Here is a 57,359-nt window from a genome sequence, read left to right as displayed (position 1 = left end):
GGTGACCAGCCAAAATGGTGCGGACATCCGAGTTCCGCAACACCTCTGCAAGGGCTGCCTGGCCGCGCAGCTCCACCAAAACTGCAAGGTCCAAAACACTCGGCACCGGCGGGTGGTGCATGGCCAAAATGGTGCCGTCCGGGGCTGGAGTTTCCAACTCGTGGGCCAACCACTGAAGCTGCTCGGTACTAATTTCGCCGTGGTGAAAGCCCGGAACTGTGGTGTCCAAAGTGATCACCCGCAGGCCGTTGACTGAATAGACGGCGTCCACCGGGCCACTGTGGCCGGGTTCATCCAGGAGCTCAGTACGGAAATTCGCCCGATCGTCATGGTTGCCCATGGCCAAAATCAGGCGGGCCCCGGACTCTTGGCAAACGGGATCAAGGATTCCGCGCAATTTCCGGTAGGCAGCCGGTTCTCCCTTGTCCGTCAGATCGCCGGTAAGAATGATGGCTTCTGGCCGGAGTCCTGAGGCAAGAAACTCGCCCATCAACTGCCGTAACCGGCCCTCGGCGTCCACCGCTCCGTAAAGAGCTTCCGGACCGCCCACCAGGTGGGTGTCGCTGAGGTGAACCAAAACATGGCGTGGCCGTGGATGTTCGGCCTCGATGAGCTCCATTGCTGCCCTTAGCACTCGTGAAGAGACGGCGTCTCCTCTGTACCCCCAGTAACCCTTATCAAACCAGACAAAAGGCAAACAACATGCAAAGTTTTCCCGGCATGTTGCGGAAAGGGGCACGAATTGATTCTCGCCTTAGGGCTCTATGCCAAGGCGCTTTCGACGGCGGCGATCAACTCGGGTGCATCCGGCTCCACCTTTGAGCCGAACCGGGCCAGGATCTTGCCGTCGCGGCTGACAAGAAACTTTTCAAAGTTCCATTTGATGAGCCCCGGCAGGATGCCGTTTTTGAACTTAGTGAGCTCAGCGTAGAGCGGGTGCTGGTCCTTGCCACGCACGTTGGCTTTTTGAGTTAAGGGGAACGTCACACCGAAGTTGACCTGGCAGAACTCTGCGATCTCCTCATCGGTGCCCGGTTCTTGTCCAGCGAACTGGTTGCAAGGCACTCCAAGGATGTCCAGGCCTTGGTCCTTGTAAGTGGTGTACAGCTTCTGAAGTCCCTCGTATTGCGGAGTGAAGCCACATTTAGATGCGACGTTGACTACCAGAACGGCTTTGCCTTCGAAGCGTCCGAATGTGGTCTCGGTGCCGTCGCTCATAGTCAAGGGTGTGCTGTACAGGGAAGTCATGGTTTTCCTCACGGTCGATGGAGCTACTCACCTAAGCCAAACACTTTTAGCTGGGAATTACTTCGTGGGTGTGGTTGCAATAGCCGTAGCGCTCTCTAACGAGCTCGTCGACTCGCTAGGTGCCGTGGTGGGTGAATCCACTGGGGATGCTGTCAGCGAAACCGTGGGTGATGCGCTGGGTGACGTGCTCGGCGATGTGGAGGGCGTAGCGGACGGCATGTCCGTGGGTTCTGCTGATGGTGTGACAGTACCGGGTAATGTCGCCGTTGGTGAGGCGGGGGGCGAAGCGGACGGTGAGGCACTCGGCGTCGTGGTTGGTTTTGTAGTCGGTGATGCGGTGCTTGGTGACGCTGTGGACGAATTGGTGGGCGCAGTTGTAGGCGTCTTCGGCGGGACGCTCGGGTGGGCGTCGTCATCTTTGATGACCCCAGGGGTACTGGGTTTCACCACCGGCTCTAGGACCGGGACCGCCCAAGCGGGAGTCGCGTCAGGTTTCTTCCCGGCTCCTGGCGAGTAGTCAGTCATGGGGATATTGCCAAGGCGGTCCACTTGTTTGATGGCGATCATTTTGTAGCCGAGCGGGTCACCATGCTTGCCATTTTTGATGACTTCAAAGTGCAAGTGGCAACCCGTGGAAGATCCAGTGGTGCCAACTTTTGCGATGACCTGCCCCACATCCACCGAATCGCCTTTGTGAACGGCAATCCCTTGAAGATGGTTATACGTGGTGATCAGCCCATTGCCGTGGTCAATCTCCACACGGTTGCCGCCGCCCCACAAGTGCCAACCAACCGCCCGCACCACACCGGCGTCGGCCGCATAAACCCGAGTTCCGCAGGCCGCAGCATAGTCCTGGCCCCAGTGGAATTCGGTGGGGTCACCCGTAATGGGACTAATCCGGCTGCCGAACGGAGAACTTGGAACCAGAGCTTCGAGCGGGGCTGAGAATGAACCTACCGGTGGGCGGCGAAGTTGTTTGGAAGCTACGTTGAGTTGGCGCTTCCCAGAGGCACTGACCGATTGAATAGAGGACCGATCAAAAGCGACCAGCGCATAGGGCCCCGCTGCCACCGGAACCGTTGCGGCGTCGTTGACCGCTTGAAGGCTTGACGGTTTTGTACTGAGTGCCGGGGATTCGGAACCAAGGGCGCCAAAGAGCAATGCGGTAGCCAGCACCGAACCTAGTGACCTAGCCATGACTTTGGGCCATTTGCGGACGAATCCCGCATTTGGCCCGTGCTTGCCTCTCAAGGCTGACTTCCCAACGTTGACAACTTGGGGCCGATAAACCACCCCTTCCAGTGTGGCGAGACTCACGTCAGCATGCAAGGGATTGTGGCAATTGGGCAAACAAAAAGGAGCCCCGAACCATAGTCCGGGGCTCCTCATTTGGCGGAGAATGGGGGATTTGAACCCCCGAGGGCGTGAACCCAACACGCGTTCCAGGCGTGCGCCATAGGCCGCTAGGCGAATTCTCCAGTTGCTTCTGAATCAAAAGCAGATACTAGACTACCGGAACTTACCAGCACTTCCCAATTCAGCAGCTGCGCATACACTCTGAAGCCGCTGATGCGCCGGACTCCATGAGCCACTCCCAGCAAAATCTCAGCAAAATGGGCGCCCCCAATGCGCCCATTTTCCCCAAGTGCCGCCACCAACCAGGCCGCTTGAGGAGTGCGCGGCCAGCCCGGCAAATGCTTATGCCGGTTTCAGAAACCCAATCGGTGGATATATTTATAGTGACAGGGTGTCAGCTGAAGCGCAATGGGGAGGACTTCCCCGTTGCGCCGTGAGACACACTCCCCCGAGTGGCGCCGGATGGCCGGACGATTCGAGCCACCGCCGATCTTGGGCTAAACTTGACGACGGCCCCTCATGTGGCGTCATCCTGTTGAACTCCCCCAGGACCGGAAGGTAGCAAGGGTAAATGGGCTCTGGCGGGTGCATGAGGGGTCTTTTAGTTCCCTATAAAACTGTCGGTGCCGATTGATAGGGTTTTCTCTGTGACTGTTACTACTGCTCTTTACCGCCGGTACCGCCCGGATTCTTTCGCGGACGTGATCGGGCAAGAGCATGTCACGGAGCCGCTTATGACGGCATTGCGCAAGAACCGCGTTAATCACGCCTACCTCTTCTCCGGCCCTCGCGGTTGCGGAAAAACCACCTCGGCCCGCATCCTAGCCCGCTGCCTCAACTGCGCTGAAGGCCCCACCGACACCCCTTGCGGAAAGTGCCCCAGCTGCGTTGAATTAGCCCGCGGCGGTTCAGGCTCCCTAGATGTTATTGAGATCGACGCCGCCAGCCACGGTGGTGTGGATGACGCCCGTGATCTGCGTGAGCGCGCCACCTTCGCCCCAGTGCGGGACCGCTACAAAATCTTTATCATCGACGAGGCCCACATGGTCACACCGCAGGGCTTCAATGCTCTGCTGAAAATCGTTGAAGAGCCGCCGGAACACATCAAGTTCATCTTCGCCACCACGGAGCCGGACAAGGTCATTGGCACCATCCGCTCCCGCACGCACCACTACCCCTTCCGTTTGGTGCCGCCCGAGCCGCTGATGGCCTACTTGGAGTTGCTGTGCCAGCAGGAAAACGTACCGGTTGCCCCGGGCGTGCTTTCTCTTGTGGTCCGAGCCGGTGGCGGTTCAGTGCGTGACTCACTCTCCGTTTTGGACCAGTTGATGGCTGGCGCAGGAGAGGACGGGCTTAACTATGAGCTGGCCGTCGCGCTTCTTGGCTACACGCACGCCTCATTGTTGGATGACGTGGTGGATGCTGTTGCTGCGGGCGATTCAGGAACGGTTTTCCGCGCCGTTGACCGGGTTATTCAGACCGGTCACGATCCGCGACGCTTTGTTGAGGACCTGCTGGAGCGCTTCCGCGACCTGATCATTGTTCAGGCTATGCCGGAGAGCGCTGCCGCGATTTTGCGCGGAATGCCTGCGGATCAGATCGCCCGTATGCGTACTCAGGCGCAGAATCTTGGCGCGGCTGAGCTTTCCCGCGCGGCAGATGTCACTAACACGGCGCTCACGGACATGACCGGCGCCACCTCACCGCGTTTGCACCTTGAGCTGCTTTGCGCCCGCATCCTCTTGCCAGGAGCGGACCAGAGTGAACGTGGATCCGTTGCGCGGATTGATCGCCTGGAGCGGCGTTTGGCTTTTTCCGGGAACGACGCCGGAACCGCCACCACTTCTCCGCCACCACAAGCGCCAGCAACGTCCGGTGGTCAGGGCCCGGCAGTGCGGGAAGTTCAGCATCCCGCAGTTGCTGAGGTCCAGGCGCACGCTGCTACTGAGACCAACGTTCCAGCTGCGCAGTCGGCCCAGGCGCACGCGGTTGTAGAACCAGTAGCAGCCGAGGCAAAACCTGTTGTTCAAGAGCCGACTGCCCCGGCCGCGGATCATGTTCCTGCTCAGGTTTCCGCTCAGGCGGCATCCGCTAACAAACCCCAGTTGGCGCCCGCTCAGCCACCTGCTCAAGCACCCGCTCAGGCTCCTGCCAGCAGTCAGGCAGGCGGCTCGGGTCAAGTTGAGATGATGCGTCGTGCTTGGCCAGAAGTTCTGGACACCTTGTCCAAGATCAAGCGCAGTACGTGGGCCTTGGTGGCTCCGAACGCACAGGTTGGTGGCTTCGATGGTGAAGTGCTGCAGCTAGCGTTCACCACCTCCGGGCTCGCTGGCGCTTTTAGCCGAGGGGATCATTCAGAGAACCTGAGAAGAGCCATCTCCCAGGTTGTTGGAGTCGACTGCCAAATTACGCCCATCGCCGGCGCTACCAACGGCGGATCGAGCTCTGAGCCAAACCCAAAAGCACCCGCTAGCCGGGAAGCTCCGGCGGACGCGGCACCGCTAAACGTTGCGGCAGCTCCGGTTCAACAGAATCTGGTGGAGCCAGCTTCTGTTGCTCCAGAAGTCCCTTCTCCGGAATCTTCTGCAGCAAACCCTGCGCCCGCCGTCGAGATTGTCCTCGACGATTGGGGGCTGCCAGTGGCAGCAGCTGTTGAGCGCCCGGCAGAAACCACTGCTCCTTCTGGCACCCTGTCACGCGAAGAATCCGCGGCCGACGACGATGAACCGCAGGTAGCAGCATCGTGGGCATCAACCCCCTACGATGACGTTCCGTATGCGGACGAGGAACCTCCCAACGAAGACGATCTTCCGCCCGAGGGCTGGACTCCCCCGGCTCCGCGCTCACTCGCCACCAGCCAAGCGGCAGCAACGGTGCCGGCATCAGCCCCGGCGCCTGCATCTGAACCTGCATCTGAACCGGCACCGGCACCGGCTAAGCAGGCAACCACCAAGCCCGTGTCAAAACTGGCCGCTGCCAAGGCCAAGCTTGAAGAATCGGGCAACCCCGGCTCAGGCGTGCCCAACAAGGACGATCCTTGGGAACGCGCGCGCGAACAATCGCCCGGCGTGTGGATAGTTGGGACTGAAAGCAACGTCGGAACCCAAGCTGTAGCAAACGCCGCGGAACCAATTCCGCTCGCCACAACCAACTACGCTCCTGCCACAGCACAGTACCCAACCCCTGCAGCACCAGCGCCAACGCCGTCAAGCACGGCGGCGCCAACGCCTGTGGAGCCAACCCCTGAGTCAGGTAACCCGGGTCCCCGCCCAAGCCTCTACCAACGTCTGTCCAACAGTCCTGAGGCGCAGGCGGCGCGCCTACAAGCGGCACCCAACCGGACGGCGTCGGCCCCTCAAGGCCTAGTAGACGAATACACCAGCGCGGATGACGTCACTATTGAGGAGTCTGGCCTGTTTGGCCGGGCCGCTGTGGAGCGTATTCTGGGCGGAACCCTTGTAGCGCAGCTGAATCTTGACGGCAGCCCAGTTATTCCGCGCTAGTAGCTCCCCCGCTGAACTATCCACCCGAAGAATGAGGAAATTGTGTACGAAGGCGCAGTTCAAGAGCTGATTGACGAGCTTGGACGTCTCCCTGGCGTTGGCCCAAAATCAGCGCAGCGCCTGGCGTTCCACATTCTCGAGGCGGACCCGGAGGACACTAAACGCCTTGTTGCGGCGATCACCACCGTTAAGGAACGGGTGAAGTTTTGCACGGTGTGTGGCAACGTCACCGAGCAAGAACTGTGCAACATTTGCCGGGACCCGCGCCGGGATCCCAGCGTCATTTGTGTGGTTGAAGAGTCCAAGGATGTGCTGGCGGTGGAACGTACCCGTTCCTTCCGCGGCAGGTATCACGTGCTCGGCGGGGCCATTAACCCGATCGCCGGGGTTGGCCCGGAGCAACTTCGAATCCGTGAACTTCTGACCCGGCTCAATGACAGCTCCATCCAGGAAATCATCATCGCCACCGACCCCAATCTCGAAGGCGAAGCCACGGCGACGTACTTGGCACGTATGCTCAAAACCATTGGGATCACCGTTACGCGTTTGGCCTCTGGTCTTCCCGTGGGCGGAGACCTCGAATACGCCGACGAGGTAACTTTGGGCAGGGCCTTCGAAGGCCGCCGCAACGCACTGAATTAGCAGGCGTTAGCTAGTCAGCCGCTCCACCGGCGGACCCCACAAGGGATCTGCGTGCCAACCGCATCAGATCCCTCACGGGCGCTTCCACCGGGCGGGCTCCCCCACGCCATACAGCCGTGAGCTGGCGCCGGAGGTCCACGCCGGCCACTTCAACCACCACCAGCCGGCCAAGGGTGAGGTCGTCCTCAACGGCCAAAGAACTCAGCACCCCCGGCGCAACGCCGGCTGCAATGGCAGTCCGCACGGCTGCAGTGCTCGCGTGCACTTGCCGAGGAGGCACAACCGCCTCGGCCAAGAAACCAGCCTTCACAAACATCTGCTCCAAGACCTTGCGTGTCCCGGAGCCTTCTTCCCGCGTGATGAGGCCAGTCTGGGCCAATTCAGCAACCGTCACGGGCGTTCTGCGCATAGCCCACGGATGACGCGGAGCCACAGCAATAACTAGCGAATCGTGACCCAGCACTTCGGTGTGCAAATCTGTGGGGAGATCCGGTGTTTCAAGAAAACCCAAACGAACTTCACCGCCCCGCACCAAAGAAATAACAGCCTCACTATTCACGGCTTTGAGGCCCACCTGAGTGACTTCTCCGGCCAGTTCTTCTTGCCACTCGCGAAGGGCTACCAACCAGCGAGGCAAAAGATATTCGGCAATCGTCAGGCTCGCAGCCACGTCAAGGCGCTGGACTGCGCGGTGCTTGATCGAATCGATCCCGGCTTCCAACCGGGCCGCGGCAGAGAGCACTTCCTGTGCCCACGCAGCAACCATGGCGCCCGAAGTGGTCAATTCTGAACCTCGCGGCGAGCGCACAATCAGTTCCGCGCCCACAACTTTCTCCATCGAACGAACTTGCGAGGAAACAGCCTGCTGGGACACCCCAAAAAGCTCAGCAACTCGGGACAGGCTCCCTAATTCACCCACTGTCACAAGCGTTTCCAGAGCAGCCAGACTCGGCACCTGCGGACCTAACACGGAAACCTCCCACAAGAATTGCTTGTACCCTCCCAAGGGTAGGCCCTCTACCGGCGAGTAACGAGTTCGGGAAGCATCAATATATGAGCTTTCCTCAAATGAGGGTCCGTGCGCGCAGCGTCACCCCTGGCGTCCTGGCTGCACTAAGCGCCGCGCTCGGCGCCGCCTTGCTGCACAAAATCTTCCCAGCGCTTCCGGCGCTCACCGCGGTCATCGCCGTCGGGATTCTGCTTGCTCAAATCCCAGTCACACGCCGGGCCCTGACTCGGACTCTCGCTCCCGGAACAGAACTGGCCGCAAGCACTTTCATGCGGATCGGCGTCGTACTCTTGGGATTTAAACTGAACCTGCACACCATCGCTGCACTCGGTTGGCCCGTCTGGCAGGCCGTACTCTCGATCCTCTGCGTGACGTTTCTACTCACGTGGTCACTCGGCAAGCTGCTCCGGCTCCCCGGCAAACAGCCGCTACTTATGGCGGCAGGGTTCTCGATCTGCGGTGCGTCAGCGATCGGCGCCGTGGCACACGTGTCCAAAGCCAACGACGACGACGTCGCACCGCCCATCGCGATTGTCACCCTCTGCGGTACGGCTGCTATGGCCGTTCTCCCGTTGCTGTGGCATCCGCTGGGACTTAGTAGCGCCGGGTTCGGACGCTGGGTGGGGGCGAGCGTTCACGACGTCGGACAGGTTGTAGCCGCGGCAAATGTTGCCGGTGCGGCCGCGTTGGCGACTGCGGTGCTAATCAAGCTCATCCGTGTGCTGATGCTCGTCCCGCTCATTTCGCTCGTGGGCTTGGCCGAATGGCGTGCCAACCGAGGCGCGAGCACGCACAGGTCACTCGCCACGGTGATGCCATGGTTTGTCCCGGCTTTCCTTGCTGCGGTGGTGATCCAAACATTTGCACCATTGCCCCAATCCCTAGCCAATGGCGTGGACACGGCGCAGCTAGTGCTGCTTTCAATGGCATTGTTCGCGTTGGGGACCAGAGTCAGGGTCCAATCGCTGTTTTACCAAAACTGGAAAGCCCTTGTGGTGGGTTTGCTTGCGTCAGTAGTGATGGCCATTCTGGCGCTGATCTTGCTTCGTTAGAACAGCCCTCGTCACCAATGCGTCCTGCCATGTGGTCACAATTCCGTACCCCAGCTCCCCGGCGATAAACTGGCACCAGAAAAACCGTCCGCGTCAGCGAAGCCGCCGGGCTATCGAATTTTCCCCAACCAACCAGTGAGGGTGCACGCATGAGTCTGCCCAGTTCCGATCTTTCCCAACAGTTGCGCCCAAAGTCCGGCGCGCCTGAAGGAATGCCGGAGAAGCAGTTGATTGTGCAGAAATTCGGCGGTTCTTCGGTGGCTGACGCTGAAGGTATCAAGCGAGTGGCACGCCGAGTGGTTGATGCTCACAACGCTGGCCACGAGGTAGTTGTGGTGGTTTCGGCTATGGGTGACACCACCGATGAACTGCTTGATCTTGCTGCTCAGGTAACTGACCACGCCCCGGCCCGGGAGATGGACATGCTCCTCTCCGCCGGTGAGCGTATCTCCATGTCTTTGCTCGCCATGGCCATCAACCACTTTGGCGCTACCGCCCAGTCGTTCACCGGCTCTCAGGCCGGTATGGTCACGGACGGCATTCACGGTAAAGCACGCATTATTCACGTTGATCCACACCGCGTTCGTACCTCTTTGGATAAGGGTCACGTGGCGATTGTTGCAGGGTTCCAAGGTGTTAGCCGCGTCACGAATGAGATCACCACACTGGGTCGCGGCGGATCGGACACCACAGCTGTGGCACTTGCCGCCGCCCTCGATGCAGACGTGTGTGAGATCTATACCGATGTGGACGGCGTTTACACAGCGGATCCGCGCGTGGTGGCCAGCGCCCAGAAGATTGAGCGCATCTCGAGTGAAGAGATGCTCGAATTGGCGGCCTCTGGCGCCAAAATCCTACACTTGCGTTGTGTGGAGTATGCCCGCCGTTTTGGTGTGCCGCTGCACGTTCGCTCCTCATTTAGCCAACTTGAGGGAACTTGGGTTCTGCCCAGTCCCGAGGACAAAATCACCATGGAAGAGGGAGTCGCTTTGGAACAGCCCATCATCTCCGGAGTTGCCCATGATCGCTCCGAAGCTAAGGTCACCGTTGTGGGTGTTCCGGACATTCCTGGCAAGGCTGCTGCAATCTTCCAGGTCATTGCCAAGGCTCACTCCAACATCGACATGATTGTGCAGAACGTCTCCACCAAGGGCACAGGTCACACCGATATTTCCTTCACTCTGCCCATGGTTGAGGGTGCCGACGCCCTGGACGCTCTGCGCGCGGCCCAGCCGGAAATTGGGTTCGAGAGCATCGATTACAACGATCAGATCGGCAAGTTGTCACTGATCGGTGCTGGCATGCGTTCCCACCCTGGTGTTTCGGCCAAGTTCTTTGAGGCGCTGTCCACCTCGGGCATCAACATCGACATGATCTCCACCTCGGAAATTCGCATTTCAGTGGTAACCCAGGCCGACCTCCTTGATGCCGCAGTGCGCTCCATCCACAAGGCATTTGACCTCGACGGCGAATCCGAAGCTACGGTTTATGGCGGCACCGGCCGCTAAGGCTCACTGAGCTGACATCCCAAACGAAATCGGGCCCCGAGACACTTTGTCTCGGGGCCCGATTAGTTAAGGGTCGCCTTCCGCTCACCACGAGCGCTATGCGAGCGAGAGGAAGAGCTTTTCCAAGTCCTTGGTGTTCATACTTTCGTCGCCGCGGAGCAGGCATTGCTCCAGACCGCTGGCGATGACCGCAAATCCTGCGCGGTCCAGAGCCTTGGATACAGCGGCGAGCTGAGTGACGATGTCCTTGCAGTCACGGCCCTCTTCCAGCATGCGAGTCACCCCAGCAAGCTGCCCTTGAGCGCGCTTGAGGCGGTTAATCACGGGGGTCAGGTCTGTTGCATCAAGTTCCATAGGATCTCCCAAAGTGGCGGTGTTCTAACATTAAGCCTATACCCCTGCCGGTATTATCGGCGACTCCATGACCGCCTTCGCTTCGTCACAAAACTGCATTTGCTCGATACCCCCTAGGGTATTATTATTTGACGTAGAGACCCCACCTTGGCGGACACATCTCAACCGCCAAACCCGGGAACCAAACAAAGGAGAGCGATATGTTGCTCGAGCGCATCTACGACGAAGACCTCGCCCAAGCGAGCTACTTCATCGGCTGCCAGGCGAAGGGCGAAGCCCTCGTGGTGGACCCCCGCCGCGACATCGCCGTCTACCAAGACCTCGCGGCCAAAAACGGTATGAAAATCACTGCCGTGACTGAAACGCACATCCACGCGGACTTCCTCTCCGGCACCCGAGAACTTGCCGCAGCCACCGGGGCCACCGCCTACGTTTCGGGCGAGGGTGGCGTCGATTGGCAGTACGGCTTCGAGGCCGAACGCCTCAATAACGACGACGAAATCCCCTTGGGAAACATCATCATCAAGGCTGTACACACCCCCGGCCACACCCCTGAGCATTTGTCCTTCCTGGTCACCGATGGCGCGTTCGCTAATCACCCCGGCTACCTGCTCTCGGGAGACTTTGTTTTCTCCGGAGACCTAGGCCGGCCTGACCTTTTGGACGAAGCTGCCGGCGGCGTGGACACACGCTTTGAAGGTGCCAAGCAGCTTTTTACTAGTCTGCGGGACAAATTCCTCACCTTGCCCGACCACGTCCAGGTCCACCCAGGCCACGGCGCGGGAAGCGCTTGCGGTAAAGCTCTAGGCGCCATCCCGTCGTCGACCGTTGGATACGAACGCCTCTACGCATGGTGGGGCCCTTACCTCGAGAACAATGACGAGCAGGGTTTTATCAATGAGCTTCTCGACGGGCAGCCTGATGCCCACGCTTACTTCGCTCGGATGAAACGTGAAAATCGCGAGGGCCCGGCCGTTATGGGCGAACGCGCGCCACTGCCCGAGCTTTCTGCTGCCGACGTCTCAGCGGATCTTGCCGCGGGGAACATCATTTTTGTGGACACTCGCGCTAACAACGAGGTCCACAAAGGCACCGTTACCAATTCCCTGAACATCCCGGCCGGAAAGTCCACAGCGAGCTTCGGCGCTTGGGTAGTGAATCCCGAAACGGATAAAAACCCGCTAGTGCTGTTGGCCTCCAGCCAAACGGTGGCTCAGGAAATGTGGGATCACTTAGTCCGAGTTGGGATCGATAATGTTGGTGGTTTTGTGACAAACCTTGAGGGTTTGCCGCAAAGCATCCCGCCGCTGCTTCGTCCTGAAGAGCTGGGGAGTTTCAATTCCGCCGTGGTTTTGGACGTCCGCAATCGCACTGAATTCGCCGCTGGCCATATCCCCGGCGCCTACCAGCTCAGCGGTGGTCGCGTGATGTGGCACTTGGACGAACTTCCTCGCGAGGGAACTATCGTCACGTACTGCCAGAGCGGGGTCCGGAATTCCGTTGCGGCAAGCGCTTTGCGCCGGGCCGGATACAACGTCACCGAACTAGACGGCAGTTATGCCGGCTGGTCCGCTTGGCAGCAATCGCTCTAACCCTTTCACCAAAAAACCAGTCCCCTTGGAATAACCAAGGAACTTCCCAAAGACATCTAAGGAGCCATCAAATGTGCCGTGCAGTAACTTGCAAGAAGTGCAACAAAACAACCTGGGCGGGCTGCGGTCAGCACGTTGACCAGGTGATGAAGGGCGTACCGGCATCTCAGCGCTGCCGTGGCCACGAAAACGAGAAGTCCACCAATAAGGGCTTCTTTGCCAAACTCTTTGGACGCTAAACCCTACTTCTAAAACACAGGGGCTTCGGAGAATTGATTCTCCGAAGCCCCTGTGGGTCACTTAGCATTTGCGAGTCACTCGCTGACCGTTTGCTAGCGGAGAGATTGGTCCCCGGGATTCTTGGGCACAACATAAGTGCTGCCGTCAGGACGTGTGATGGTTTCCCACTGCTGGGTTTCGGCTTCGCGCTGTTTGAGGAGACGTTTGTTTTCCTCAGTCATCTCGTGATCCAAGGAACTGCGGTTGGCAGGCCCAAAAATGAGGCGTAGCTTGTCCGTGCTGCGCATAAAACGCCGAGCAAAATTTTCCTTTTCCATCGCTTCTCTCCTCGAGTAATTGACTCCCTCCAGCTTACTTTGGCACCGCGACTAAACTAGAACTACACCTGAAGGGAGCCCGGAGCCATGACCCGTAAATTGCGCGCCGCAACGACGCTCACTGCAGTGTTGCTCTTGACCACTGTTTCCGCTTGCGCAACTCCCGGTACTAGCCAACCCACAGCCAGTACAACGACGACTCCCGCGCCCAGCGCCACCAGCTCGGCAAGTGGTACCTCCAACCCGTCCACCCCTGGAAGTTCAATCTCTCAAAGCACTCCCCCTACCGGGGCTGTGGCCACTCCGCCGAGTGGTCCTGGCGATGCATCATTGACTATCACCCTTGTGCCCCAAGCTAATGCCACTGCGGTGGTTAGTACTCTTGAATGCTCTGCCGGCGCGGTGTCCAGCTCAAAACCGTCAACGGTTTCCAACCCTGCGAGCGCGTGCACCTTGGTCAAGGACCATGCCAATTACTTCGTGCCACGGATCACGTCAAAAAACGTTGCCTGCACGCAGAATATTTCGGGTCCCGAGACCGCAACTATCACAGGCACTGTCAACGGAACCGAAGTTAATCTGTCCTACAACCGCAAGGACGGCTGCGGTATTTCTGCGTGGAAAGCCATGGAACCTCTCCTCGGCCGAGGCGGAGCGGTGTAGTGCAGAATAACCTTTTGAAATCTGGCGAAGTAATGTCCCCACACGACTGGCTTGCGGCTGAACAAGCACACCAAGACCGCGTGGACCGGTACGCCAAGCCGTACCTTGCGCGCCGTTCCGCCGGGCAAAAGCACCCTGTTGAGGACTTTCTCTTTACGTATTACACACAGAAACCGGGCCAACTCTCGCGGTGGCACCCCGGTGCTGGTGTGGTGCTCACCGGGCCGCAAGCGCAAGAGCGTCTAGCGTGGAAGTATTACCGCCCAGCCACAGCAGAGGAACTCCGCGAGATGGCTAGTGAAGGTGCGGCTGTTGAAGGTGTCACTGTGGATGTGGACAAGTTCCTGAAGGACCGTCGCGAGGCCGTGGCCTTTGCGCTGATTATCCTCGCCGGTACCGCTGCACGGCCGGCCCAATTTGGGTGCTTTGGCCTGCACGAATGGGCCATGGTGTACCGGCAAGACAAGTTCGATCTCCGCCACGAATACCTCAACCTTCGTCTGGGCAGCACCGGCACAGATCAGGTGATTGAAGAGAACAAAATCCGTTGCACACACTTTGACGCCTACCGTTTTTATACACCAGACGCGATCCCCCGCAACGAGCTCACACTCAGCCGTGAGAACCAGCGCACCATGGAACAACCCGGCTGCCTCCACGCCAACATGGACCTGTACAAGTGGGCCTACAAACTTACGCCCTTGCTCCCGAGCGAATTGGTGATGGATTGTTTTGAGCTCTCTTGGCGCATCCGAGCCATGGACATGCAAGCCTCCCCCTACGACCTCCAAGACTGGGGCTACCCGCCCATCCGGATTGAAACGGCGGAAGGAAAAGCCAGCTACGTGGCATTGCAACGTGGCTTCGCCGAGGAATCCGCCCAGCTGCGGGCAAAACTTTTGGCCGCGCTTGAACCCTTCGCGCGTAGGCTCGAACCCAGCAGCTCCGTCCCCACCAACTAGGAGTTCCGGTGCCACACGAATCCCCCAGCATTGACCTGACGGTGACCCTCGTTGAGGCGCCCGGCGCACCGGAGTACGTTTTCCGGCTTCTCACAACGGCCGACGGCGCTCCGGCACCGGAGTGCACGGTGAGCGACCCGCCCGCGGCGCTTAACGCCGTCGTACGTTTTGGCGATGAGATCTTTTTTCCGCAGCCTGGTCCGCCGAAGCTGTGCACGCAGCAGTACGGCGGTCCCGCCGTAGCCACCGTAACGGGCAGCTTTAACGGCCGAGACGTCAACTCAACCTTCACCCGAACCGACGGTTGTGAGATTGCCCGTTGGAAGGCTCTTGCCCCGCTGCTGCAGTCGGGCGGAAACAGCTAGCTGTAAGGCATCGGCGGTACTTGGCAAAGTTTGTCAAGGAACACAAAGGGTCCAAAGGAACAATGTTCCTTTGGACCCTTTGTCTCTGCCCTAGAGTGCGGGGACTGCAGGGACTAGACGGTTACTAGTTGAGCAGGCTCGGTCCGTTGTTGACTTCCTCAGACTGACGCTTCTTCTTTTCCTTCTTCACTTTGTCTGCTTTGTCTTTCTGAGCGGGCGTGGTGCCTGACTCTTCATCAGACGGAACAACAGCAGTTCCGCCCGGAGTCACCACAACACTCACAAAGGTCTCAACTGCCGACCCGGCATAGGTGAGCCGCCCAATGTAAGAACCAGCTGCCAAGTTCTTCCACGACAAGGTCAGGTTGCTGCTCTTACCGTTTTTGAGCGAGAGCGGGTTCGGCGTCACTGTTGCGTTGCCAACGTTGGCACCCAATACTGCAGCATCAACAGAAGCCTTGGTGGGCTGGCCATTGGGGCTTGCATAGAGGTTCACAAACATGGTGTACGTTCCCGGCCTGGGGTTTGCCACCGAGAGCGACTCGCTAGCCGAGGCCGTTTGAGCCAGCAGCGGCTGACCGGACGGGTCAAAAACCACCAGATCAAAGTCGGCCGTGTCATCCGAGGAGAACACAGAGAACTTGGCCAACGGAGAGCCAGCCGGAACGGTAACTTCCTTAGCAAAGTTGGAAGCGTTCGTCTCAAGTGCCAGCGGGCCCGGAACCAATTCCGTGGCCGAGGAGTCAGCCTTGGACAAACCGTCCAAGGTGATGGCGATCGGAGAGTTGGAACCAGAAGTTACCGGGATAGTGCCGGAACCAGTGCCACCGGTGGAGGAGAACGAAACGTTCTCAGGAGCCGAGACTGCCTGAGGCTGGATGGCGATAGGGCTAGTCACGTTCTTACCAGCACCCTGCCAAACCAACTGACCCATGGCGTACTTGCCAAAGGCTGCACCGTTGTTCTCAAAGCTGACCTTGAAGGTGCGCTTCTCGCCAGCTTGATTGAAGTTCAGCACAGACGGGGTGACCTTCACCTTGATACCCGGAACGTTAACCGTGGCGCGGTACAAACCTGGGGTCAGAGCCGTCACGGTTCGCGTGACCTCAATTTTGCCGTTGAGGTTACCCAGTGCAAAGGACGGCAAGTTCATGTCACGAGCTGCGGTGCTGCCCAAACCTGGGATACCCAAGTCCACGCCGGTGCCCTGGATGAACTTGAGGTAGTCCTCATCGTTAGCGTCGTAAACCAAGCCGGGGTTGAGCACCTTGGCAGGATCAACTTCGCCAGCACCGGTAGCGAACAAGTCGCCATCCTTGGTGCCATCAGCCTTCTTTAGATCACCAGCAGTGGTCATCATTGCGGACTTCACCGTGGCCGGGGACCAGAGTGGGTTTTTGGACAGGATCAAAGCACCAAAGCCGGCAACGTGCGGTGACGCCATGGACGTACCGGACATCATGCCGAAGCTGGCACCGTTGGAGCCGATCGGAGAAACACCTGCAAGAACTGCAACACCGGGAGCAGCGACGTCGGGCTTGAGCAAATCACCGTTGGAGGCTGAGAGCGGTCCGCGTGATGAGAATCCAGCAATCTGTGGCTGCGGTTCTGCAGGAAGACCGGTGGTGTCCTTGTTGACCAGGGCAGCCTTGATGTTGGGGTTGGCCGCGAGCTTGGCTTTGATGGCTTCGGTGGCCGGCGGGTTGACGTGCACGGTGGGTACTGAGTGTTCGTCAACATCCTCGGAGGAGGTGGTCAGGTTGACCAAGATCATGCCCACACCGCCGGTGCGCTTTACTTCGGCGCTCTTGGCAACACGGTCCACTACGCCACGATCACAAACCACAATCTTGCCGGTGACTTTGGCCGGGTCAAGTGTGTTGGGACCACACAGCGCGGGGCTTGCTGCACCGGCTGCGGCTGCGTTAGCGGCCAAAACGAGGTTGCTCGCCGGGACGTTGTGCGCCATGAGGCTAGCACCACGGAACTTAGTGCCGTCTTCGAATTCAACGGTGCCCTGAAGTTCCGAGGTGAAGGAACTTGCAGCCACCGTTGTCAGCCACGGTGCCCCGTGATTCACTGTGCTCGCCGTGGGACCGGAGTTACCGGCCGAGGCCGCTACGAAAATACCGGCGGAGGTGGCGGAGAGGAACGCCAAAGAAACCGGATCGGTGGTGGTGTTGGTGCTACCAGAGATCGAGTAGTTCAGTACGTCAACACCATCCAGGATGGCTTGGTTGATGGCTGCCACTGATGCTGAGCTGTAGCAACCACCCGTTGCCGGGTCATCGTCTTCCCAGCAAACCTTGTAAACGGAGAGCTTCGCAGCCGGGGCAATACCACCGGTGATTCCCATATCGCGGGCGCCCAAGTTGGCGCGCACGTTGGCGTTACCTGCTGCGGTGCTGGCCGTGTGTGTGCCGTGGCTTCCCACATCCACCGGAGAGAGGAGCTCTTCAGGTGCGCGGTGTTCGGGTGCAACGTATTTGATGTAATCATCAGCGAAGTAGCGGGCACTGAGCACCTTGGTGTTACAGGCTGAGCCGTCAAAGTCCTGACCAGTCTGGCATTCGCCCACGAAAGTGTCGCCGTCGGCTTTCAGCATGGCGATTTTGCCATCTGCTGTGCGGTACGGCTCGCCAACTTTGGCATCACCGGTGAGCGGCTTGACGTCATCACCAGCAAAGAAGGCGCTGGAGGGAGTGTAACCGGAGTCAATCACACCAACCACAACGCCCTTACCAGCGTTCGCCGTACCACCATACTGGGTGTTCCATGTGCCTTGTGCTCCGCTGAGTTTCAAGAAGTCAGTGGTGGAGTAATCCGGTGCGTGCTCGGTGTCCGGAGCAACCACCAAAACAGTGGGGTCCTTGGCGAGGCTTACTGCCTGGTCTGCCGTAAGGTCCGCGGAGAAACCATTCAAGGCCGCAGTGAATTGGCGCTTGATCTGAATGTTCTCAGCTTTGGCAACACTGTTCTGCTTTTGTTCCAAGTGAGCTTGGTACTTCTGAACTTCGGGGCGCTTAGCGTCCAGCTTTTTACCCTTGGTGGGTGCCGTGGCTGGCAAGCCTGCCGTGCCACCGGTGTACGTTGCGGCCGGCTTTTCAGCGAGAACAACAATGTATCGGCCAGCCGGGTAATCGGCGGGATTGATTTTCTGGTGGGCAACGGTGACTGCTGGGGCCTGGGGAGTGGCTTGGGCGGGAGTGAGCGCAACCGTCGAGAGCAGAAGAGGAAGACCAACGGTCAGAGCCGCTACCTTCCTCATTCCCCCGCTTCGAAGGAAGCTATTTCCTGATGATTTCACGAGTGATTGAACCTTTCACGGGTGTGTTCCCGGCACATCAGCCGGGTAACGTGCCACATGACAGCGTTTGTAACGCTTGTCACACGCAACACTTCCCCAGCGTACAGAGCAACAGGCCGTTATGACATACTTCACAATCATTTGTTTTTATTATTTCCACCAAGGGCCATGTGACTCGACAGAACTCCCTAAATGTGGTGCGGGCGGAGGTCATTAAATACGGTGCGGGCGGAGCCGAGTTTTCGCTCCGCACCGCCCGCACCATCAAGGTGTGTGCTCTCTCTATTCCACCCGCCGCCACAAACCCCGCGAACCTCGTGCACCGCGGCTCAACTTTCACGGACCTGAAAACGGGAGCTGCCGGAACAAAACGGAACTGGCAGGCAGATTCCCTAGGTCGAGTTTCAAAGTTGAGCTGTGATGCACAGCTCGCGAGCTCTCATGTTCATGAAGCTTCACAACGGAGACGGTGTTTGAGCCACGGCTAGCCAATGATGCTGATTTGATCCCAGCCCAACAACTGGCCCGCCTGGTCCAGCACCACCACATTATTGGCCCCGCTCTTCGCGTCAGCCGGCAAAGTGGCAGTCAGCGCTGCCCCTGGCTCGGCATAGAACCAGCCCAATTTCTGCTGCTTTTTCTCGAGGTACACGAAGTACCACTGCCCGTCTGGGACATTTTGCAAAGTCACGTCCTGACCGGGCAAGTACCCAGCCGGGTTCACCATCAGATCTACCGGGGCTGACCCTTTGAGTTTGGTACTAGAAAGTACCGGGTCGCTCGTGGGCTGAGCTGGTTTAACGCTGAGAACTAACGGATCTCCTGTAACGGTGATCGTTTTGGTGCTCTGGCCAGTCGCCACCACCGTCCATGTAGATGACGGAACAAAATAACCTTGAGCTACTTCTTCTGCGGTTACCGTATGCCGTGGTGTGCCACAGTTGTAGCTTGCTCCGGCAGCGAGTGAACGCCAGCGGGAATTGCCCGCACCTTCAGGAACCAGTGGGCTGAAATTACCTGCCGTTGGAACCAAATCAGCAGTAATGGGGCTGGTGTTGGTGACCGTGAAGTTGTAGGGAACCTGCTCTCCTGCCGTGTATGGATTCGCGCTCAGGTCTCTAGACGAATCCGTCCGGTTGCCCACGATCGTGGCCGAGAGGACGCCGTCTCGAAGTGCAACGTTTGCGCCGGTAAAGGTGACATTTTTGGTGAGTGTAGAGTCCGCGCTAGACGTCACGCTAAAGGTTGCCGTCGGGCTGAAGTAGCCCTGAGTCACTTCAGCCGCCGTCACGGTGTGCTTGGCGGTGGTACACGTGTAGCTGGCACCCGCGGCAAGGTTGTTGTAGCGGCAATTCGGCGCTGTTGGTGGCAAGAAACCTGAATCGAAACTTCCCGAGGTGGGCACTGCATTGGCCGTCACGTTGGAGGTATTTTTGACCGTCAAGTTGTAGCTGAGCACCTCACCGGCAACGTAAGGATTCGCCACAACGTCACGGGCCAGCGCGGATCCGCTAATGGTCAACCCCACTTGATTGTTCACCGGGGCATTGGCGGAGAACGTACCTTGCGAGACTTTGCCTTCTGCGGTGATAAACGCTGCGTTGAGCTGCGTGCTACCTGTAGCGGACGACGGCGAGGTGAGGGTGACGTTGACCGTCACCGATGCGCCGGGAGCCAAGTCCGGGACCGGGACCGTGGTCGCGCTCCAGCCTGCTGGGGTGTAAATGGTGGCGCTCGCACCGCTGAGCGTCACTGCTTCTTGGTTGGTGACAGTGACCGGAACCTGCTGCGCAACGCCAGGTACAACGGTCTGGGCAGGGATATTCAATGGCGCACAAACGTAATTCAGCCACCCGTCGTCGAACTTTGCGAAGACCATACTGTCCGTGTAGTTACCCTCGTAAAAGACGCCAAGCTTTCCATCTTCCAAACGCGTGGCCGTGGAGTAAGCGGAGAAGCCCTGGTGAATACTGCGCACACCGGGCCACGTGGCACCGTCATCACACGAAACCCTGGCGGAGACGTTCTCTCGGTTTACTTGTGAGTTCGAGTTGGTGAACATCAGCTTTTTGGCGTCAGCGGAACCTTGGGCAGCAGCGGGAAACAAACGCGTTATGGAACCGTTGTTGGTTGGATCAGGCAACTCTGTATCCACAGTAACCGGACCGTAGCTTTGGCCACCGTCCGTGGAAATCGCCACTTTCCGGTAGTGGCCGTTTGAGCTATCGCGGGAGTTGAGCATCACGCGACCATCGGAGAGCTCAACAACCTTGTTCTCATCCATCGCCGCGCCCACCGGCTGGCCTTTCTGCCAGGTTGCGCCGTGATCATCTGAGTACACACTGTAGGCCTGAATCACTTCACTGCCGTTACTCTGGCGGACATATCCGGCGTACTGCTGGATAAGGCGACCTGCATATTGCCCGTATTTGAGTTGAATGCCTTCGCCGGAGGATGCGAAGTTAGTCCGAACGTCCCCTGGCTGGGGATTTGTTTTGCTTCCAGGCTTGGTCACGTTCGTGATCAAGCGTGGCGCGCTCCACGTGAGACCACCGTCTGAGGATTCAACTACGGCTGAGGAGATGACGTTCCGATCAGCACCGTCATTGCCGTATTCGCTCGAAGCAAAGCCAGCGTCTTTGGAGTAAACAAAAAACGCGAAGACTTTGCTGGCCTGAGCGTCATAGACAAATGATGGGTCGCTGTAACCATATTTGGGCCCGCTTGCATCGGCAACATGACCGCGGGCAATAAACGAAATGTTGCTCCACGTCTGGCCACCATCGGTACTACGTCGCATCGCAATCGAGTTGGGGTTGGGTGCATCAGCGCTGCTGCCCGGGCGGGCGTCCCATGCTGAGAGAACCACGTTGTTTCCCAAGTAGGCAAGGGCAGGAATTCGGTAATAGAAGTTTTCTGGGGTGCGGTCAGCGCCTAGGTTCTGTTCAGAGAATTGACCTGGTGCTGCCGTAGGGTCGGCCGACGGAATCGGTGCTGCTAGGGAGAGGGCGCTTGCCGAGACGAGCATGGTTAGCCCAAGGGCGCCGACTGCAGCTGTACGACACAGGGATTTTATGAGGGGACGAGTGATCGAGGAAGACTTCACATCTAGGTCCTTTCTGATGACCGCCGACTGCGGTCATCGGGGAAGGGTTAGATGTGGCGCCCCTATTTGCCGCGCATGGCCTCGCTGATTTGGTCTTGGACCTCGGGCTTGAGGGTGGCATCAGCACCCGGTAGGCCATCGGCGAATTGGCTCGCGAAGTTTTTCTTGGTGTTGCGGTCTGCCTTGAGCTTCTGCAGCACCATCCTGCCCAAACCAGCGGCTACGGCAGCAATAACGACGGGCAATACAAAGGATTTTCCATTCTCAGCCATGGGCTCAGCCTAAACGAAGATCACTGCCCTGGCTCCACGCCGTCGAGATAAAACCACTGACCGTCCTCCCGGACAAAGCGGCTCAACTCTTGCTGCACACCCTTCTGACCGTCAAGGAGGTAGTAGGCACTGAAAGTCACAGTTCCTTGTGTATCAAACGGCCCACCAGCAGAAGCGTCTTCAATCACTAAGCGGCGCCAGATCATCCCGGCTTCCAGCTCCAGCTCATCTGGACGGGTGCTGGGGTGCCAAGACTTCATCAGATACTCCACGTGACCACAAGCGAAAGCGGTATAACGCGATCGCATCAGCGCTTGAGCCGTTGGCGCAGATTGGGTTCCATGCAAAAAACGGCCACAGCACTCGGCAAAAATGTCGCCGCTATTACACGGGCAACGATCAGCGTCTGCGAGGGGTTTCATGCCACCAGATTACGTGGCCCCGGCCGCTAATCTAGCAAACAACAAGACTGCAACATACGTTGCTCTGCAACGCTCACGCGGGCCGGTAGAATGGAAGCGCAAGCTCGCGGAGCGCCGCTTTATGTTGCTTCCCGGAATTGAAAACCACCCCATGTGGCCCCAATCCCTGAAGTACTCGAAGCGCGTGAGACGGCAACTCTCCGTGGCAGCCCTTTTAAGGTTCACCCACCGCTCACGCACAGGAGTTGCCGGATGCCCCGGATCGTTGTTGATGTCATGCTTAAGCCCGAAATTCTTGACCCGCAGGGTAAGGCGATCGTGGGAGCACTCCCCCGGCTCGGATTCACTTCCTTCAGCGCCGTGCGCCAGGGAAAGCGCTTCGAACTGACCGTGGATGGTGAGGTCACCGAGGAAATCTTGGCCCAGGCCCGCGAAGCCGCAGAGACTCTCTTGTCCAACCCGGTGATCGAGGACGTTGTTAACGTCGAGGTAGTCGAGGCCTAAGCATGACTACCCTTCCCTTGATCGGCGAGGCAATCGCCGTCGCCGCTGACTCGCGCCTCGCCGGCGCCCGAATCGGCGTCGTAACCTTTCCTGGAACACTTGATGACCGCGACGCCGCCCGTGCTGTCCGCTTGGCCGGCGCCACTGCTGTGCCACTCTGGCACGCCGACACCACCCTTGGTGACGTGGACGCCGTCGTAATCCCCGGTGGTTTCTCCTACGGAGACTACCTCCGCGCCGGTGCCATCTCCCGCTTTGCCCCGTTGATGGGCAAGATCGTGGACGCCGCCAACTCGGACGCCAAACTGCCCGTGTTGGGTATTTGCAACGGCTTCCAGATCCTCACCGAATCCCACCTACTCCCGGGATCGATGATCAAAAATGATCACTTGAAGTTCATCTGCCGCAACCAGATCCTCCGAGTGGAGAACAACACCACCGCGTGGACCTCTGACTATGAGACCGGCCAAGAAATTACTGTCCCATTGAAGAACCAAGACGGCCAGTACATTGCGGACGAGAAGACCTTGGACGCATTGGAAGCCGAAGGCCGCGTCGCATTCCGCTACGTCGATTTCAACCCGAACGGTTCCCGTCGGGACATTGCCGGGATCACCAACGCCGCGGGCAACGTGGTGGGCCTCATGCCGCACCCCGAGCACGCCGTGGAGCCAGGCTTTGGCCCGGAATCGGCTGACGATTCCAATGCCGGGACTGATGGCTTGGGCTTCTTCACGTCCGTACTGAACCAGCTCGTGGGAGGAACCAAGTGAGCACCGAGACCACTACTGCTGGCCAGAAAAAGTTCAATATCGACACCGTTGAGAACGCCGCGGAAACCCCAAACACGGAACTGCCCTGGGCCGAACTCGGCCTGAAGCAAAACGAATTCGACGAGATCGTTAAGGTCCTTGGCCGCCGCCCCACCGGCGCGGAACTGGCCATGTACTCCGTGATGTGGAGCGAGCACTGCTCCTACAAGTCCTCCAAAAACCACTTGCGCCAATTCGGCGACAAGGTCACGGAGGAAATGAAAAAGGACATGCTCGTGGGCATCGGTGAAAACGCCGGTGTGACCAACCTTGGGGACGGCTGGGCCGTGACCTTCAAGATTGAAAGCCACAACTCGCCGTCGTTCGTGGAACCGTACCAGGGTGCTGCCACGGGCATTGGCGGTATTGTCCGCGACATTATTTCCATGGGTGCCCGCCCGGTAGCCGTCATGGATCCACTGCGTTTCGGCGCGATTGATCACCCGGACACTGCCCGCGTGATGCACGGTGCTGTTGCCGGCATCGGTGGCTATGGAAACTCCTTGGGCCTGCCGAACATCGGTGGCGAAATGGTGTTTGACTCCGTCTACCAGGGAAACCCACTGGTCAACGCACTGGCTGTTGGCGTGATGCGTCACGAGGACATTCGCCTGGCTAACGCCTCGGGCAAGGGCAATAAGGTGGTCCTGTTCGGTGCACGCACCGGCGGCGACGGCATTGGCGGCGCATCCGTGCTGGCCTCTGAGTCCTTCGACTCCACCAAGCCCTCCAAGCGCCCCGCCGTTCAGGTGGGTGACCCCTTCGCTGAGAAGGTCCTGATCGAATGCTGCCTAGAACTGTTCAAGGGATCCCTGGTTGAGGGTATTCAGGACCTGGGCGCCGCAGGTATTTCTTGTGCCACCTCGGAACTAGCTTCCAACGGCGACGGCGGTATGGAAGTTGAGCTGACCTCCGTACTGTTGCGTGACCCCACCCTGACCCCGGGCGAGATCTTGATGTCAGAGTCGCAGGAGCGCATGATGGCTGTTGTCACGCCGGAGAACGTTGCAGCGTTCGAAGCTGTGATGGACAAGTGGGCTGTTGAGTACTCGTGGTTGGGTGAAGTTACTGACACTGGCCGGCTCATCATCACGTGGGAAGGCGAGGTCATTGTTGATGTTGACCCGCGCACCGTTGCCCACGACGGCCCCGTTTACGATCGCCCGTTCGCCCGCCCCTCGTGGCAGGACTCGCTGCAGGCTGACACGTTCACCGGTTCCGTTCAGGATGCCGGCCGCCCGGCAGCACCGTCAGAGCTCGCGGCTGCTGTGACCGAGCTGGTTGCCTCGCCGAACATGTGCTCCAAGGCCTGGATCACCAACCAGTACGACCGTTACGTGGGTGGCAACACTGCCATGGCGTTCCCGGATGATGCTGGTGTGGTTCGTGTGGATGAAGAAACCGGTTTGGGTGTTGCCCTCGCAACCGACGCCAACGGCCGCTACACCTACCTGGACCCTTACCAGGGTGCGCAGCTGGCCTTGGCCGAGGCGTACCGCAACGTGGCCACCGCTGGTGCTATCCCCATGGCCGTGAGCGACTGCTTGAACTTCGGCTCCCCTGAGGACCCGGACGTGATGTGGCAGCTCGCCGAGGCGATCCGTGGCCTGTCCGACGCCTGCATGGAACTGGGTATCCCGGTGACCGGCGGTAACGTTTCGCTCTACAACCAGACCGGCACTACGCCGATTCACCCATCGCCAGTGGTTGCGGTTTTGGGTAAGCTCGACGACGTCGCCCGCCGGACGCCCTCCGGCTGGAAGGAAGATGGCCAGGCCATTTACCTTTTGGGCACCACGGGCGCCGAGCTAGACGGTTCCGAATGGTCCAACTTGCGCGGACACTTGGGCGGCCAACCTCCCAAGGTTGATTTGGCTGCCGAGCGCCTGCTGGGTGAACTACTGATCAACGCTTCCCGCGACGGCATGATCGACGCCGCACACGACCTCTCTGAGGGCGGCCTCGCGGCTGCTCTGGTGGAGTCCTCGCTGCGCTACGGCGTAGGCGCCCGGATCTCCTTGGACGAGGTGATGGAGCGCGACGGCGTTGACCTGTTCACTGCACTGTTCTCCGAGTCTCAGGCCCGCGCAATCGTGTCTGTACCGCGCTCTGAAGAAATCCGTTTCAAGGACATGTGCACGGCCCGCGGCTTCGCCCACACCCGCATTGGTGTGGTGGACGCCGAAGGCAAAGCACTCGAGATCGGCGGCGTGGACACACTCCCCCTCGACGCACTGCGCGAAGCCCACGAAGGCACACTGCCGAAGTACTTCGGGTAGTTTCAGCTAAATAACTGAGCCACATAACGACGGCGGGGTCCCCACTTGAGTGGGGACCCCGCCGTCGTACTTTTATGGGCCGTGACGCCCGAAGGCGTGCACGACAGCTCAGTTTTCCAAGCCAAGGCTCAGCCGGTCCGGCGAAGATCCGCTAATTTCCGGGGAATGCTGTTTTGGGCGGTTGCGAAAGTTGAGCTCCCGTGCACGAGTTTGCTTTAAGCTCTGGTTTAGAGCCGCTGGTAACGGGAGCGCAGCACGGAGAAAAGCCCGTAGGCAATCAACCCGATGCCGATAAGGGCAACAATCCACACCCCAAAACTCTGCGCCAAAAATGCTTTGAGCGCCTCATCCAGGCCACCCGACTTGGACGGATCGTGTTTGACCGTGGCCACCACAATCAGCAGCCCAACTGCGGCGAGCGCCACCCCCTTGGCGCAGTAGCCAGCCACGCCGAGCCAGATAAATGCTGTGCCAGTTGTGCCGCTCGGTTGCCCACGCAGATGCTTTTCGAAACCTCTCCGGACGCCAATCACCACAAAAACTACCCCTGCCACCATGAGGCCGGCCCCAATCGCCGCCAGAAGAACCGTGCCGGGTGTGCTACTCATCAGATCGGCACTGAGTTTTTTGGAGCTCTGACCGCTATCGCTGCTTTGCCCCAGCGCGAAGCCGCCAAAAGCTATTGCTGCGGCAGCCAAAACAACCGCCTGCCCGCCAGCCTTGAGTCTGTTCTTGACTTGGTGCTTTGACGCTCCAAAACGCCAACCCATCAACGCCTCGCTTGCCAAGTACAGTGCCAACACAGCGCACACAATAAACCCGGCCCACAGCAACGCCAGCGAGAACGGGTTTGAAGCCAACTGACTTACCGCACCGCTCTGATCGGCGTCGCCCTTTTCCCCCAAAGCCAAGCGCAAAGCAGTGACACCAATCAGCACGTGAACCAGTCCAATGGCGGCATAGCCTGAACGGGCAAGGACTCTGACAACCTTGCTGTCTTTGATGTCATCGACTGCGTCGTCTGCGGAACTCGCAGCGCGCGATACTGCATTACCCATGCACAAATTCTATGGCTGCCCACTCGAAAACAAGGTACGACGGCGGGGTCCCCCACTCAGTGGGGCCCCGCCGTCGTACCTTGTAAAGGCTAGTACTACTTCAATGTTCCTTGCGATACGGAACCCTGCAATTGGCGCTGGAAGATCACGTAAACAACCAGTACCGGGAGGACAGTTACTGTCACTGCCGCGAACAACGCACCAAAGTCCACCGCGTAACCCATCTGGCTTGCGAAGGACGCGAGGCCTTGCGAAAGCACCTTGGGGCCACCGGCGTTCAAAGCAACCGGAATGAGGAACTGGTTCCACAAACCCAAGAAATTGAAGATCGCCACAGACGCCAAGCCAGGCTTAGCCATGGGCAACATGATTTGGAAGAACGTCCGCCAGTCACCTGCACCATCCAAAGATGCTGCTTCGGTGATCTCGTGCGGCAAGGACTTGAAGAAGGAGAACAAGAAAAACACGGTGAACGGCAAAGCGAAGCCCACATAGGTGAGGATCAAACCGAACAAATTGTTCAACAATCCCATGCTGCGCAAAATACCGAACAACGGCACCATGGCTAGGAACGGCGGGAAGGTCAGGCCAGCAAGCATCAAGTAGTAGATGGCGCGGCTACCCGGGAACACAAAGCGAGCCAAAACGTAGGCACACATGGCGCCGAGCAGCATCACCAAAACCAATGCCGAACCAACCACGATCACTGAGTTCAGGAAGTAGCTGCCAATTCCGGCCTCAGTCCACGCCTTCGCGTAGTTATCGAACCGCCACACTGTTGGAAGTGAGAACGGTGAGGCAAAGATCTCCGAGGAGCTCTTGAACGAGGACATGATGGTCCACAAGAGCGGCAGAATCACGATCGCTGACCAAATGACCAACACTATGTGGGAAACAGAAGCAACAGCTTTGTCCCCCGGGGTGGATTCAACCTTGCGGTGTTCAAAGTTTGCCGGAGCGCTACGGCGTCCAGAAGTTTTAGTCATTGTCATGAAGACACGTCCTCAGTACCGCCCGTCAACCGGTTCACAAGGAACACGATCGCGGAGAAGATCAGGGTGGCAATTGCGAGAACTACACCCATGGCAGTGGCAAGACCGAACTGGCCCTTGTTAAAGGCCGTGAAGAACAATTGCTGTGCCATCACCAAGGTGGTGTTATCCGGACCGCCAGCATTGGGGAACAACGCTGCCATGTAAACGAACGCATCCAAGGCCAAGATGCCCATGTATATGTAGGCCGTCTGGATGTTGTCTCGGATCATCGGGATGGTGATGGAAACCGCGGTGCGGAACCGCCCTGCACCATCAATGCGGGCCGCTTCAAATAGCTCAGCGGGGATGCCCTTGATACCAGCAATAAACAACACCATGTAGAAGCCAACAAATCCCCATACAATCACAAACATGGAGGCACCCATGGCGGTTTCAGGGTTACCCAACCAGGCAAAGTCCTTGAATCCACCCATGCCCAGGGAGGTCAAGATGCCGTTAAGGAGACCGCCTGAGGGATCATAGATCTGGCCCCACATAATACCGATGGCGATTGCCGGGATTGTGTAGGGGAAGAACGAGACCACACGGTAAAAGCTAGATCCTTTGAGGCCTTTGACTTGCCCTTTGCTGCTGCCGCCCACTGTTACAAGGGTGGCGAAAACGAGGCTCAAAACGATCGTGACGATTGGCAAAACCAAAAGCAGGAGAAGGTTGTTGCCCAGCGCCTTCATAAAGATGTCGTCGCTGAATATTCGGCGATAGTTCTCAAGCCCTACAAAGTTGCTTTTGGGCGAGAAGCCGGACCAGTCTGTCAACGAATAGTAGAAAGCCTGAACGAACGGAGAGATCACAAAGACCAGGTAAATCACTAGCGGCACGCCAAGGAAGACGGCCATAAAGCTCACGCGGTCCCAAGTGAGTTTCTTCCGGCGCGGCCGGACGGCGGCAGGCGTGCTGCCACCGTCCAACTGCGTCTTTAATGCGGGTAGTGTCACTTCACTTCAATCTTTGTCACCGAGCTGTCGTTACGAACCTTGTCCGTGATGGACTGCAGAGCCTTGGTCAAGGTAGCAACGTCAGACTTACCGTCGAGGAACGTGTTCCAGACAACCAGTTGGTCCTTGTTGGTGCCGTAAAGGTCAACAAAGCCCCACGTAAAGATGTCCTTGCCCGCTTCGTCAAGAAGCGTGGTCTGGGAGACCAGGGCAGTGGAACCGAAGCCATCAGCCGGAACGGTGTCCTTGACAATGGTTGGGGCCAGTTTGGTCTTGGCGAAGTTGGTGGCTGCATCCTTGGAGAGCATCACACGCAGCAGTTCCTTACCACCGGCAACGTTCTTACCCTGGGACGGAACCACGAATGGCTCACCAGCGGTCGAGTGCAAACCAGCCTGAGAAAGCTTGCCGTTAGCGGAGACCGAAGGTGCCGGCATACCCATCATCTTGAAGCCAGCCTTGGTCTGGTCCTTCATCTCGTTTTCAATCCACGAACCGGACGGGTAGAGCAGAGCTTCCTGAGCGTTGCTCCACTGTGCCTGGGCTGCGGTGAAAGCGGTACCCGAGCCACCGGGCTTGAAGTGACCGGCCTTAACGTGCTTTTCCAGTGCTGTGAATACGGACTGAACTGCCGGGAGGGACCAGCAGCCTTCCTTCAAGTTGTCCAAGGCGAGACGAACTTCGTCGCCGCCTTCCTTGATAGCGGAGGCAATAGCCATTTCCTGGTAGTACGTGGCAGCTTCCTTACCCCAGACGAACAAGTACTTGCCCTTGGCCTTAGCCTTTTCGCCGAGCTCGAAGGCCTCGTCCCACGTCTTGGGCGGGGTCCAACCGTTAGCTTCAAACAAGGATGAGGAGTACCACACTGCGTATACGGTCAACACGTAGTTGATGGCAGCGAGCTTGCCGTCGAAGGTTCCCGGAGCCAAAACGCCGTCGTAAAGGGTGTCCTTGATGACCGTGCCTTCAAGGTTCTTGGCCTCAATAACGCTGGTCAAGTCTTCGAGCTGCGGCAGGATCGTGTTGAACCCAATGGACTTTGCACCGGAGTTATCGATCAAGTCCGGCGGGTTTCCACCGGCAAAACGCGGCTGCAGTTCCTGGGAGATGTCCGTTGAGGGGGAGATCTTTGCCGTGGAACCGGCCTGAGCCTTCTCGAGGCCCTTGCCTGCAAAGTCTACGTAGTCAATACCGTAGCCACCCTTGAAGATGACTGCATCAACGGTGGACTTGTCTGCCATACCAAAGGGGTTGGTATCGGATACGGCACCCGTAGGGCCGCTTGTGGTGGTGCCTCCTCCACCAGCGCAAGATGCGAGTGCACCTCCTACCGGGATCAAAGCTGCGGTGGCTAGTGCGCCGCGAAGGAATCCACGCCGTGCAACCGGCTGACTCTGGATTTTCATATCGTTACCTTCCGATGACTGATGAGAGCTTTTGGGGGCGTAAGAACGGTCCGCCCTCGCATTTGGGGAGTCAAAACGACGCCACCGCCTGTGTGATATACAACACCAAGTATGCTCGAAACGCAACATTTCAAGGGAGTTTCAATCACATTCTTTCATTAACAACATGTAACGGGCATCACATGCCGATTGTCATCATGGTCTTTTCCCCGGTCAATTGCCAGAGGAAAACCTCAACCGACACTCAAACGAGGCCTACCGTCAACCGTTTGCTCTGCCTCCCATCTGCGTGCCGTAAAATGCCTCTAGATATCACATAGCCAGTTCTATTTCCTGACGTTTCCGTCGCGGACTCCCTATGGTTGATAGCTAGAAGACTTGGGGGTCTCGGTGACTAGAAGTGCCTTGGTAGGTGAACTTCTCAGCCATGTGCGCGCGGGCAAAACCTACGGCGCTTTACTGGTTGGCGACACCGGCTTTGGAAAGACTCGTGTACTCAACGCGCTACGGACTATTCTGGCTGCCGAGTACGAAGTCATTCAGCTCTTCCCCAGCCGATCATTGACTCCCCTACCATTTGGGACCGTCGCTGCAATCATTGGTCACGGAGAAGGCAGCGCCATAACGTTCCACGAAGCCTTAGCCACGATCATGGGCAGGATCCGGGAAACAGCCCACCAAGGCCGTCGCACTCTGATCGTCATTGATAACGCATCTCTCGTCGACCAAGAGAGCAGCGCAGTCATCGCCCAGGCCGTACTGGCTGGCAATTGCCAAGTGATCATGGCTCAACGAAACCTCAGTCGAGAAACAGCTCTGACCCAGCTATGGCGCGATGGTCTGCTCACTCGTTTCCAAGTAGGCCCACTGACTCAGAATGAGGGTTTCGATCTCATTCTGAGCATGACTGGGGGGCGGCTCTCTCACGGTGCTGGGAACTACTTACTGCGCCGAGCCGGTGGAAGCCCAATGGCTCTGAGTGGCCTGGTTGCCGGCGCGCTTGAGGAGGGATCGCTACGTTGTGACGACGGCTGGTGGGTTCTAGATCATCCAACCGGACGCTACGGCGGGGAACTAACGGAAATCATTAATGCGGACCTGGCCGCAATGAATCCGGCTGAACGCAAAATCATTGAACTGGTTGCCCTTGCTGGCCGCGTCCGCTTGTGCGACCTCAACAAGTTGGTCAACAGCGCAGCATTAGACGCACTTCAAGAATCTGGGCAATTAAAGATCGATGCTTCGGGGGAACCCATCGTCCAAATGGCGAATAGGGCACACAGTGGCATGATTCGCCAGCTAGTCCCGATTGGACGCTCGCAGAGCTACCGTCACGAACTCGCCCAAGTTTACGATCCATGGAAAACCAAAGATTTCAAGGGCAAAATTCGCGACGTCACATGGGGGCTCGACTGCGGCATACTCCCATCCGACCAAAAACTCATCATCGCCGCCAGAATGGCCAACCATGAGTTGTACAGCGACGATGCGTTACGCATTGCCACGGCTGCGGTAGACGGTCCGCTGAGGGCTGCGGCCCTCGCCGAACAGGCACAGGCGTTGGTCTACCACAACGATTATCTCCAGGCAGAGCAGTTGGGCATAGCCGCCCTTGAGATCGCTACAAGTGCCGTTGATGGTCTGCGCGCGTTGACCGCTACCTTGCACGCCCAATTACCGTCCAAAGACGGCGAGGAGAAACTTGAACGCGTAGAACGCCTGTATTTTGACCGCTTCCCGGAGGCTGCAGAGTCAAACTCAGGTATAGCCCAAGCATCGCGCATTGTTCTGGCGATGGCTCATCTTAGCCTTGGCCACCTAGACGCAGCCAGAGAATCGTTCGAGAAGCTTCTGGCTGCCCCGGCCGACCTTAGTCCAGTGGCGGAGGCTATGGCCTCCGTGAGTTTGTCCGAAATTCTCTCCGAAACCGGAGACGTCCTTGCGGCCTCAGGCATGGCCAGAGCGGCTTTAGCGGCGATCGGGCGCCAAAGGCACGTAAGTCCCCACACTGCGATCTACATACTCACTAGATCAGCCGTGAATTTCCTCAATGAGGGTGATTTTGCCTCTGCGCGGCACTTGCTTCATAGGGAAGAACCCGAAAATTACAGCATCGAGCTACCAATCGGTGGTCTCAAGCACCTAGGAATTGGTATTGCGTTTATCCACGAGGGACGACTCGCTGAAGCAGCTGAAGAGCTGACCGCAGCTGCCGCTTCCTTAAGGGGTTACGATCCCTGGCAGATGCTTGGCACCGCTCTGAGCCACCTAGCCTACTCACAGGCTGCGAGCGGTCAACATGAAGCTGCACGCTCCCACCTTGATGAACTGGAGCAGTACCACCGTCGCTCTGGTGTGGTGCGCGAACTCGAAGCCCAAGCGATGTCAGTGGCCGCGGAGAGCCTTCTGACATCCACATTTGATGCCTCGCTACAACTACAAACACTGGCCAAACGGTCACGCGAACTAGGTTTGCGCAGCGTTGAACTAACCATTCACGAACTTCTAATTCGGCTGCGTCACACGGAATCGCTGCCGCGCTTTGTGGAATTAGCTGAATCCATGGAAGGACGGCGAGCGAGCCTCTTCCGGACCTTCGCCTCCGCTGTTGCCAGCAAAAGCGGCACGAATTTGGAGGAGGCTGCCGTGCACGCCCACGAACGTGGCTACGTCTTGCTAGCAGCAGAACTCCAGTCCATGGCCATTTCAGCATTTGACGCAGCCAAACGATCAGAACGGGCTCGCCGTGCAACTCAGCGCCTTGTGGCCATGCGCAACGAAATCCCAGACGTCGATTCTCCGTGGTTTACCAACACCGACATCCCGAAACTTACTGCACGCGAGAAACAAATCACCGATCTGGTCCGCGCCGGTCATGGAAACCGGGATATCGCAGACCTCCTGAACGTCTCCTTGCGCACCGTAGAAGGGCACCTCTATCGCTTGTTTATCAAATTGGACGTCTCATCTCGCGAAGAGTTGGCAGAGGTAGCTGCACTACTGGCCTAACAGTCGTTGGCCCAAACGCATCCCAAAACCGGGTAAGACCACCAGCGGTCTAGGCGTGATCTACCGCCTCCGCACACTGTGCCACTGCCGCAGCGGCCAGCTCTTGCTGTTTGGGTGTGCCGAGCCGTTGTGCCCATTGCTCTGCAAGCTGAAATTCCACGAGCGCCTTGGTGAACTCTTTGCCGTCGCTGAGATGCCAGCCAAGGTTGTTGTGCAAAACAATCAGCCAGCGCTTGGTCTGCTGGTCAGTCACAGTGGAGGCGTACTCAATGGCACTGCGGGTCCACAACTCGCAGTGCTCGGCATCGGCAATCGCGAGCATATGGAGCGCGTCCACGGCCAAGAATTCTTCGCCGAGGTGATCGCCCAGTTCGGCAGCCTGTTCAAACAAGGGAACTGCCATTGCGGCCTGACCGGAGGAGTTCAGAACCCTGCCCCGTTCCAGCAAGATCCGCACGCCGATCGTCGGATCTTCCTCGGCGCCCTCGATTGAGTCCAGGTACATGTCCGCTTCTTCGTAGCGGCCTTGCAACCCGATGGCGCGCCCTAGCTGCGTAGCAAGCTCGGCCCGCTCGCCGTCGTCGTATTCTGTGCTTGTGAGCGCCTGCCGGAAGTGTTCCTCGGAGGCGGCCGGATCGGAAAAATTCCAAAGATCGTCAAGGGTTTTTTGGTTCAACATGATCGCTCCCGCTCAGCTTGTGGCCGTGGTCAGTTGAGATGTGGGTCAATTCAATACCGGTCAATGCCAATCTAACGGCTCAAACGGCTCCAGCCGAGTTGTTCACGCTGGCGGCGTGGTAGCGACGCCACCACCAAGTCATAAGAATCTTCTACCATGTCCCGAATCATGGCGTCCGGGAGACCGTCTAAGATCACACCATTCCAGTGTTTTTTGTTCAGGTGGAACGCGCCGGTGATCTGCGGATGAGCTTGCCGCAATTGCTGCGCAAGCACGGGTTCGCATTTGAGGCTCACACTCAACGGTGAGGCCCGCAACGCGCTGAGGGCAAAAACTTTTGGCGGGTGCTTGTCCCCGTCAACGGCGGCGCCCACCTTATATACGGCAGTCTCTGGCCCAAAGGGGTAGTCCTCAAAAGCGCCCGGCAGAGTCAGGCAGAAGGCTCGGAGCGCGGCAGCGTCCATAGACTGTTCCTAGAGGCCAGTGCGGTGGATAACCCTATCCGGGCATTCGTCCATCACTACGTCCAGACCGGCGTCCTTGGCTCGCTGGGCTGCGTCCTCATCAATAACACCGAGCTGCAACCAAACTGCTTTTGCACCCACGGCGATTGCTTGGTCCACCACAGCTCCCACTCGTTGGGAGTTCACAAAACACTCAACGACGTCGATGGGTTGCTGGTCAGCGGGAATGTCAGCGAGGGATTTGTAACCCTTCTCCCCGTGAACGTCTACGCCTGCCTGGTTGATGGGAATGATGTCCATGCCCAGCTTGTCCCGCACAGTTAAGGAGACGTCGTATGCCGCCCGCCATTCGTTGTTGCTCAACCCAACGATTGCCCAACGCCCCTTGGTGCGCATAAGCCGTTGGATAACTGCTGGGTCATTTTGATGTGCCATAGGGAAAGGCTACCTCCATGATCTGACGGTTTTGGCGCTAGTGCTTCAACAAGCACAGCACGACGCCGGTTCCTCACCCACGTGGGGCAGTTACCGGCGCCGCGCGTACTGGAGTCCTACGGTGCGGTCCTATTCGGCGTCGACAGTCAGAATGATCTTGCCCCGAGTGTGACCGTCCATGTTCAGTCGAAAAGCGTCTGCTGCCTGATCGAGCGGGAAGGACTTGGCTACTTCTAGGCGTAGCCCGAGTTCATCAACCATCGTGACGAGTTCCTCCAGATCTGAGCCCACCGGATTGACCCACATCCAGGTGCCGCCGTGGGCTTCCACCTCGGCATCGGCAATCGAGGCATGGCGTCCACCCTGGACCAACACGGCGAGCGTCGCTTCGAGGTTTCCACCAGCGAAGTCCGCAACAACGTCGGCGCCGTTGGGGCTGAGTGCACGCACACGTTCGGCGAGGCCTTCACCGTAAGTGACAGGCTCGGCACCGAGTTCGCGCAGGTAGCCGTGGTTCTTTTCCGACGCGGTTGCAATCACGTGGGCGCCCATGGCCTTGGCAATTTGGATGCCGAGCGATCCAACGCCACCCGCGCCGCCATGAATCAGTAAGGTTTCTCCGGATTTCAAACCTAATCGGCGAAGGACTTGGAAGGCGGTTAGCCCTGCAAGTGGGAGGCCGGCGGATTCGTTCCAGTCCAGAGTTGTGGGCTTGGGGGCAAGGAGCCGCTCGGGCAAGGCAATGTATTCGGCAAAGCTACCGCCTTGGACAAAGTCCTTGCGTCCATAGGAGATTACTTCCTGGCCGGGCTTGAAGTTGGGGGCGTCAATACCTACCGATTCCACCACGCCTGCCACGTCCCAGCCGGGGATTGCAGGGAACTGGATGTCCATCAGCGGGTCAAGGTATCCGGCCATGATCTTCCAGTCCACTGGGTTGACCGAGGCGGCTTTGACCTTTACCAGAACCATTCCAGGCCCAACTTTGGGAAGTGGCTGCTCTGTGAGTTCAAGAACGTCAGGGTTTCCGTATTTGCTGTATGTAATTGCCTTCATAGCTGGTCAAACAGCGAGCCACTAGGGAGTATTCCACCACGTCTACGTCAAACCCTCCGCAGCCAAGTGGCTACAGAGGGTTTGATAAGGGTCTGTGCTAGTCGTTGATGAGGTCGTGAACCACAATGGTCTGGTCGCGGTCCGGTCCCACACCGATTGCGGAGAAGCGGGTTCCGGAGAGCTTCTCGAGAGCCAGCACATAGTTGCGAGCATTCTCGGGGAGATCCTCGAGAGTGCGGGCCCCCGTAATGTCCTCGGTCCAGCCATCAAAGTATTCAAAGATCGGCTTGGCATGGTGGAACTCGGTCTGCGTCATCGGCATTTCGTCGTGGCGCACACCGTCAACGTCGTAGGCCACGCACACGGGGATCTGCTTAATACCGGTGAGCACGTCCAGCTTGGTCACGAAGTAGTCCGTGAAACCGTTCACCCGCGACGCGTGGCGTGCCAGCACGGCGTCGTACCAACCACAGCGGCGCGGGCGGCCGGTGTTCACACCGAATTCGCCACCGGTCTTCTGCAGGTACAAGCCCATCTCGTCAAATAGCTCCGTGGGGAACGGGCCGGCGCCAACACGAGTGGTGTAAGCCTTGATGATGCCGATCGAGCGGGAGATGCGGGTTGGGCCGATGCCCGAGCCAACCGACGCGCCACCGGCGGTGGGGTTCGAGGAGGTGACGAACGGGTAGGTGCCGTGGTCAACGTCCAGGAATGTGGCCTGCCCGCCTTCCATCAACACAACCTTGCCCTCGTCCAGTGCCTTGTTGAGTACATAGGTGCTGTCAATGACCAAGGGGCGCAGTCGGTCCGCGAAGCTGAGGAAGTATTCCACAATCTCTTCGACATCAATGTCCCGGCGGTTGTACACCTTGACCAGGAGTTCGTTCTTTTGCTTGAGAGAGCCTTCAACCTTTTGGCGCAGGATGGACTCGTCAAAAACGTCCTGAACACGGATACCCAAGCGGGCCACCTTGTCCATGTAGGCGGGGCCAATGCCACGGCCCGTGGTGCCGATGGCGCGCTTGCCGAGGAAGCGTTCGGTCACCTTGTCCAGCGTCTGGTGGTACGGAGCAACCAAGTGGGCGTTAGCCGAGACGCGCAGCTTAGAAGTGTCAGCGCCACGGGCCTGCAGCCCATCGATTTCTTCAAAGAGCGCCTCGAGGTTCACTACACAACCGTTGCCAATGATGGGCACCGCGTTGGGGCTGAGGATACCGGCAGGAAGGAGCTTGAGCTCGTACTTCTCGCCGCCTACGACGACGGTATGCCCGGCGTTGTTTCCACCGTTTGGTTTGACCACGTAGTCAACACGGCCGCCGAGCAGGTCAGTAGCCTTGCCTTTTCCTTCGTCGCCCCATTGGGCTCCAACGATCACGATAGCTGGCATGGGATCCTCCCCCAGATTCACGGGCCGAACCACAGTCAGCTGGCTGCAGATCAGCGCCGTACATAAAAACGCCCCCATGTCCGCCGGCGCTCACGCTGCTGCGTGTACCGATGCAAGAGGCTAGGGGCTCTTACCTAGCAAGTTTAGCGGATAGGGCCCACATCACCTTAGCGGGCCCTATCCGTTCAAGGCAGTCGCGCCAGGTGCTTATCCGCCCAGACCTGCAAGAACAAACACCAAAGCTGCAATGGCGAAGCCCATCACACCGATCAGGGTTTCCATTACAGTCCACGTCTTCAGTGTGGTTTTGACGTCCATTCCAAAGAAGCGGCCAACCATCCAGAAGCCGGCGTCGTTCACGTGTGACGCAACAACAGATCCGGCGGCAACAGCAATAACCAGGGCGGCCAGCTGCATGCCATCGAATCCGGCGGTAGCAACTGCCGGGGCAATCAAACCAGCGGTGGTAGTTAATGCAACGGTTGCCGAACCCTGTGCAATACGCAGGATCGAGGAGATCAGGAAACCGGCCAAAATCAGCGGAATACCAGCATCACCAAGGACATCAGCCAGAGCCTGGCCAATACCGGAAGTACGCAGAACAGCACCGAACATTCCACCGGCACCGGTAATCAAAATAACCGAGCAGACCGGGCCCAATGAGGATTCCAAGAGGCGCTCGAGCCGCTCACCGTGCAAACCGCGGCGAACACCAAGAACCAGCACAGCGACAAAAACCGAGATCAGCAAGGCAACCGGGGTGTCACCTAGTGCGCGGAGGATCTGAAACCATTCCTGGCCTTTGACCGAATCAGGCAGAACGTGGGAGGACGCCAAGGTGTTCAGCCCGGTGTTGAGGAAGATCAAAACCAAAGGCAACAGCAGGACACTCACCACGGTGCTGAAGCGCGGAGGGTTGGATTCGGCTTCTTCAGATGCCTGTCCCAGAATTTCCGGAACGGGCAGCACCAAACGGCGCCCGGTCCACAGACCGTACAAGTAGCAGGTTAGGTACCAGGTGGGAATCGCGGCGATCAGGCCCACAATAACTACCAGTCCAACGTTGGCGCCCAGAATTGCGGAGGCAGAAACGGGCCCCGGGTGCGGCGGCAAAAACACGTGCATCACGGAAAAAGCACCAACGGCGGGCAAGCCGTAGCGGAGCACACCGCCCCCAAGGCGATGAGCCACAGCGAAGACCACGGGGAGCATCACTACCAACCCGGCGTCGAAGAAGATGGGGAAGCCGAAGATCAGCGAGGCAAGACCCAAAGCGAAGGGCGCCCGCTTTTCACCGAACACACCAATAAGGTAGTCGGCCAGAACTTTGGCGCCGCCAGAGGTTTCAACAATCCGGCCCAGCATCACGCCAAGACCCACCAGCAGGGCAACAGTACCCAGTGTGGTTCCGAAGCCGCTGACTAGAACACTGACAACTTTGTCCGCTGGGATTCCGGTAGCGAACGCCGTGCCAAGGCTGACGGTAATAAGAGCAAGTAGTGCGTGCACCCGGAAACGGATGATGAGGACCAGCAAGACGATGATGGCCGCCGCAGCGATCAGCATCAAGGGTCCAGCGCCCAGGGTTTGAGTCCATCCTTCGATGGTCATGATTCTCCTTTGAAACAGATTCGTGGGTGATGCAAAGCGGCTTTAGGCCGCGGAAAGATTCAGACGTTCGACGACGGCACTGACGATCGCTTCCGGCTTCTGGGAGATGTCCAGACGGACACTGCCTTGGGCCAGTTCGGCCTCGGTGAGCGGTTCGAGGGTGGCCAATTGGCTTGGCAGAAGTGTGGGCGGCATAAAGTGACCTTCACGCCCACCCATCCGTTCGCGCAGCAGCTCTGGTGAACCGTCGAGGTGAACAAACACCACTGTGCCTTCGGCTTCAGAGAGCAATTCTCGGTAGGTGTGCTTCAAGGCAGAGCAGGTCAGGACGGTGTTTTTCCCGGCCTTCGCCTCGGCGCTCATCCAGTCACGAATGCTACGCAGCCAGGGCCAGCGGTCCTCGTCTGTCAGTGGGGTGCCGGATTCCATCTTGTTGATGTTCTCAGCGGGGTGGAACTGATCGGCCTCGGCCATGTCCCAGCCCAGTTCTTGGGAAAGCGCTTCAGCGATCGTTGACTTGCCTGCGCCGGCAACGCCCATAACGACCACATGGATTGCAGATGACTTCATTGCCCTACCTCCGCAGGAAGACGTCGTTGGCTTCTCACGAAGCTCAGACCTGAAGCGGGATGCAAGAGGTCCGAAACAAAAAGATAGCACCATTAGAGCCGAATTGGTAGTACTTTATGTGGCTTTAGTCATACTTTTGACGATTTTGGCCTAGACTACTGAAGGAAATCAGGGGCGGTAGGGGCATCAATGACGACGGCAACACCAGAGGCGACAACACCAGAGGGCAGCGGCCTTCATCAACGCATGCTGGACACCTTGGGCGAGTCCATTGCCTCAGGCCAACTAGCCCCGGGGACCCGACTCACGCTGGATGATCTTCAGCAAGAATTTGGTGTTTCCCGCACCATCGCCCGGGACACCACCCACGTTCTGGAATCGATGAATCTGGTCTACTCTCGCCGGCGTGTGGGCATTGTGGTTCAGTCCCCTGAGCAGTGGAACGTTTTTGACCCCAAACTCGTACACTGGCGGCTCGCATCGAGCCGTCGCGAAGCACAATACGCCTCACTGACAGAGCTGCGGATCGCCGTTGAACCCATTGCCGCGGCAGCCGCCGCACGCCGCGCCTCACATTCCCAACGCGGCGACCTTTCAGCGCTGGCAGCAGAGCTGCGGCGCCTCGGCGAAGCAGGTGACCTTGAAGCATTTCTGGCTGCCGACGTCGCATTTCACCGGCTGTTGCTGCGAGCCAGCGGTAACGAAATGTTCGCTGCTCTAGATCAGATGGTGGAAGAAGTCCTCACCAGCCGAACCCGGCAAGGCCTGATGCCGTTTCATCCTCGTGAGACGGCGCTCCAAGCGCACGAGGACGTTGCGTCAGCCATCGCCTCCGGGGACACCAACAAGGCCGAAGAAGCCATGCACGAGGTGGTCTCAGAAGTCCGCCGAGCCATGGGCCTGGAGTAGCGGGGCGCCAAGTACCGTTCAGTATTTCCGCAAGTTCACCGGCCCTTGGCCAGACCATCGATTGCGAAGAAGAGTGCTGCAATCCCCTAATAATCGCTGAAGTTCCTCGGTGCTATTGGAGAGCGCACGCATCACTAATCCGGTGCTGCCGGCAATAGTTCGAGTCAGGGAAATGCCGGTGTGGGCCTGGTGTGCTGAGGCCAGCGTGTGCAGCTCATCGGCGAGCGCCTGATCCACGCGCGAGTCCACCACTAACAGCGAGCCCACATGGCTGAACCCCTCCATAAATCCAAGGCCTGTAACGTCAGCCAATGGGGGCCGGATCAGCAGGTTGTCGAGGGCCAGAAGATCGCTGCCGGCCTCGGTTTCAACATAGATTTCGGTGCGGAGCCGCAGCTCCTCATAACGGAACGTGGCGCCATCCGGCGACCACCCTGGCGTGACGATTTCGGCCATTACCAGGCACGACGACGGCCGGACAGTAATGTGCGTATTCTGCCGGTAGCTGGCCTCCCGATACGCAATAAGCTGGTCCGGCATCAGCTCCAGTTTGGCGCGCTCACCGAGCTGAATTCGCATTCGCTGCTCGGCAAAGGAATCCGGCGTCCGGTAAATTTTTGTGGCCGATTGTGTGGTCAACAGTAAATCAGCGCCGCCCTCCACCTCCACGTCAATCGCGTAAAGGTCAGCCCCCAAATAGGCCCCGCCAGGGTTGACCATCACATAACAAACCTGCCCCGAACCATCCAAGTAATGCGGCCGTAAAATCCGAAGCGCACCCTTGTGAAATTGCCGAGAAGCGACGGATTTCCCGCTCCGTTCACTGATCACAAGCTCAAGCTCACCCCGAGGCGCAACCACCGTCAAGATGCGAGGTCAAGCATCAGCACATCCCGACGCACCCATTCGATCACCGCGTCAAGGCCCTCGTCAGTTTTGAGGTTGGTGAAGCAGAACGGCTTAGCTCCACGGAATTCACGCGAGTCCCGTTCCATGACTGAAAGGTCTGCGCCAACGTGTGGTGCGAGGTCCGTTTTGTTGATGATAAACAGATCCGACTTGATCATTCCTTGGCCAGCTTTGCGAGGGATTTTCTCCCCCTGCGCCACGTCAATGATGTAGATAGAGAAATCCACCAGTTCGGGGCTAAACGTGGCGGAGAGGTTGTCCCCGCCGGATTCCACAAAAATCACCTGAAGGTCCGGGTGTCGGGCTTTGAGTTCTTCGATAGCCGCCGTGTTCATGGAGGTGTCCTCGCGGATGGCAGTGTGCGGGCAGCCGCCGGTTTCCACCCCAATGATTCGGTCCTCGGGAAGAATGCCGTTGGCGGCCAGAATCTTGGCATCCTCAATGGTGTAGATGTCGTTGGTAATGGCCGCCATGGAAATTTCCCCGCTCATGTGCCGGGTGAGGCGCTCCACAAGCTGGGTTTTTCCGGCGCCTACGGGGCCGCCAATGCCGATTTTGATGGGCTCACTCATGATGGTCTCCTACTAACTCATAAACATTCGAGCACGTTGAAATTCGTGCCTCATTTGCGAAATTTCCAGGCCGGGGCTGACCGCGCCGAAGTCGTCCAGCGTCAGGTGCATAACCTTCTCGACGGCGGTAGCAACGTCGTCGGACGCGGACCGGAGTAGCCGCTGCCCTGCGTTTTGCCCCAGCGGAATGGCGCGGACGGCGTTCTGGGTCAGCGACGTCACTGCGGCAAAAAGGTAAGCGGCTAGCGCTTCGGCAAGTGGGACACCGAGGGAACGGGCGACGACGGCGAACGCCAAGGGTTGGTGCCCTGCGGCGCGGCCGGTGGTCACTAGGTTTCGGTACCGTGCCAGCTCGGCCGACGCGAATACTTCGGCGCCGATCTCCAACAGACGGGTTCCCATTTTGATACTGGCTTGGCGAATCTGGCGGGGCAACAGGGACGCGCTGAGCAGAGTATCCAGCTCTTCCACCGCCGTCCCCTGGTAGAACAACCGAATAGCCAGGCCGTCAGAATAGCTCAGCTGCTGCGAAATAAAGGCGGAAAGCCACACCCTAAAGGAGCGTTCGTCGCTGATTAGTTCGCGCTCGACGTACCCCTCGAACCCCAGCGAGTGCGCAAACGCCCCCGTTGGCAAGGCCGAATCTGTCAGCTGCTGGAGCGCCAGCTGATAGCTAGTGGCTGTGTTCTGCATGGCGGAACGGTACGGGCATCACGCGTTCTTGACGGTTGTAAGGCACCTCAACGTGCTTAAGATAGTCCTCCACAGTGTGGTCGTAGGCGCACACCATCACCTCTGCTCCGTATTCGGAGGAAGCGTCGAAGAACTGGGCTTGGAGGTGCCGGTTACCCAGGGAGTGGGCCACAACGCCCATTTCGTGAATGGTCCGTGGCGCGATCACCAGAACGTCGGTAGGCAGAACTGAGACCACAATCAGATTGGACTCGGCGACGTGCAAGATGTCGCCATCGCGCAGATCTCCGGAGCCGGAGGGCAAGCGAATACCAATCTCCTTGCCGTGATCGGTGGTGACACGTTGAATGCGTTTGACCAGCTGGTTGCTGGGAAGCACCACCTTTTCGCGGTGCAGCCCAGCGTAGCTGGCAACTTGTTCGGGCGGCAGATCGTGCACATTGCCCAGTATTTTCTCGATGATCACGTCAGACTCCGGTGGTGGTTAGAAGAGGAAGTACCGCTGCGCCATGGGCAGTACATCGGAGGGTTCGCAGGTGACGTCCTCACCGTCCACTGACACTTTGTAGGTTTCCGGGTCTACTTGGATGTCCGGGGTGGCGTTGTTGTACTTCAAGTCCGCTTTACTTAGGGACCGGATGCCGGATACTGGCCGGATAACTTTTTCCAGACCTAGTTCCTCAGGCACTCCAGCCTCGATTGCGGCCTTTGACAGGAAGGTGATGGAGGACTTTTGAAGCGCCTTGCCAAAGGTGGCGAACATGGGGCGCATGGTTCGCGGTTGCGGGGTGGGGATGGAGGCGTTCGCATCGCCCATCAGAGCGTACGCGATCTGACCACCCTTGATCACTAGTTCCGGTTTCACTCCAAAGAAGGCTGGGTCCCAGAGCACCAAGTCAGCGAACTTTCCTTCCTCGACTGAACCGATGGAATCGGCCATTCCCTGGGCCAGCGCGGCGTTGATGGTGTACTTCGCTACGTAGCGTTTGAGCCGGAAATTGTCGCTTCCTTCACTGCCGTGCTGGGTGCCTTCCGGGTCCTTCAACACTCCCCGTTGCTTCTTCATCTTGTCAGCAACTTGCCAAGTACGGGTGATCACTTCGCCCACCCGGCCCATGGCTTGGGAGTCTGAGGAGGTGATGGAGAAGATACCTAGATCTTGGAGGACGTCCTCTGCGGCGATGGTTTCGGCGCGGATGCGGGAGTCCGCAAACGCCACGTCCTCAGGGATGTTGGGGCTCAAGTGGTGGCACACCATCAGCATGTCTAGATGCTCTTCGATGGTGTTGCGCGTGTACGGCAGCGTGGGATTGGTGGAGGCCGGCAGGACGTTGGGCAGCCCGGCGATTTTGATGATGTCCGGGGCGTGCCCGCCACCGGCTCCCTCGGTGTGAAAGGTGTGGATGACGCGACCGTTGATGGCATTGATGGTGTCTTCAACGAATCCGCACTCATTGAGAGTGTCTGTATGGATGGCCACTTGAACGTCAAATTCGTCAGCCACTTTGAGGGATGTGTCAATGGAGGAGGTGGTGGATCCCCAATCCTCGTGGACCTTGAGCCCAATGGCCCCAGCGCGGATTTGCTCGGTAAGCGGCTCCTGCGCGGAGGCATGGCCTTTTCCGAATAGCCCGATGTTGATGGGCAACCCTTCTGCGGCTTGCAGCATTCGCTGAATGTGCCACTTTCCGGGTGTGACAGTGGTGGCTTTGGTGCCCTCGGCAGGCCCAGTTCCACCGCCCACCATGGTGGTCACACCACTGGTCAGCGCGGTGGGTACCTGGTCTGGCGAGATGAAGTGGATGTGGGTGTCGATTCCGCCGGCCGTGAGGATTTTCCGCTCCCCCGCGATGATCTCCGTGCTGGCGCCAATAACGATGTCCACACCGTCGGTGATCTGCGGGTTGCCGGCCTTACCGATTTTGAAAATGTGCCCATCCCGCAGCGCAACGTCCGCTTTGTAGATGCCTGTGTAGTCAAGGATCACTGCGTTGGTGATCACGGTGTCCGGGACGTCTTCATCACGGGTTACCTGCCCGTTTTGACCCATACCGTCGCGAATGACCTTCCCACCGCCGAACACCACTTCCTCGCCGTACACAGTAAGGTCCTGCTCAATTTCGAGGAACAAATCCGTGTCCGCCAGACGGATGGAGTCGCCCGCCGTCGGGCCATAAAGCTCCGCGTATTGCTGGCGTGGAATCTCAAAACTCACTGGGCGTCCTCCTGGCGTGCGGTGACGGTTCCGGCGTCGAGCGGGCCGTTGACCGCATTGCTGAGGCCGTGAACTTCCCGCTTGCCGGCGAGTTCAATAAGCCTGACGGTTCGGCTGTCCCCCGGTTCAAAGCGTGCCGCAGTTCCTGCCGGAATATCCAGCCGGCAGCCGTGAGCGGCCTCGCGGTCAAAGGACAACGCCGCGTTCGCCTCGGCAAAGTGGAAGTGAGAACCCACTTGAACGGGCCGGTCACCGGTGTTAATAACGATGACGTCGCGCGCCTGCCGCCCCGCGTTCACTGAGATCGGTTGGGACTTGAGAATGTATTCACCTGGGATCATGGCCAGCCCTATCGAATGGGATCGTGGACGGTGACGAGCTTGGTGCCGTCCGGGAATGTAGCTTCGATCTGGACGTCGTGGATCATCTCCGGGACGCCTTCCATTACGTCCTCGCGGGTCAGAATGGTGGTGCCCCAGCTCATCAGCTCGGCCACTGTCCGGCCGTCACGGGCACCTTCAATCAGCTCGTAACTGATGATCGCCACCGACTCCGGGAAGTTCAGCTTCAGACCGCGGGCTTGGCGCCGGCGGGCCAGATCTGCGGCAACCACAATCATGAGCTTCTCTTGCTCGCGGGGAAGTAAATGCATGGATCCTACTTCTGGGCTGGAAGGACGTAGCGCCGCGTTTTGTCTGTGGACAGGGACAGTGAGGAGATGTATTGCTTCTCCCCGTCCGGACCACGTTCGGCGGAGAGCATCATGTCCGGGCGCTCGAATTCTATCCCAGTCACGTGGCAAAGGAGCTTGACGTCGCTGGGGTTCCCATCGGCGTCGAGCATTGGCAGGTCTATGCCGTCATCCGTGCGGCGGAGGTAGTAGCGGCCCTTGGTGATGAGGGCTAGGGCCGGGGTGGCAATGAGCGCAATTCCCACTGCGAAGATCGGCGAGTAAGGCTGTACCGCTGAACCGAAGGCGCCAAAGAAGATGGCAATGGAAATTCCGGCTGAGAGGAGCATGGAGACAAAACCCACCGGGTTCACGGCGTAGAGCATTCCCCGGCGGAACTCGGGGTGTTTGGGCGAGAGTTTGAGGACGTACTTGTTGATGGCAATGTCAGTGGCCACTGTGACCACCCAGGCCATGGCGCAGTTAGCGTAGAACCCCAGAATGGTGTTGAGGAAGCTGAACATGTTCGCTTCCATCAGCACCAAAGCGATCACTAGGTTGACCACCACAAAAACCATCCGGCCCGGGTAGGTTTTGGTGACTCGGGTAAAGCTGTTGGTCCAGGCGAGGGAGCCGGAGTAGGCGTTGGTGACGTTGATCTTGATTTGTGAGATGACCACCAAAACCACCGCGAGGGTCATGGCCAGCCATGCGGGCATCATTTCGCTGTAGACGCCGAGGAACTGGTGGACAGGCTCGTTGGCGGTGGCGGATGCTGCGGGGTCCAGCTTGGAAATCAGGTAGACGGCGATGAAGAGGCCGATTGCTTGTTTGATCGCCCCGAAGATGACCCAGCCCGGTCCAGCGATAATCACTGCGCGCCACCATGAACGGCTGTTGGCTGCAGTCTTAGGGGGCATAAAGCGCAGGTAGTCAATTTGTTCTGCGATCTGCGCCATTAGGGACAGGCACACACCTGCGGCGAGCATGATCGAGGCGCTGTTGGCTTCACCGTTGCCACTGGTCCCGCCATAGTTGAAGAACTGTTCCACTGAGCCGGGGTTGGTGACCATCAAGTAGACCAGCGGGACAACCATCAGCAGTAGCCACAGTGGGGTGGTCCAGACCTGCAGCTTGGACAAGGTCTTCATTCCGTAGATCACCAACGGGATAACGATGATCGTTGAAACGGCGTAGCCCAGGGCCTTGGGAACACCCAGTCCTAGCTCGAGGCCCTGGGCCATGATGGAGCCTTCAAGTGCGAAGAAGATGAAGGTGAAAGTGGCAAAAATGACGTTGGAAACGATCGAACCGTAATACCCGAAGCCGGAGCCTCGGGTGATGAGATCTAAGTCAATGTTGTAGCGGGCCGCGTAGTAGGCCAAGGGGAAACCGGTGACAAAGATGATGACGGCGGCCACCAGAATTCCCAGCAGGGCGTTGGTGGTGCCGTAAGCCATGCCGATGTTGGCTCCGATGGAGAAGTCGGCTAGGTACGCGATGCCACCGAGTGCGCTGGTGGCCACAATCCCGGGTGCCCACTTGCGGTAAGAACGTGGGGCGAAGCGGAGGGTGTAGTCCTCGAGGCTTTCCTTGGTGGCGCTCAGGGCGTCACGGTCGGGCTGCGCGCCTTTCCCTGCGTCCCGCTTTGCGTCCCGTTCAAGGGTTGCAGTTCCGGTGTGGCCAGCCTCAGTGGGGTGAGGAGGCCTGATGTCCTGATTGTCGTCTGACATGTTTCCCACTTTCGTTGCGGAACTCCGCTTGAACGTGCAGCGGCCGGGTGATCGGCTTGAGCACCAAGCAGCGCGCAAGACATTTCCAAACGAACGTATCGAGGCCACGAGTCAGGGGCGTCACCTCGCTGTTACGTCGAGGTAACAGATTCCTGTTCCGGGCCAAGCTGGGACGCTTTTTCGTGGACGTCGAGCTCCTCTGGGAACTCTTTCCAGTTCCGAATGGGGGAGAAAATAATTGGCAGAGCGGACGCCGCAGCGATGACGGCCCAACCCCACAACACAGAGGTAACGCCTGTCCAAACGGCCATGGCACCACCGGCGATGCTGGCGATGGGCATGATGCCCAGTGTGAATAGCCGAAACGTGGACATTACCCTGCCCATCAGCTCCGTGGGTACAAGCCTCGTGATGATTCCCGCTCCAGCCAAGCTGGTCAGAATGACAAAGTAGGACCACGCGAAGCCGGAAACTCCCACCCAGATCACAGGACTTAGGCCCAGTTGTGGTGTCAACGGGAGTACGACGACGGCGAGGCCGCACAGGAGGCTGGCTGCGATTTTAGTGATTCCCGCGCCGCATGCGCGAGTGACTTTGGCCGCCGTTAGTGCCGCGATCAGACCGCCGAGGGCAGAGAAGCTCCCAAGGAAGATGAATTGAGGCATCGAGATGTGCAGGACTTGTAGCGAATAGACGATCTTGGCTGACAGCCCGAACATGCTCGCGGCGTTAACGAGTGCAATGGAGACCATCAAACTGCGCACCAAGTGGTGCTTGAGTGTGAAGCTCATTCCGGCCCGGGCTTCAGACCAAAACTTGTCTGGCTCGGCGTCACGGCTGGGTTGATCGTGTGGCAAACGCCAGGTGGTAAAGGCTGAAAATAGGTAAGCAACCGCTGCTATCACCAGCATGGCCGGCGCGGAGATGACCCTGATCGCCAATCCGGATAGTCCAGGTGTGACGATCGCTAACCCACTCTGCATCCCTTGAATCCGCGCGTATCCGAAGCCAAGATCTTTCCCACTTAAAAATGTGGGCATAAAGGCTGATTGCGCGGTCGTGAAAAACACGTCCGCGGTGCTGATGATCGCCGCGACGATGAAGAGGTGCCAGATGCTGAGCACATTTCCCCACGCGGCAACCGGGACGGACACCGCTGCCACCGCTCGGACAACGTTGGCCAGCACAAGAGTGTTTCGCTTCGACCACCGGTCCACGAGCACGCCGATGGGCACACCGAGTAGCAGAAAAGCGGCCAGCCCTAAAGCGTTGAGGACGCTCGTTTGGAATGCACTCGCACCCAGCAACCCCACAGCGACAATCGGCAAGATGTTCTGAACAAGATCGTCACCAATACCGTCGCCGATGGTGGAGTGGAACAAACGCTTGAAGTTTGATGGCATCACAAACTTGTCTTCGGCGCGGCTCGCGCGCCGAGCTGCACGTGCTGAGAAGAACGATCTGAAGCTGGTAGTTAGTCGCAATTTTGGTCCCCTGGGTGATGGAAGCGAGTGAATTAATTCAACAGAAACCTCGCCACGATGGCACAGACACTACGCGCGGAGTCGAGGAACCCGCGCCTTAGTCGGAGAGGTTCCTCAGGTTTAGAAATAAAATGGAGTTCTAACTGGATTATTGTCCGGGCCTGCATCCGAAACGGTTCCGTAGCTGTACAGGGTGGAGACGAAGGTTCCTATCTCTCCAGCGAATGCTGCTTGTGGCCAGTTACCGGAGTCCAAAACACTCACACTCTCGTAGCCGCGTTCCTTCGCTACGGAAGAAACAACTTGCTGGATGTCCTGGCCAGGTGCCATGAACACGTCGCTGATCACGAGGTGCTTCAGAACCTCATGTTCGACGCCCCATCCAACTGCGACGTAGCCGCGTTCATCTTCCAGAGAGAAGTTAGTGACTCGAGAACCGGGAGCATAACAGAGCGAGTTATAGGTCAATGGATCAAGCATCAACGCACCTTGCACACGCGCGGCGAAATGATTCTGCAGATCGCAGAACAGATCCGCATCGGACTCCCGGACACGATGCTGCGAATCTGAGACATCCTCGAAACGGGGTTCAATTTTACGGTGCATTAGACTCGGACCTGCCGTCCACAGCGGCCCTGAAAGTCCTGCATTTTTGCCCCACGCATACACTGCCTTCGCGTCGTGGGCGTCCATAGATGAAGTCAAGATGCTTAGCAGGCGCTTCCCTACCCCTTGGCCACGGTAGTCATCTCGAACCGCCGTGCCGGTGTTGCAAAGAACCGTTCGAGTTTCTCCGGCGAACATTTGGGTGGCTCGCCCACACTGAGTGACTGCCACGATTTCGTTTCCCTCCATTGCAGCCAGGCTTGCTTGGAGATCCACCGACGCAAGCTGCTGGTCGATGTTGGGGCCACCTCCTACGGCTTCGTTGAACCCGTCTGCCGAGAATTGCAATGCTCGCAATGGGTCAATTTCAGACCATGCCACATAGCGCATTGAGGACCGCACTCCTTTCAATTGAACCGTTCAACTAAGCTGATGCGCCAAGAAAGCGGACACCCGCGACGGCGAGGACGGGAGAAACCGGAATGACCGCGCTCTTGAACCGCGGGAGCATCACCGAAGAGTTGTGCCGTAGGAACTCGACCATAGTTGAAGCAATCAGGAGTACTTCTCTCCAGAACCAACAGCCAGACCGCCCGAATCCAAAGGGGCAATAGTCGCTTGGCCAGGAACGGCGATTCGTCAGAACCCAATTCCCAGGATTGAACTCGGCCGGGTCGGCAAACGTTGAAGATCTGTAGTGAATTATCAAGGGGCTAATGAACACTTCCTGGCCAATCAGTTCCTCATCGACCAGCCCCACATGATCTGCGCTAAGGCGTCGGGGAATTAGCCATGCCGGTGGAACGAGGCGAAGCGTTTCTAGAACGACTGTGTCGCTCGACGCGAGTGATCCTCCGGACTTCTGCAAAAACCAAAGGGCACTAGACACAACCGCCGTCGTTGTTTCCAGGATGGCAGTTCGCAGCCTTTGAATAAACGCGGCTTCCCCCCGGTCAAGGGACATGTCGGCTGCATACCGGACTTCTATCCCTGTCAGCACGGGCGAAAGCAGCTGCTTCATGGTTGCGGCACTCGACAAGGCCCGGCGAGGGCTTCGTAATTCCATCACTTCCCTGCCGAAAGATTCAGTCAGTCGTTCAAGCGAATAGAAGCTTGCGAGCCGCTTCATGGTCTCAATCGGAAGGTCATGGCCGGGAACTGGTTTGAATACAGTGCGCTCGGCTGGGAACGCGGGCCTCACCTGAAGAATTTCCGCGGCAAGGCCCGCGTCGACCACAATCAGTCGCCCCGCCTTTGTCGGCAGCAAATGCCCTTCACCCCTGAGTTCATGGATGAATGACTTTAGTTGAGCTCCGAACGGGGCTGAGGTCACTAGTTTTGGTTATGGCTTGACGATGTATTTGTTCCAGCGGCCGCTGGTGGTGACATCTTTGGCGAAACGTACCTTCAAATTGCCAATAAATTTCTTCATGGGAACCCCTTCTGATCGGCATCGCGCCGAATGGCACGATGTAACCCTACGAAGGGTCGACAGGCGTGTCAAGCAATATTACTCAATCTGTAAGTTTTTCGTTAAAGAGAAATATCTATGTAGACAATCCGACAAGCTAATCCGGAACTCGGCTGCTCTTGCCGCCGAGGTCGGCCTTCGGGCTATTGAAAACCGTCGCCGAAACAGTCCATCTTTCGTCCAACCGCCCAAGAGCCCAAGAGCCCAAGAGCCCAAGAGCCCAAGAGCATGCTGTTCAATGATTCCTGAAGCTCGCATCAAAAAGTCGTTCCACACGCCAGATGCCGTCTACTTGCAGGAATCGCGGATCTGATGGCGATGGGCCAGATGAAACTCCGACGGCGCTACAAGGTAGTGCAACGCTTCCGGATGCCCACTGTTTACTTTTTTGACCGCTTTCTCCGCGACGGTATTGCTGGGGTGTTTTTCCAAAAGTTCGACGGCGGCAGCTGGCTCGCCGGTGTTTCGCAAGGAACTGGCAAGGTGAATGATGGCTTGTGGCAACGTAACGCCGTCGGGACCGTTTGCAAGCGCGGACTTATAGAGCGGGTTGTCCGGATTTGGCTGGGCCTTTTACAGATTTTGGAATGAAGACCGAGGAGAATTAATGTCGCTGTGGAGAAGGCGAAAAACTACCGAGAGGCCGGCGGCAGTGGGCGGTGTATGGATTGTGTTGCAGGACGATTCACCGCACAATACTGTCCTTGGAGCGTTCGCAACCCAGGTTGAGGCGTCTGATTTTGCCGAAGAGATCCGGGACCAGTTCGTGAACGGGGTTATTTATACTCGTTTCTCGGTTGGATACCGGTACAACGATGGTCCAGGCCACGTCTCTTATAGCCCTCCGGAGTAAAGGCATCGACGAGTGCCCGGCAGGAGCCCTCAGCTAGGCAGCCCCGGCGGCGAACTCAATCGCGGACTGAGCCAGCTCACCCCACTGCTCACTGTGCGCCAGCGGAACCTCAACCCAGTCCTTAAAGGGCCGCCCCATTCCCGAGGGGTCAAACAGTAAAGCCCCCTCCAAAGCCAGCGCGGAGGCATGTTCGGCCGAATCCCTACCCAATTTGAAAGACATTGCATCGCCATTCAGGCATGCGGTGGCTTTCTTGTTTAGCATGATCGCCTTGGCCCCGAAGGTGTTGCCCAGAACCGCCCCCGAGGCCGCTAACTCGGTAACTATCGCGTCAAATGCTTCAAGCGCAGCGGCGGAAGGTTCTCTCTTTTCCATGGGAAGAATCATCCTCCATCGTGTGAATCTCCGCACTCAAGAGCGGAGTTCACGGCATTCCCGGGCGTGGCGTCCTTTTGCGTTGGTAGACTGGAGTGATCGATCAGGCAGGGGCCCGGACCGGGACCTGCCATCTGGCAGCTCGTTCGTGCCCCAATTTCCCCTCTGGAGGCACTACCTTAATATGACAGCCCAGGCCCTTGACTCCATTCGTGAGCAGCTAATGAACCGTCGTTACGAACCCAATGTAGCTGTTGTCAACGAGCTCGCCGATTCCTTGCGCGAGCTAAAGCCCGGCAGTGAAGTGTCCTACGTGGACCCGATTCACGATGTCAATGAGTGCCGAATTGTCAGCCTTTTCTCCAGCACCGGTGAAACCCCGGATGGTGGGTTCATCACCCCCGGCGACGACGCCGCAGTGGCCCGCATGTTGGGGTTGCAGTGGCAGCTTGGTTTGCGCCCCGAATTCGTGATGCCGTGGAACGTACACCCGTGGTTTACACCGGGCGAACCTCAGAGCAAGCTCACTCCCGAACAAATCCAGGCCGGCCTCAAACCGCTCCTGCGTTTGCTGGTCCTGATCCCCCGAGCCTCCGTCATTGTGGCTCACGGCACCGAAGCCAACCGCCTGGCTGGCTTGTTACTCAAAACCGAGAACCAGCTCATCTGGCGCCGCGGCCTGAAAACATACAAGGTCCGTGCTTTGGGTGGCCGCTCCTTCGCTGGTACCCCCGCTCGTCAGGAGCAGTATCTCGAAGAAATGCGTTTCGTTTACGCCGACGCCATGGCCCGCACGGGACTGAACCCCGTTACTCGCTAGTCGTTTTTGGCGGGTCCTAGCTTGCCGCCTGATTCGCGCAAGTAACAGGACCCGCACAGCGACTCGTACCGAACTTCCGCCCCATCAATGGCGACCTGATCGCCGTCGAACACAAAACGGTCCCCCACCCGGCGCGTATTAAATACCGCCTTCCGGCCACAGCGGCAGATGGTTTTCAGCTCCTCAAGGGAGTGCGAAACTTCCATCAGCCGGGCCGAACCAGGGAACGCGCGAGTCAAAAAATCTGAGCGGATTCCGTACGCCAACACCGGCACGCCGTCCAGCACGGCAATTCGGAACAGATCATCCACTTGTTCCGGATCCAAAAATTGAGCCTCATCCACCAGCAGGCAAGCCACGCGCGGAGCATCAACGTGTTCAAGCAGTGCATCCGGATCATCGCCAGCAGCCTTCGCCGCAAACAGTTCCCGCACATCCGCGCCCTGAGGGATCACAAAATCCACTGTCCGGGTCACACCCAGACGGGACACAATCTGGTCCTCGCCCTTGGTGTCCACTCCGGGCTTGGCGAGCAAGACGCGCTGGCCGCGCTCTTCATAGTTGAACGCCGCTTGCAGCAAACCCGTGGACTTGCCGGAGTTCATGGCACCGTAACGGAAATAAAGCTTGGCCAAAAGGAACCTTTCGCAGCCATAAAAACTCGTGAAATAACGACGGCGGCCCGGCCTTTGGGGGCCAGTACCGCCGTCGTTATTAAATCACTTAGTGCGCCTCGATGGCTGCTTTCGCTGCCGGGTCCGAATCGTTGAGGAACTTCTCAATACGCTCCGGTTCCTCAGCTTCGCCAATGGCTGCCGCGGCACGGCCTAGCGCGTAGAGTGCGCGCAGGAAGCCGCGGTTCGGCTCGTGTGACCACGGAACCGGACCCACTCCACGCCAACCATTGCGGCGCAAGGAATCCAGCCCACGGTGGTACCCCACACGCGAGTACGCGTAAGAATCCACCGTCCGCCCTTCAGCCCATGCTTCCTCAGCCAAAATGGCCCAGAGCAGCGAAGACGTAGGGTACTGAGCCACCAGATCCACAGCTTCCTGGCCCAAGGCTAGGTGCTGGTAGATCTCTGATTCAGCCGGCAGAAGGGTGGGTTCAGGACCAATCAGCTGCTTACGGAATTCGTCAGACATTAGGAGAAGGTCTTGCCCGTGGAGCCCAGCTGCGCAGCAGCTTCCACCACACGTGCAGCCAAGCCAGCCTCAGCCGAAGCGCCCCAAACGCGGGGATCGTAAAGCTTCTTGTTGCCGACTTCGCCGTCTACCTTGAGCACGCCGTCGTAGTTGCGGAGCATGTGATCCACTACTGGGCGGGTGTAGGCGTATTGGGTGTCAGTGTCGATGTTCATCTTGATAACACCGTAGGAAACAGCATCAGCGATCTCCTTCTCCGAGGAGCCCGAACCACCGTGGAACACGAGGTCAAAGGGGCGATCCTTGCCAAGCTTGGCACCAATCTGGTCCTGGATGTCCTTGAGGATCTCCGGGCGCAGCTTCACGCCACCGGGCTTGTACACACCGTGGACGTTGCCGAAGGTCAGAGCAGTGATGTAACGGCCAAATTCACCTGAACCCAGTGCTTCAACAGTTGCCAGGGCGTCCTCGACGGTGGAGTAAAGCTTGTCATTGATGGCGTTCTCCACACCATCTTCCTCGCCACCAACAGCACCAATCTCAACTTCGAGGATGATCTTGGCAGCAGCAGCGCGCTCCAGGAGTTCGCGGCCAATGCGCAGGTTCTCCTGCAAAGTCTCAGCGGAACCGTCCCACATGTGAGAGTTGAAGATGGGGTCCTTGCCGGCCTTCACTGCTTCTTCCGAGGCAGCGAGCAGGGGCAGAACGAATCCGTCCAGCTTGTCCTTGGGGCAGTGGTCAGTGTGCAGCGCAACGTTGACGTTGTAGTTCTTAGCAACTTCGCGAGCGAAAGCAGCGAAGCCCAAAGAACCGGCAACCATGTCCTTGGTAGACGCACCGGACCAGTAGGCGCCACCGCCGGTGGAAACCTGGATGATGCCGTCAGATTCGGCTTCGGCAAAACCACGCAGGGTGGCGTTGAGGGTCTGAGAAGATGTCACGTTCACGGCCGGGAGAGCGAATCCGCCCGCCTTTGCGCGGTCAATCATCTCTGCATAAATTTCCGGTGTTGCGATGGGCATACTGACTCCTTGTGAATGTTCGCGAAGCAGGTCCAGAGGACCTTGCGGAGTAGACCTGTGCGGTTAGAACCCATCCTAGCCATTTCCGCGGACATCACCGGAAAGTTACCGTCATTTGGACGCCCCCTCCTTCCGCCGAGTTGGCACTTAACGCCCATGTTCCCGCTTGGGATGGGCGTTAAGTGCCAACTCGATCAGGGGTGAGAGGTACAGTCGCCGCTAGTACAACCAGCAGTTACTCACGGTCGGGGTTCCCGCGAAGCGCTGCTCAAGGAAGGCAAACGCTGCTGGGGCGGCCGCCACGTAGCCACCGATGTGAGTCGGGCCTCCGGTGGTGTCGAAGTACAAGTTGGCCCCTTGAGCACACCACCGCTTGGCAAGATCAACACCTACCTTGTACGGGATCACGTCATCCAACACGCTGTGCGAGAGCAACACTGGCACACGCGGCACACGCCGGTTGCCAATAGTTTGTTCGGTGATGATGCTGCTGAATTCCGCTTGCCCCACCAGGCTGCTGACCTTTTGCCCACTAACCGTCATGGTGGCTGTGTTCATAAAGGCATTGTTTGCCACAGCAGCGATGGTGCACTGGGTGGCGATGGCTGCCATCCGGTCCTTGCCCGCTTGGTTGAGGTAATTGTTGAAATTCACCCCGTAGTCGGCGCTGAGCCCAATCAGTGCGTAACCCAAAAACGCTCCGTAAGCGCCGCCGTCGAGGTTCTTTGCTACAGCACTCAACTCTGCTGGCACGGCACCGGCGTAGGCGCCTTTCAGGTTAATTTCTGGAGCGTACTCGGGGGCGAGTTCAGCTGCTGAGGCTGAGGCACCACCACCTTGCGAATATCCAGCGATCGCCACGGGCGCCGTGGGAAGAATGTTCGCACTGCCTAAGCGTTTGGCCGCGCGCGCAGCATCCAAAACTGCGTGCCCCTGTGACGCGCGGGACATGTAGTTGTGCATTCCATCGGTTCCAAGGCCCTGATAATCGGTGACAACAACGCTGTATCCGCGCGTCAGGAGGCCGGCGATGAACGTTCCTTCATACTCTCCACCCACCGCCATTTGCCGCGACGGGGCGCATGAATCGTTGAGTCCTTGGGTTCCTGCCGCGTAGCTCACCAGCGGGCGGGGGCCTTTGCCCAGCCATGCGGCCGTTGGAACCAAAACGGTTCCGGTGACAGCAGTGGCTTCGCCGTGACTGCCTGTGCTTCGGTACATAATGCGGGTGACCGAGGCTTGGGCCTTGATGGTTTTGAGCGGGTCAAGATAGAAGACGGATGGTTGCGTCCGAATAATGTCCCCATTGTTGGCAGGCAGCACGCTGGGGGTTGAGTAGAAATCCGTTGTCGTGGAATCTACAACCGCGGTGCTGGACTCCGCGCTGGAAACGGTAGTTGCGTTGGCCGCGCCAACGGCCGTGAGGCTGAGGGCTGCGATGAGTACAGCGGCTGCGCCGATGCGAGTGGAAGGGTGCTTCATTGAACCTCCAAGGGACGTACAGGCTCATCATTGAGCGTGTTACACGTCACAAGTTACCGGAGAGTAACCACTTCTGTCTGCCCCTCCCGCCTCCCACCTCTCCCCTCCCGCCGAGTTGGCACTTAGCGTGCATGTTTGAGCGAAACACCCGCGCGAAGTGCCAACTCGGCACGGGATTCGAGCGCCCGCCGCACTTTAAGTACGACGCCGGGCCGCTCACCCGTGAGGTCATGTTGCGAGACGCGAACCTCAAGCCAGCCGTGCGCGGCGGACGCTTCTGCCCTGCGGATGTCGCGCAGGTACTGCACCTCGTCACCGTGATGCCCGCCGTCGTACTGAAGAGCAACCCGATGCTCCAGATATGCCGCGTCCGGCCAAACAATCGGCCTGCCAAAATCGTCAAACACCACCAGGTTTAGAGCCGGTTCCGGCAAACCAGCCTGAACCAAAGCAAGTCGCATCCGGCTCTCAGGAGCGGAGTCGGCCCCCACTCGGACCAGATTCAGGGCCTCGCGCGCTTTGCGAATTCCACGTGCTCCCGGATGCGCGTCCACAACCTGCCGAAGGTCATCTATAGAACACACCGCCTCACGTGGAGCCGGGAACTCAGGGCCATGGCTGCACACCAAGTGATCTCCCATGACAACAAGGTCTTCCATGGTGGTTTGCGTCGACGCCATGTCCAGCCAGGTTCGCGGCGCAGAGGTGAGGCGGACGCCGTCGACCTCTGTATCTTCACCTGCCGCGAGCGTTAAAAGGTGGCCGACGGTGTTGGCTCGGCGCGGAACAGAGTGCACCGCCCTGCGGGCAATATGGAGGCGCCAATCTCCGCTCAAACTCGCCGGTAGGGGCATTTCCCAGAGACGAGCAGCTGATACATGGCTGAGGATTGAGGACTCGTCCAGCTCGGTGTAGGCACGAACGGCTGCTGCACCACGGGGCTGCGTCTGCGTCGGGAGCCGAATTCCGCGCGAGACCACCATAAGGTCCTTCGCTCGAGTTCGGCCGCGACTCACGCCCGACTTGTCCGAGGCCCGCAAGGCAAAGGACACGCCTTGGAGGTGTTCGGGAAGTTGGGACTTGCGCATGGGCCAATTCTTGCCCAATTCGGCCCACCGCCGCAGAGTTATCCACAGCTTGAGGCGTTCCTCCCCTGCCGAGTTGGGGAGGTGGGGGGGGGGGTTCTGGGAGAAACCAAAGCGAGGGGCAAACCAGAGGGGG

The 57,359-nt window shown here is 58.4% G+C and carries 53 protein-coding genes, 1 tRNA gene and 1 other RNA gene (1 of these 55 running past the window's edge); 15 read left to right on the top strand and 40 right to left on the bottom strand.

Annotated elements, in window-relative coordinates; genetic code table 11:
• The 4 genes from ACQR35_RS09220 to ACQR35_RS09205 form a co-directional block, all read right to left on the bottom strand.
• Positions 1–619: the 5' portion of a phosphodiesterase gene (locus ACQR35_RS09220; RefSeq protein ID WP_430269842.1), read on the bottom strand. The gene continues 326 nt to the left of window position 1, outside the view; only the first 619 of its 945 coding nucleotides appear in the window; its start codon is at positions 617–619; its stop codon lies beyond the left edge, outside the window.
• Positions 620–762: 143 nt separating this feature from the next.
• Complete coding sequence (locus ACQR35_RS09215; RefSeq protein ID WP_430267419.1) at positions 763–1,248, bottom strand: glutathione peroxidase; 486 nt, start codon at positions 1,246–1,248, stop codon at positions 763–765.
• Positions 1,249–1,305: 57 nt separating this feature from the next.
• Positions 1,306–2,445 (bottom strand): M23 family metallopeptidase, encoded by a 1,140-nt coding sequence (locus tag ACQR35_RS09210; protein WP_430267418.1) that lies wholly within the window; start codon positions 2,443–2,445, stop codon positions 1,306–1,308.
• A gap of 193 nt (positions 2,446–2,638) precedes the next feature.
• A tRNA-Ser gene (locus ACQR35_RS09205) sits at positions 2,639–2,726 on the bottom strand.
• 386 nt (positions 2,727–3,112) lie between these two features.
• Between ACQR35_RS09205 and ffs the strand changes: the two genes are divergently transcribed.
• The 3 genes from ffs (at position 3,113) to recR (ending at position 6,749) form a co-directional block, all read left to right on the top strand.
• An RNA gene (gene ffs, locus ACQR35_RS09200) (signal recognition particle sRNA small type) lies at positions 3,113–3,209 on the top strand.
• Positions 3,210–3,251: 42 nt separating this feature from the next.
• Positions 3,252–6,107, top strand: a complete 2,856-nt coding sequence (locus ACQR35_RS09195; protein WP_430269841.1) for a DNA polymerase III subunit gamma and tau — start codon at positions 3,252–3,254, stop codon at positions 6,105–6,107.
• A 42-nt stretch (positions 6,108–6,149) separates the two neighbouring features.
• Positions 6,150–6,749, top strand: a complete 600-nt coding sequence (recR, locus tag ACQR35_RS09190; protein ID WP_430267416.1) for a recombination mediator RecR — start codon at positions 6,150–6,152, stop codon at positions 6,747–6,749.
• Positions 6,750–6,759: 10 nt separating this feature from the next.
• On the opposite strand, the gene ACQR35_RS09185 is transcribed toward recR, so the two are convergent.
• Positions 6,760–7,719 (bottom strand): LysR family transcriptional regulator, encoded by a 960-nt coding sequence (locus tag ACQR35_RS09185; protein WP_430267415.1) that lies wholly within the window; start codon positions 7,717–7,719, stop codon positions 6,760–6,762.
• Positions 7,720–7,802: 83 nt separating this feature from the next.
• Between ACQR35_RS09185 and ACQR35_RS09180 the strand changes: the two genes are divergently transcribed.
• Both ACQR35_RS09180 and ACQR35_RS09175 read left to right on the top strand, forming a co-directional pair.
• Positions 7,803–8,810, top strand: a complete 1,008-nt coding sequence (locus ACQR35_RS09180; RefSeq protein WP_430267414.1) for a YeiH family protein — start codon at positions 7,803–7,805, stop codon at positions 8,808–8,810.
• Between the two features lie 212 nt (positions 8,811–9,022).
• Positions 9,023–10,318, top strand: coding sequence for an aspartate kinase (locus ACQR35_RS09175; RefSeq protein ID WP_430267544.1), 1,296 nt, complete (start codon positions 9,023–9,025; stop codon positions 10,316–10,318).
• Between the two features lie 96 nt (positions 10,319–10,414).
• On the opposite strand, the gene ACQR35_RS09170 is transcribed toward ACQR35_RS09175, so the two are convergent.
• Complete coding sequence (locus ACQR35_RS09170; RefSeq protein ID WP_430269840.1) at positions 10,415–10,672, bottom strand: metal-sensitive transcriptional regulator; 258 nt, start codon at positions 10,670–10,672, stop codon at positions 10,415–10,417.
• A 200-nt stretch (positions 10,673–10,872) separates the two neighbouring features.
• Between ACQR35_RS09170 and ACQR35_RS09165 the strand changes: the two genes are divergently transcribed.
• Entirely contained in the window at positions 10,873–12,264 is a 1,392-nt protein-coding gene (locus tag ACQR35_RS09165) for an MBL fold metallo-hydrolase (RefSeq protein ID WP_430267412.1), read from the top strand.
• A gap of 332 nt (positions 12,265–12,596) precedes the next feature.
• On the opposite strand, the gene ACQR35_RS09160 is transcribed toward ACQR35_RS09165, so the two are convergent.
• Positions 12,597–12,821: a hypothetical protein gene (locus ACQR35_RS09160; RefSeq protein WP_430267411.1), complete on the bottom strand. Its 225-nt coding sequence runs from the start codon at positions 12,819–12,821 to the stop codon at positions 12,597–12,599.
• Positions 12,822–12,908: 87 nt separating this feature from the next.
• On the opposite strand from ACQR35_RS09160, the gene ACQR35_RS09155 reads away from it, so the two are divergent.
• The 3 genes from ACQR35_RS09155 to ACQR35_RS09145 are packed head-to-tail and all read left to right on the top strand — an operon-like array spanning position 12,909 to position 14,811.
• Positions 12,909–13,484 (top strand): hypothetical protein, encoded by a 576-nt coding sequence (locus tag ACQR35_RS09155; RefSeq protein ID WP_430267410.1) that lies wholly within the window; start codon positions 12,909–12,911, stop codon positions 13,482–13,484.
• A 32-nt stretch (positions 13,485–13,516) separates the two neighbouring features.
• On the top strand, positions 13,517–14,446 hold the full coding sequence (locus ACQR35_RS09150; protein ID WP_430269859.1) for a 3-methyladenine DNA glycosylase: 930 nt from the start codon (positions 13,517–13,519) through the stop codon (positions 14,444–14,446).
• Positions 14,447–14,454: 8 nt separating this feature from the next.
• Positions 14,455–14,811, top strand: coding sequence for a serine protease inhibitor (locus ACQR35_RS09145; RefSeq protein ID WP_430267409.1), 357 nt, complete (start codon positions 14,455–14,457; stop codon positions 14,809–14,811).
• 124 nt (positions 14,812–14,935) lie between these two features.
• Here the strand turns inward: ACQR35_RS09145 and ACQR35_RS09140 are convergent, their stop codons facing one another.
• From ACQR35_RS09140 to ACQR35_RS09125, 4 genes are all read right to left on the bottom strand, one after another.
• Positions 14,936–18,079, bottom strand: a complete 3,144-nt coding sequence (locus tag ACQR35_RS09140; RefSeq protein WP_430269839.1) for a S8 family serine peptidase — start codon at positions 18,077–18,079, stop codon at positions 14,936–14,938.
• 523 nt (positions 18,080–18,602) lie between these two features.
• Positions 18,603–21,146, bottom strand: a complete 2,544-nt coding sequence (locus ACQR35_RS09135) for an exo-alpha-sialidase (protein WP_430269838.1) — start codon at positions 21,144–21,146, stop codon at positions 18,603–18,605.
• A 140-nt stretch (positions 21,147–21,286) separates the two neighbouring features.
• Positions 21,287–21,496 (bottom strand): hypothetical protein, encoded by a 210-nt coding sequence (locus tag ACQR35_RS09130; RefSeq protein WP_430267406.1) that lies wholly within the window; start codon positions 21,494–21,496, stop codon positions 21,287–21,289.
• A 20-nt stretch (positions 21,497–21,516) separates the two neighbouring features.
• Entirely contained in the window at positions 21,517–21,918 is a 402-nt protein-coding gene (locus ACQR35_RS09125) for a YchJ family protein (RefSeq protein ID WP_430269837.1), read from the bottom strand.
• A gap of 252 nt (positions 21,919–22,170) precedes the next feature.
• Here ACQR35_RS09125 and purS point away from each other — a divergent pair, with 252 nt between their 5' ends.
• Genes purS through purL form a run of 3 tightly spaced genes read left to right on the top strand, consistent with a single transcriptional unit; the run spans position 22,171 to position 25,513 of the window.
• On the top strand, positions 22,171–22,422 hold the full coding sequence (gene purS / locus ACQR35_RS09120) for a phosphoribosylformylglycinamidine synthase subunit PurS (protein WP_430267404.1): 252 nt from the start codon (positions 22,171–22,173) through the stop codon (positions 22,420–22,422).
• Positions 22,423–22,424: 2 nt separating this feature from the next.
• Positions 22,425–23,195, top strand: a complete 771-nt coding sequence (gene purQ / locus ACQR35_RS09115) for a phosphoribosylformylglycinamidine synthase subunit PurQ (protein ID WP_430269836.1) — start codon at positions 22,425–22,427, stop codon at positions 23,193–23,195.
• Positions 23,192–25,513, top strand: coding sequence for a phosphoribosylformylglycinamidine synthase subunit PurL (purL, locus tag ACQR35_RS09110; protein WP_430269835.1), 2,322 nt, complete (start codon positions 23,192–23,194; stop codon positions 25,511–25,513). Before purQ ends, purL begins: the two co-directional genes overlap by 4 nt.
• 227 nt (positions 25,514–25,740) lie before the next feature.
• Here purL and ACQR35_RS09105 read toward each other — a convergent pair whose 3' ends face one another.
• The 4 genes from ACQR35_RS09105 to ngcE form a co-directional block, all read right to left on the bottom strand.
• Positions 25,741–26,571 carry a DUF1206 domain-containing protein gene (locus ACQR35_RS09105; RefSeq protein WP_430269834.1) on the bottom strand — a complete coding sequence of 277 codons (831 nt, stop codon included), beginning with the start codon at positions 26,569–26,571 and terminating at the stop codon, positions 25,741–25,743.
• Positions 26,572–26,666: 95 nt separating this feature from the next.
• Positions 26,667–27,557 (bottom strand): carbohydrate ABC transporter permease, encoded by an 891-nt coding sequence (locus ACQR35_RS09100; RefSeq protein ID WP_430269833.1) that lies wholly within the window; start codon positions 27,555–27,557, stop codon positions 26,667–26,669.
• A 2-nt stretch (positions 27,558–27,559) separates the two neighbouring features.
• Positions 27,560–28,462, bottom strand: coding sequence for a carbohydrate ABC transporter permease (locus tag ACQR35_RS09095; protein WP_430267542.1), 903 nt, complete (start codon positions 28,460–28,462; stop codon positions 27,560–27,562).
• 95 nt (positions 28,463–28,557) lie between these two features.
• Positions 28,558–29,967: an N-acetylglucosamine/diacetylchitobiose ABC transporter substrate-binding protein gene (ngcE, locus tag ACQR35_RS09090; RefSeq protein WP_430267399.1), complete on the bottom strand. Its 1,410-nt coding sequence runs from the start codon at positions 29,965–29,967 to the stop codon at positions 28,558–28,560.
• Positions 29,968–30,357: 390 nt separating this feature from the next.
• Here ngcE and ACQR35_RS09085 point away from each other — a divergent pair, with 390 nt between their 5' ends.
• Positions 30,358–32,976 (top strand): LuxR C-terminal-related transcriptional regulator, encoded by a 2,619-nt coding sequence (locus ACQR35_RS09085; protein WP_430269832.1) that lies wholly within the window; start codon positions 30,358–30,360, stop codon positions 32,974–32,976.
• 49 nt (positions 32,977–33,025) lie between these two features.
• Here the strand turns inward: ACQR35_RS09085 and ACQR35_RS09080 are convergent, their stop codons facing one another.
• From ACQR35_RS09080 to ACQR35_RS09050, 7 genes are all read right to left on the bottom strand, one after another.
• Positions 33,026–33,655, bottom strand: a complete 630-nt coding sequence (locus tag ACQR35_RS09080; RefSeq protein WP_430267396.1) for a hypothetical protein — start codon at positions 33,653–33,655, stop codon at positions 33,026–33,028.
• A 71-nt stretch (positions 33,656–33,726) separates the two neighbouring features.
• Entirely contained in the window at positions 33,727–34,119 is a 393-nt protein-coding gene (locus ACQR35_RS09075) for an MmcQ/YjbR family DNA-binding protein (RefSeq protein WP_430267395.1), read from the bottom strand.
• Positions 34,120–34,128: 9 nt separating this feature from the next.
• Complete coding sequence (locus ACQR35_RS09070) at positions 34,129–34,554, bottom strand: CoA-binding protein (protein ID WP_430269831.1); 426 nt, start codon at positions 34,552–34,554, stop codon at positions 34,129–34,131.
• 129 nt (positions 34,555–34,683) lie between these two features.
• Positions 34,684–35,610, bottom strand: a complete 927-nt coding sequence (locus tag ACQR35_RS09065) for an NADP-dependent oxidoreductase (protein ID WP_430267393.1) — start codon at positions 35,608–35,610, stop codon at positions 34,684–34,686.
• Between the two features lie 97 nt (positions 35,611–35,707).
• On the bottom strand, positions 35,708–36,997 hold the full coding sequence (locus tag ACQR35_RS09060; RefSeq protein ID WP_430267392.1) for an adenylosuccinate synthase: 1,290 nt from the start codon (positions 36,995–36,997) through the stop codon (positions 35,708–35,710).
• Positions 36,998–37,204: 207 nt separating this feature from the next.
• Positions 37,205–38,608 (bottom strand): GntP family permease, encoded by a 1,404-nt coding sequence (locus ACQR35_RS09055; protein ID WP_430267391.1) that lies wholly within the window; start codon positions 38,606–38,608, stop codon positions 37,205–37,207.
• A 42-nt stretch (positions 38,609–38,650) separates the two neighbouring features.
• On the bottom strand, positions 38,651–39,178 hold the full coding sequence (locus tag ACQR35_RS09050) for a gluconokinase (RefSeq protein ID WP_430269830.1): 528 nt from the start codon (positions 39,176–39,178) through the stop codon (positions 38,651–38,653).
• Positions 39,179–39,367: 189 nt separating this feature from the next.
• On the opposite strand from ACQR35_RS09050, the gene ACQR35_RS09045 reads away from it, so the two are divergent.
• On the top strand, positions 39,368–40,087 hold the full coding sequence (locus tag ACQR35_RS09045) for a FadR/GntR family transcriptional regulator (RefSeq protein ID WP_430269829.1): 720 nt from the start codon (positions 39,368–39,370) through the stop codon (positions 40,085–40,087).
• Between the two features lie 18 nt (positions 40,088–40,105).
• Here ACQR35_RS09045 and ACQR35_RS09040 read toward each other — a convergent pair whose 3' ends face one another.
• The 13 genes from ACQR35_RS09040 to ACQR35_RS08980 form a co-directional block, all read right to left on the bottom strand.
• Positions 40,106–40,957, bottom strand: a complete 852-nt coding sequence (locus ACQR35_RS09040; RefSeq protein WP_430269858.1) for an urease accessory protein UreD — start codon at positions 40,955–40,957, stop codon at positions 40,106–40,108.
• Positions 40,951–41,568 (bottom strand): urease accessory protein UreG, encoded by a 618-nt coding sequence (gene ureG, locus ACQR35_RS09035; RefSeq protein ID WP_430267388.1) that lies wholly within the window; start codon positions 41,566–41,568, stop codon positions 40,951–40,953. The genes ACQR35_RS09040 and ureG overlap by 7 nt, the downstream gene beginning before the upstream one ends.
• Before the next feature lie 12 nt (positions 41,569–41,580).
• Entirely contained in the window at positions 41,581–42,261 is a 681-nt protein-coding gene (locus ACQR35_RS09030) for an urease accessory protein UreF (protein ID WP_430269828.1), read from the bottom strand.
• Complete coding sequence (gene ureE / locus ACQR35_RS09025; protein WP_430267386.1) at positions 42,242–42,727, bottom strand: urease accessory protein UreE; 486 nt, start codon at positions 42,725–42,727, stop codon at positions 42,242–42,244. Before ureE ends, ACQR35_RS09030 begins: the two co-directional genes overlap by 20 nt.
• A gap of 18 nt (positions 42,728–42,745) precedes the next feature.
• The gene (gene ureC / locus ACQR35_RS09020) at positions 42,746–44,476 is read right to left on the bottom strand and encodes an urease subunit alpha (RefSeq protein ID WP_430269827.1); all 1,731 of its coding nucleotides are present in this window, start codon (positions 44,474–44,476) and stop codon (positions 42,746–42,748) included.
• Positions 44,473–44,817 (bottom strand): urease subunit beta, encoded by a 345-nt coding sequence (locus ACQR35_RS09015; RefSeq protein WP_430267384.1) that lies wholly within the window; start codon positions 44,815–44,817, stop codon positions 44,473–44,475. The genes ureC and ACQR35_RS09015 overlap by 4 nt, the downstream gene beginning before the upstream one ends.
• 8 nt (positions 44,818–44,825) lie before the next feature.
• The gene (locus ACQR35_RS09010; RefSeq protein WP_430267383.1) at positions 44,826–45,128 is read right to left on the bottom strand and encodes an urease subunit gamma; all 303 of its coding nucleotides are present in this window, start codon (positions 45,126–45,128) and stop codon (positions 44,826–44,828) included.
• A gap of 5 nt (positions 45,129–45,133) precedes the next feature.
• On the bottom strand, positions 45,134–46,879 hold the full coding sequence (locus ACQR35_RS09005) for a purine-cytosine permease family protein (protein ID WP_430269826.1): 1,746 nt from the start codon (positions 46,877–46,879) through the stop codon (positions 45,134–45,136).
• 131 nt (positions 46,880–47,010) lie between these two features.
• On the bottom strand, positions 47,011–48,363 hold the full coding sequence (locus ACQR35_RS09000) for an MFS transporter (RefSeq protein WP_430267381.1): 1,353 nt from the start codon (positions 48,361–48,363) through the stop codon (positions 47,011–47,013).
• A 120-nt stretch (positions 48,364–48,483) separates the two neighbouring features.
• Positions 48,484–49,359 carry a GNAT family N-acetyltransferase gene (locus ACQR35_RS08995; protein WP_430267380.1) on the bottom strand — a complete coding sequence of 292 codons (876 nt, stop codon included), beginning with the start codon at positions 49,357–49,359 and terminating at the stop codon, positions 48,484–48,486.
• Between the two features lie 34 nt (positions 49,360–49,393).
• Positions 49,394–49,933: a cytochrome P450 gene (locus ACQR35_RS08990; protein ID WP_430269857.1), complete on the bottom strand. Its 540-nt coding sequence runs from the start codon at positions 49,931–49,933 to the stop codon at positions 49,394–49,396.
• Between the two features lie 795 nt (positions 49,934–50,728).
• On the bottom strand, positions 50,729–50,944 hold the full coding sequence (locus ACQR35_RS08985; RefSeq protein ID WP_430267378.1) for a hypothetical protein: 216 nt from the start codon (positions 50,942–50,944) through the stop codon (positions 50,729–50,731).
• A gap of 382 nt (positions 50,945–51,326) precedes the next feature.
• Positions 51,327–51,668: a hypothetical protein gene (locus ACQR35_RS08980; RefSeq protein ID WP_430267377.1), complete on the bottom strand. Its 342-nt coding sequence runs from the start codon at positions 51,666–51,668 to the stop codon at positions 51,327–51,329.
• 184 nt (positions 51,669–51,852) lie between these two features.
• On the opposite strand from ACQR35_RS08980, the gene ACQR35_RS08975 reads away from it, so the two are divergent.
• Positions 51,853–52,488: a uracil-DNA glycosylase gene (locus tag ACQR35_RS08975; protein WP_430269825.1), complete on the top strand. Its 636-nt coding sequence runs from the start codon at positions 51,853–51,855 to the stop codon at positions 52,486–52,488.
• Here ACQR35_RS08975 and ACQR35_RS08970 read toward each other — a convergent pair.
• The 5 genes from ACQR35_RS08970 to ACQR35_RS08950 form a co-directional block, all read right to left on the bottom strand.
• A complete protein-coding gene (locus ACQR35_RS08970) occupies positions 52,485–53,123 on the bottom strand; it encodes a thymidine kinase (protein WP_430267375.1) in 639 nt (212 codons plus the stop codon). The genes ACQR35_RS08975 and ACQR35_RS08970 overlap by 4 nt on opposite strands.
• Before the next feature lie 88 nt (positions 53,124–53,211).
• Positions 53,212–53,634: a DUF3151 domain-containing protein gene (locus ACQR35_RS08965; protein WP_430267374.1), complete on the bottom strand. Its 423-nt coding sequence runs from the start codon at positions 53,632–53,634 to the stop codon at positions 53,212–53,214.
• A complete protein-coding gene (fbaA, locus tag ACQR35_RS08960) occupies positions 53,634–54,656 on the bottom strand; it encodes a class II fructose-bisphosphate aldolase (protein WP_430267373.1) in 1,023 nt (340 codons plus the stop codon). The genes ACQR35_RS08965 and fbaA overlap by 1 nt, the downstream gene beginning before the upstream one ends.
• Positions 54,657–54,875: 219 nt before the next feature.
• The gene (locus ACQR35_RS08955; protein WP_430267372.1) at positions 54,876–56,138 is read right to left on the bottom strand and encodes a lipase family protein; all 1,263 of its coding nucleotides are present in this window, start codon (positions 56,136–56,138) and stop codon (positions 54,876–54,878) included.
• Between the two features lie 122 nt (positions 56,139–56,260).
• The gene (locus ACQR35_RS08950) at positions 56,261–57,226 is read right to left on the bottom strand and encodes an endonuclease domain-containing protein (protein ID WP_430267371.1); all 966 of its coding nucleotides are present in this window, start codon (positions 57,224–57,226) and stop codon (positions 56,261–56,263) included.
• Positions 57,227–57,359: the final 133 nt, after the last annotated feature.

It is taken from the genome of Pseudarthrobacter sp. J1738 (genome assembly GCF_050490315.1).
Classification (GTDB): domain Bacteria; phylum Actinomycetota; class Actinomycetes; order Actinomycetales; family Micrococcaceae; genus JBNPEO01.
Note: the sequence above shows the minus strand (reverse complement) of the source record. Positions and strands in the feature narration are given on the sequence as shown.

Excerpts from the sequence above, each read along its gene's own strand:
- ACQR35_RS09215 (WP_430267419.1), bottom strand. The coding sequence starts at position 1,248 with ATGACTTCCCTGTACAGCACACCCTTGACTATGAGCGACGGCACCGAG.
- ACQR35_RS09210 (WP_430267418.1), bottom strand. The coding sequence starts at position 2,445 with ATGGCTAGGTCACTAGGTTCGGTGCTGGCTACCGCATTGCTCTTTGGC.
- ACQR35_RS09180 (WP_430267414.1), top strand. The coding sequence starts at position 7,803 with ATGAGCTTTCCTCAAATGAGGGTCCGTGCGCGCAGCGTCACCCCTGGC.
- ACQR35_RS09175 (WP_430267544.1), top strand. The coding sequence starts at position 9,023 with ATGCCGGAGAAGCAGTTGATTGTGCAGAAATTCGGCGGTTCTTCGGTG.
- ACQR35_RS09170 (WP_430269840.1), bottom strand. The coding sequence starts at position 10,672 with ATGGAACTTGATGCAACAGACCTGACCCCCGTGATTAACCGCCTCAAG.
- ACQR35_RS09165 (WP_430267412.1), top strand. The coding sequence starts at position 10,873 with ATGTTGCTCGAGCGCATCTACGACGAAGACCTCGCCCAAGCGAGCTAC.
- ACQR35_RS09160 (WP_430267411.1), bottom strand. The coding sequence starts at position 12,821 with ATGGAAAAGGAAAATTTTGCTCGGCGTTTTATGCGCAGCACGGACAAG.
- ACQR35_RS09155 (WP_430267410.1), top strand. The coding sequence starts at position 12,909 with ATGACCCGTAAATTGCGCGCCGCAACGACGCTCACTGCAGTGTTGCTC.
- ACQR35_RS09150 (WP_430269859.1), top strand. The coding sequence starts at position 13,517 with ATGTCCCCACACGACTGGCTTGCGGCTGAACAAGCACACCAAGACCGC.
- ACQR35_RS09140 (WP_430269839.1), bottom strand. The coding sequence starts at position 18,079 with ATGAGGAAGGTAGCGGCTCTGACCGTTGGTCTTCCTCTTCTGCTCTCG.
- ACQR35_RS09135 (WP_430269838.1), bottom strand. The coding sequence starts at position 21,146 with ATGCTCGTCTCGGCAAGCGCCCTCTCCCTAGCAGCACCGATTCCGTCG.
- ACQR35_RS09130 (WP_430267406.1), bottom strand. The coding sequence starts at position 21,496 with ATGGCTGAGAATGGAAAATCCTTTGTATTGCCCGTCGTTATTGCTGCC.
- ACQR35_RS09125 (WP_430269837.1), bottom strand. The coding sequence starts at position 21,918 with ATGAAACCCCTCGCAGACGCTGATCGTTGCCCGTGTAATAGCGGCGAC.
- purS (WP_430267404.1), top strand. The coding sequence starts at position 22,171 with ATGCCCCGGATCGTTGTTGATGTCATGCTTAAGCCCGAAATTCTTGAC.
- purQ (WP_430269836.1), top strand. The coding sequence starts at position 22,425 with ATGACTACCCTTCCCTTGATCGGCGAGGCAATCGCCGTCGCCGCTGAC.
- ACQR35_RS09105 (WP_430269834.1), bottom strand. The coding sequence starts at position 26,571 with ATGGGTAATGCAGTATCGCGCGCTGCGAGTTCCGCAGACGACGCAGTC.
- ACQR35_RS09100 (WP_430269833.1), bottom strand. The coding sequence starts at position 27,557 with ATGACTAAAACTTCTGGACGCCGTAGCGCTCCGGCAAACTTTGAACAC.
- ACQR35_RS09095 (WP_430267542.1), bottom strand. The coding sequence starts at position 28,462 with ATGGCCGTCTTCCTTGGCGTGCCGCTAGTGATTTACCTGGTCTTTGTG.
- ngcE (WP_430267399.1), bottom strand. The coding sequence starts at position 29,967 with ATGAAAATCCAGAGTCAGCCGGTTGCACGGCGTGGATTCCTTCGCGGC.
- ACQR35_RS09080 (WP_430267396.1), bottom strand. The coding sequence starts at position 33,655 with ATGTTGAACCAAAAAACCCTTGACGATCTTTGGAATTTTTCCGATCCG.
- ACQR35_RS09075 (WP_430267395.1), bottom strand. The coding sequence starts at position 34,119 with ATGGACGCTGCCGCGCTCCGAGCCTTCTGCCTGACTCTGCCGGGCGCT.
- ACQR35_RS09070 (WP_430269831.1), bottom strand. The coding sequence starts at position 34,554 with ATGGCACATCAAAATGACCCAGCAGTTATCCAACGGCTTATGCGCACC.
- ACQR35_RS09065 (WP_430267393.1), bottom strand. The coding sequence starts at position 35,610 with ATGAAGGCAATTACATACAGCAAATACGGAAACCCTGACGTTCTTGAA.
- ACQR35_RS09060 (WP_430267392.1), bottom strand. The coding sequence starts at position 36,997 with ATGCCAGCTATCGTGATCGTTGGAGCCCAATGGGGCGACGAAGGAAAA.
- ACQR35_RS09055 (WP_430267391.1), bottom strand. The coding sequence starts at position 38,608 with ATGACCATCGAAGGATGGACTCAAACCCTGGGCGCTGGACCCTTGATG.
- ACQR35_RS09050 (WP_430269830.1), bottom strand. The coding sequence starts at position 39,178 with ATGAAGTCATCTGCAATCCATGTGGTCGTTATGGGCGTTGCCGGCGCA.
- ACQR35_RS09045 (WP_430269829.1), top strand. The coding sequence starts at position 39,368 with ATGACGACGGCAACACCAGAGGCGACAACACCAGAGGGCAGCGGCCTT.
- ureG (WP_430267388.1), bottom strand. The coding sequence starts at position 41,568 with ATGAGTGAGCCCATCAAAATCGGCATTGGCGGCCCCGTAGGCGCCGGA.
- ACQR35_RS09030 (WP_430269828.1), bottom strand. The coding sequence starts at position 42,261 with ATGCAGAACACAGCCACTAGCTATCAGCTGGCGCTCCAGCAGCTGACA.
- ACQR35_RS09015 (WP_430267384.1), bottom strand. The coding sequence starts at position 44,817 with ATGATCCCAGGTGAATACATTCTCAAGTCCCAACCGATCTCAGTGAAC.
- ACQR35_RS09010 (WP_430267383.1), bottom strand. The coding sequence starts at position 45,128 with ATGCATTTACTTCCCCGCGAGCAAGAGAAGCTCATGATTGTGGTTGCC.
- ACQR35_RS09005 (WP_430269826.1), bottom strand. The coding sequence starts at position 46,879 with ATGTCAGACGACAATCAGGACATCAGGCCTCCTCACCCCACTGAGGCT.
- ACQR35_RS08995 (WP_430267380.1), bottom strand. The coding sequence starts at position 49,359 with ATGCGCTATGTGGCATGGTCTGAAATTGACCCATTGCGAGCATTGCAA.
- ACQR35_RS08990 (WP_430269857.1), bottom strand. The coding sequence starts at position 49,933 with ATGTCCCTTGACCGGGGGGAAGCCGCGTTTATTCAAAGGCTGCGAACT.
- ACQR35_RS08980 (WP_430267377.1), bottom strand. The coding sequence starts at position 51,668 with ATGGAAAAGAGAGAACCTTCCGCCGCTGCGCTTGAAGCATTTGACGCG.
- ACQR35_RS08975 (WP_430269825.1), top strand. The coding sequence starts at position 51,853 with ATGACAGCCCAGGCCCTTGACTCCATTCGTGAGCAGCTAATGAACCGT.
- ACQR35_RS08965 (WP_430267374.1), bottom strand. The coding sequence starts at position 53,634 with ATGTCTGACGAATTCCGTAAGCAGCTGATTGGTCCTGAACCCACCCTT.
- fbaA (WP_430267373.1), bottom strand. The coding sequence starts at position 54,656 with ATGCCCATCGCAACACCGGAAATTTATGCAGAGATGATTGACCGCGCA.
- ACQR35_RS08955 (WP_430267372.1), bottom strand. The coding sequence starts at position 56,138 with ATGAAGCACCCTTCCACTCGCATCGGCGCAGCCGCTGTACTCATCGCA.
- ACQR35_RS08950 (WP_430267371.1), bottom strand. The coding sequence starts at position 57,226 with ATGCGCAAGTCCCAACTTCCCGAACACCTCCAAGGCGTGTCCTTTGCC.